We start from the raw sequence: 57,671 nt of genomic DNA on the forward strand, positions 1-57,671 counted from the left end.
GTATTGGGCGATGCATAAATTTTCTCATTCTCCCTGTAAATCGTATCTAAAATGTATTGCCCCTCGTCTGCCGTGAGTTCATTTCTTTCCACTTTTAACCTTGCCTCGATCAAAAAATCATAAAGCTGATTTTGCGAATTGCCCACAAAACAAACCACATGCGTTACCTTTTTATTCATTACCGCAACCTTTGCAGCCACTTGTGCACCTTCTGAATAGCCCATTACCACTATTCTTTTCCTCTCAACTGGTGCTTTCTTCCATAAAAAATCAATTGCAGCCGATGCAGCTCCAGCACGCCAATCTAAACTGTACATTTCCCTATAGGTATCATTTTCGGGATAAAAAGACCTGCCCGATTCTGTATAGCTGATCTTATCCTTAAAAGCGATACCAGGCTTACTTATGAATACAATAGTATATTCATTTGCATATTTATTAATATCAAGGGCAATAGTTGTGGAGGTTGATCCCGATTTCGTTTGATAAAATAAAGGATAATTGCCAGAACCGTCAATGTAAATCAGCAAAGGCTTTTTTTCATTTTTGGGATTAGCGGTTACATGTATTTCAAATATTCCTAATTTATGGCCTTCAAGCTTAAAATGATCAAATTTGACACCTTGGCCATCCACCAACAATGTCCAAAAGATACCGATGAGCAGGCAACTTATTCTTTTCATAACCTATACCGTACCAAGTCAATGCCAATTTAAAAAAAAAGCAATTAAACTCTATAAATCAATGAATTAATACTTAAAACTTCTTCTAAAATGTTCAATATCGAACACACCTGCTCATTATTGAACACTCCAGACAATTCCAATTACATCATGATTTCAGATCAATGTTGCCAAAGGCAAAAAAACGGCTAATAGTTTATGGATTTAAATCTATTTTTTAATTATTAACATTAAAACCACATACAAAAACTATTTTAGCCATTTAAACTTAATTTCAAATGAACAAATTATCTAAATCTATTGTAGCTCTCATTATTGGAGTAAGTACACTTACCGCTAACGCTCAAGAAAAAGAATTAACCGTTAGTAGCAAAAGAAATGAAGACAAAAGTGTTACTCTTACTGCCGAAAAAAACGCTCTCGGCACTTATACAGTAGTACTCAACTTTAGAGAACTCAATAATGCTAGCGTGAATGGAGATCCTGTTTATGAAGTACGACACAACAATGATAATTTTTTAACCTTAACACCCATCAATAAAGACCAAGGCATTGGCTATTCTTACAGCTATAGTTACATTAGAGGTAAATTGGCTCCCAAATATAGTCCGCTGTTTTTATATGCCCTACCGTACCCCAAAGGAAGAAAGGTAAGAGTGGCAGAATCTACTTTTCTAAACGCTACTTATTTTGGCTCTACCACTCCCGAAGACTGGAAAGCCTACCGATTTTATACCGAAGAAGCCGATACCGTGACCTCAGTGAGAAAAGGAACTGTAGTAAGTGTATCTGATTTATATGATGAGAATACCAAAGACCTTAAATATACCAGTAAGGTAAACACGTTAATTATAGAACATGCTGATGGCACTTTAGCCACCTACAAAGGTTTCAAAAAAGGTATTTTCGTAAAGGAAGGCCAAACCGTACTCCCAGGAACTCCCCTTGGCATCAACACCATCACCAATGAGCGTTACGGCATCTCGTTGATCATTACCTATTTAAAATCTGCAGAAATTGGAGTGGCCAAAAACAACCCCAAAGAGTCTAAAAGTCTTTATGGATTTATTACACCGTACTTTAGCACCAATGAAAATGCCAATGGTATTTTAACCAGTCAAAAATATTACACTGCTGCAATTACACCAGAAATTATCCAAAAAGAGATGACTAAAAAAGAAATTAAGAATTTGGGGAAGAAGTAAAGTCTTTAACCGATACTTTTCATCGCACATAAGTGTTTATGGTTTGTAATTTTTATCTCCTCTATCTGGTTTAGAGTAATTCCGAATTATCTAATCACCTGTTTAAATTGCATTTAAAGGTTGATTTTTGTATTTTTGTTTTGACTAAAAATCGAACTTTTTTATTATAAACAAATACAAATTTAATACACAAAACATTGTTCTTTTTGCGAAAAGTGAATCCATATACTAAGCTTATAGCAAAAAAGCAACCCATCTAAGATGAGCATTTACAACGATTATATCCAAGAGATTGAAGACAGGAAAACCCAAGGTCTTCATCCTAAACCTATTGATGGAGCCGAATTATTAAGCGAAATCATCTCCCAAATTAAAAATGTTAACAATTTCAACAGAGCAGACGCAGTTAACTTTTTCATATACAACACTTTGCCAGGCACCACAGGAGCAGCTGTTGTTAAAGCACAATTTTTAAAAGAAATTATTTTAGGCGAAGCTATTGTAGCAGAAATTACACCTGATTTTGCTTTCGAATTATTGTCGCACATGAAGGGCGGACCTTCTATCAAAGTTTTATTAGACATTGCTTTGGCCGACAATGGCGATAAAGCGAAAAAAGCAGCAGATGTACTTAAAACACAAGTTTTCTTGTACGATGCAGATACAGACCGTTTAAAAGAAGCTTACCATCATGACAATGAAATTGCTAAAGAAATATTAGAAAGCTATGCAAAGGCTGAATTCTTCACCAAACTTCCAGAAGTAGCAGAAGAAATCAAAGTGGTTACTTTTATCGCGGGTATTGGTGATATTTCTACAGATTTGCTGTCTCCAGGTAACCAAGCGCACTCTCGTTCAGACCGTGAATTGCATGGTAAATGCATGATTACACCAGAAGCGCAAGAGCAAATCAAGGCGTTACAAGCACAACATCCAGATGCAAGCGTGATGTTGGTAGCTGAAAAAGGTACCATGGGCGTAGGTTCTTCACGTATGTCGGGCGTAAACAATGTGGCACTTTGGACAGGTAAGCGCTCTAGCCCTTATGTTCCATTTGTAAACATCGCTCCAATTGTAGGTGGTACCAATGGCATTTCTCCAATTTTCCTAACCACCGTTGATGTAACTGGCGGTATCGGTATCGACCTCCAAAATTGGGTAAAGAAAACCGATGAAAATGGCAATGTGATCCGTAACGAAAATGACGAGCCAATTTTAGAGCAAGTGTTCTCCGTAGAGACAGGAACTGTTTTAACGATTAATACAAAAACGAAAAAATTATACAAGGGCGAACAAGAGCTGATCAATATTTCAAAAGCATTGACACCGCAAAAAATGGAATTCATCAAAGCTGGTGGTTCTTATGCCATCGTTTTTGGTAAAAAAATCCAAACTTTTGCTGCTAGAATTTTAGGCATAGAAGCTCCTTTAGTTTATGCTCCAGCCAAAGAAGTATCTATCGAAGGTCAGGGTTTAACGGCGGTAGAAAAAATATTCAATAAAAATGCCGTAGGTTTAGCACAAGGTCAGGTTTTACATGCAGGTTCTGATGTTCGTGTTGAAGTAAACATTGTAGGCTCTCAAGATACTACTGGTTTAATGACCGCTCAAGAATTAGAGGCAATGGCTGCTACGGTTATTTCTCCAATTGTTGATGGTGCTTATCAATCGGGTTGTCACACGGCATCTGTTTGGGACAAAAAAGCACAAGCAAACATTCCTAAATTGATGAAGTTTATGAATGACTTCGGCGTGATTACCGCTCGCGACCCTAAAGGTGAATACCATTCAATGACCGACGTTATTCATAAAGTATTGAACGACATCACTATTGACGAATGGGCAATCATCATTGGTGGTGACTCACATACACGTATGTCTAAAGGTGTAGCTTTCGGAGCCGATTCTGGTACTGTGGCTTTAGCTTTGGCAACTGGCGAGGCTTCTATGCCAATCCCTGAGTCGGTAAAAGTAACCTTCAAAGGCGCAATGAAAGAACACATGGATTTCCGTGATGTAGTTCATGCGACACAATTGCAGATGTTGCAACAGTTCGATGGCGAAAATGTATTCCAAGGTCGTATTATTGAGGTACATATCGGTACTTTATTAGCCGATCAGGCATTTACCTTTACCGATTGGACAGCAGAGATGAAAGCAAAAGCATCTATCTGTATTTCGCAAGACGATACTTTGATCCAATCGTTAGAAATTGCTAAAAACCGTATTCAAATCATGATAGACAAAGGTATGGATAACCATAACCAAGTGCTACAAGGCTTGATCAACAAAGCAAACAAACGTATTGAGGAAATTAAAACCGGCATCAAACCAGCGTTGATGCCAGATGATAATGCGAAATATTACGCGGAAGTAGTAATTGATTTGGATTTAATCAATGAACCAATGATTGCAGATCCAGATGTGAACAATGTAGATGTTTCTAAACGTTATACGCATGATACCATTAGAGACTTGACTTACTACGGTGGCGATAAAAAAGTAGATCTTGGTTTCGTAGGCTCTTGTATGGTACATAAAGACGACTTGAAAATCGTTTCCCAAATGTTGAAAAACGTAGAGACCAAAACTGGTACCGTATCGTTCAAAGCACCATTAGTTGTTGCCGCTCCTACTTACAATATCATTGATGAGTTGAAAGCAGAAGGCGACTGGGAATACTTACAAAAATATTCTGGCTTTGAATTCAGCGATGCACTTCCTAAAAGTGCTGCACGTACCGAGTATGAAAACATCATGTATTTAGAACGTCCAGGTTGTAATTTATGTATGGGTAACCAAGAGAAAGCGGCTAAGGGAGATACGGTAATGGCTACCTCTACACGTTTGTTCCAAGGTCGTGTGGTAGAAGACAAAGATGGTAAAAAGGGAGAGTCTTTATTGGCATCTACGCCAGTAGTGGTTCTTTCTGCAATCTTAGGTCGTATCCCAAGTATCGAAGAATATAAATTAGCGGTAGAAGGTATCAATTTAACAAAGTTTACCCCTATTTCTACAAAACAATAAGAACAAATCAACATATCATTTGTTAAAAACAAGAGGCTATCCGAGATATCGGATAGCCTCTTTGTTTACCATAGAATGGTTTTAAATAACAGAATTTGACAATTCTCAAAAATAAGTCTGTTAAAAATTGTTTAATTTAGTTAGCGTCAGTTATCGACAGTAATTTTTAAAAAAGTAATTATGGCATTTGATATAGAAATGATTAAAAAGGTGTATGCAACCTTTGGAGAACGCGTAGAGGCGGCTCGTGAAGTAGTCGGCAGACCTTTAACACTTTCAGAAAAGATATTATACGCACACCTTTGGGACGGAAAATCGACTAAAGCGTTTACCCGTGGAACAGATTATGTAGATTTTGCTCCAGATAGGGTAGCCATGCAGGATGCAACGGCGCAAATGGCGCTTTTACAATTCATGCAGGCTGGACGCCCGAAAGTTGCCGTACCTTCTTCTGTACATTGTGATCACTTAATCACGGCCAAATTTGGTGCCGAAATCGATTTGCCACAGGCAAAGACCGAGAGCGCTGAAGTTTTTGATTTTCTATCATCAGTATCCAACAAATATGGTATTGGTTTCTGGAAACCTGGAGCAGGCATTATTCACCAGGTTGTTTTGGAAAACTATGCTTTCCCTGGCGGAATGATGATTGGTACCGACAGCCACACCGTAAATGCAGGTGGCCTAGGCATGTTGGCCATTGGGGTTGGTGGTGCCGATGCCTGCGATGTAATGGCCGGCCTACCTTGGGAACTTAAATTCCCTAAGCTTATTGGCATTAAATTAACTGGCAAACTAAATGGTTGGACTTCGGCCAAAGACGTGATCTTAAAAGTAGCGGGCATACTAACCGTAAAAGGTGGTACTGGCGCTATTGTAGAATATTTTGGCGACGGTGCCATCAACCTAAGCTGTACAGGTAAAGGTACCATCTGTAACATGGGTGCCGAAATTGGCGCAACCACTTCTACATTCGGATATGACGAAAGCATGGAGCGTTATCTACGTGCTACCAATCGTGCCGATGTAGCCGATGCCGCAAATGCCATTGCTGCACACCTAACTGGTGATGCGGAAGTTTATGCAGATCCCGAAAAATATTTCGATCAATTAATTGAAATTAACCTTGATGAATTAGAACCTTATTTGAACGGTCCTTTTACGCCTGACTTGGCTACGCCTATTTCACAAATGAAAGAAGTAGCGGCAGCTAACGGATGGCCTACCAAAGTAGAATGGGGCTTAATTGGTTCTTGTACCAACTCTTCTTATGAAGATTTGTCGCGTGCTGCTTCGGTGGCTAAACAAGCCATTGCCAAAGGCTTGGGCAAAAAAGCAGAGTTTGGTATTAACCCCGGTTCTGAACAAGTACGCTATACGGCAAACAGAGATGGCTTGCTCAATACTTTCGAAGATCTTGACGCTACTATATTCACCAATGCCTGTGGTCCATGTATTGGAATGTGGGATCGTGTTGGTGCTGAAAAACAAGAAAAAAATACCATTGTGCACTCATTCAACAGGAACTTTGCCAAACGTGCAGATGGTAATCCAAATACCTACGCTTTTGTAACTTCCCCTGAAATTGTTGCCGCATTGGCCATTGCTGGTGACCTGGGTTTTAATCCTTTAACCGATACCTTGACTAATGATAAGGGCGAACAGGTAAAACTAGATGAGCCAACGGGTTGGGAATTGCCAGAAAAAGGTTACGCAGTGGAAGACGCAGGCTACCAGGCTCCGGCAGCAGATGGTTCTGGTGTTCAGGTTTTGGTATCTCCCACCTCACATCGCCTACAATTATTAGCCCCTTTTGCACCTTGGGAAGGCACGGATCTTAAAGGATTAAGATTGTTGATCAAAGCAAAAGGAAAATGTACTACCGACCATATTTCTATGGCCGGACCATGGTTGAAATTCCGTGGGCACTTGGATAACATTTCAAACAATATGCTGATTGGTGCTGTTAACTATTTCAACGACAAAACAGATCATATTAAAAATGGCCTGACTGGTGAATATGGACCTGTTCCAGCTACACAACGTGCTTATAAAGCTCAGGGTATTGGTTCTATTGTAATTGGTGATGAAAACTACGGTGAAGGTTCTTCTCGTGAACACGCTGCTATGGAGCCTCGTCATTTAGGTGTACGTGCGGTATTGGTAAAATCTTTTGCCCGTATCCACGAAACCAACTTGAAGAAGCAAGGGATGTTAGGCTTAACTTTCGCCGATAAAGAAGATTACAACAAAATCCAAGAAGATGACATCATCGATATCTTGGGGCTAACTGAATTTGCTCCGAATAAACCATTAACTTTGGTATTACACCACGCTGATGGTTCTACCGAGCAATTTGACGTAAACCATAGCTACAACGAACAGCAAATTGAGTGGTTTAAAGCTGGTGGCGCATTAAATATCATTAGAAGAGAAGCTGCCGCGAAAGCTGCGCTTTAGAAATAAGGATTAAGGAGCAAGGATTGGTATTTTAGGTCTTGATTCTTTGCTCCTTGATTTTTAAGCCAAAAAATCCCGTTAGTTTTTCTAGCGGGATTTTTTATCTCTGGAAGTTTTATGAAAAAACTATCGCTTATTATTTTATTGATTTTTGTTCAAAGGTCAATCATTTACGCTCAAGACTTAGACAATTTACAAAGTCAATCTAAGTCATACATCTACAATATTAATGATAGTACTAAAAGATTAAATAAGTCGATTTTAACAGATACCCTACAATTAAAAAAAATAGCTAGCACAATGAATGCAAATGTGTTCATGCAGTGGATCAAGAATTTTAATCAGTACAATACTCCTCCAGAAAAAAACAAATGGACTTTATATTATATTAAAGCTAGAGATACACTTAATGCACCTTTCTTGGTGTATGTTCCGAAAAATTATAATCCTCACAAAAAAAATTCTCTCTATGTTTATTTACACGGTGCTGCATCTGGAAGAAATCAATTTTCAATAGCTTCTCAAATACCTATTAGCGAAGCTAAAGTTTTAAAAAAAGCATTGCTAGAAAATGCCATTATTATCTATCCTTATTCGCGAAAAGACATTAACTGGTTATTTCATCAAGATGCTTTTGAAACTATTGAAAAGGAAATTGCTTTTGTAAAATCGCTTTACAATGTTGATGATAATCGTATTTATGTAGGCGGTCATTCTGATGGCGGACGTGGTGCATTTTGGTTTGCTACAAACAAGCCCACAAATTTTGCTGCTGCACTTGGTATATGTTATTTTCCATCTGCTGCATTTGGCAATACGCATTTACGAAATCTAAAAAACAACATGCCTTTTTATGGGATCAGCGGTACTAAAGATTTTTTATTTTCAATTGATATGGTTGAAGATATATGGAAATATGCCAGATCAAATCACGCCAACTGGAATTTTTACGCAATAAATGGTAACCATGGTTTGCCGTTTGATTATCCAGATTCCACTTTTTTTGTCTATAATGAAGTGTTTCGTAACACTAGGAATCCATTCCCTAAAAAAATAGAATGGGAAACAAGTGATATAAAAAATGGGCGAAATGCATGGATAGAAATTAAGGCTTTAGATACTTCCGCAAGCATAGCAGATTGGCATTCGCAGTTAAATCCAATAGTTAAAGAAAACAGGAAGCAAGTGTCGCTGCCGTTTATTAAAAGTAGATCTGGCGCTGTTATAGCTAAAGCAAGCGGAAACGAGCTCAAAATCTTAACCTCTCGTGTAAAGAAGCTTACTTTATACATTTCAGCAGACATGTTCGATTTGAGCAAGCAACTTCAAGTTAAGATTAACAATAAACCACCTCTAAATTTTGAACTGAAAATAGATAAAGCTATTCTACTTGATGAATTTTTAAAGAATAAAGACAGGGTTTTTATTGTTGCCAACAAAATAGAATTAACTATCGAATAATGTTTCAATATTATTAAATCACAATTAGTGTAATGCCAGTTGAATTTTTTATGGATTGGCGCAACGCTATTCTTCATTGCTTGTCTTATAAAAATGAACATAGAAACATTACTTCCTTCTGATGCTTTAAAGTTTTATATCGATTTTATTACTTCATTAGGAGTGATGACCCTAATTTCAACAACATACATTATTCATTTCCTCACACCGTAAAGGCAGTAAGTATCTATCAACAAGCCTCTCTTTCGACGCAAGTGCAGGTAAACTAAGGGTTTATCGTGACGCCCAAAACCCCTTTCTTACCATTATTCAGGCAAAATGCCAAACACCTTTACGAGTGGAAATGAGCGGCAAGACAAATAGGATTACCATATGGTTTAAACCTCTCGGCATTAACCATTTCATTAATCACCCGAGTAGTGTATTATGACAGGAAAGATTTTAAACATCTGAAGTTTGTCATTCCGATCAACGATCAAGATAAATTACTACAATCCTTCCAAAGCATCATCCTCAGTCAAAAACCGATTGATAGCCTCTACCTCCCCCTCAAAAACATGTAACTGTACACCACTAATTGAAGTATCGAAAACTGGATAAACTAATGCAGCATTTTCTCCAGTAAGAAAACATTCAAACCCAGCATCTTGCAAACGAGCTTTAACAATGTTCGCTTCCATTGGATTTTCAAAGGTTTTATAAACCACTATTTTATCTTCCATCTATCAAACTTAGCATTTTAATCCCGAAAAAGGTTTCACTTAACTCTCATTTGGCAAAAATAGGATGATGTGAGAAATATAGAATATAAGTAATCCTTGTTGGCTAGGGCACTGAAGCGAGAAGCACCTAAAAAAAAGTTGAATATCCTTTTTCCATTGCCTGCATTGGCGTTCCCGCCAATGATTCTATTCTATTACTTTATTATAAAATCGAAAGGGCTTTCTCCCAAGGGAGAATATAAACTATCCAATTCCTGTTGGCGGGGCGCTACCTTGAGAGAATATAAAATATATCTAAACCCTGTTGGCGGGGACGCCCAACAGGAGCAAGGAAAACCAAAAAACAATGATATTCTTCTGCATTGTTGCTTGTTGCCATCGTTGGCGTCCTCACCAAGGGCTTAATCCTTTTATCCCTATGAAATGCAATAAAACTGGAAGAACATCCTACTCTGAGAGAATATAAAATATATCCAAACCTTGTTGGCGGGGACGCCCAACAGGAGCAAGGAAAACCAAAAAACAATGGTATTATTTGTCCTGTTGCTTCCGTTGGCGTCCCCGCCAACGGCTTAATCCATTTGCCCCCTATAAGGTACAATAAAACTGGAAGAACCATCTATTCTGAGAGAATATCAAATAGCCAAATTCTGTTGGCGGGGACGCCCAACAGGAGCAAGGAAAACCAAAAAACAATAGTATTATTTGTCCTGTTGCTACCGTTGGCGTCCCCGCCAGCGGCTTAATCCTTTTATCCCATATATGGTGCAATAAAACCGGAAGAACATCCTACTCTGAGAGAATATAAAATACAATCCCTGTTGGCGCAGACGCCAACAAGAGAAAAAAAATAGCCTAGAGACAATGATATTCTATTGCCATGTCGCTATCGTTGGCGTCCCCGCCAACGACTTAATCCATTTATTCCCTATGAGGTGCAATAAAACCGGAAGAACCTTCTACTCTGAGAGAATATAAAATAGCCAAACCCTGTTGGCGGGGACGCCCAACAGGAGTAAGGAAAACCAAAAAACAATGATATTTTTGTACGCTGCCATCCTTGGCATCCACGCCAATGCTTTACATTTATTCTTTATAATGGGTAATAAATTCAAATGGACTTTTCCCATTTTCATAAAATGAAGCAGACGACCAATAATAATTTTCAGGCAGATCGCTTAAATTCCAATGCGATTGAAGTGGATTATAATGTATATATTCCAATTTCTCTTCCAAAAACCATTCGCTCCAGCATTCCTTAACCACATAACCCCTCTGCCAAAACTGAAAAGACCTATCCGACAGATTAACCAGGTGATTTCTATGCATTTGCCCATCTGTTTTTAAACTCTTCTTAAATTCATGAGCTGTAAAACTTAATAATGTACCCTGAACATTAGCTCTCTCAAAACCGTCCGCAATTTTCCATAGCAAATGAATATGATTTGGCATGATAACAAAGCCATAGATTTTACATCTCTTTTCTTGTACTAGCCAACGCAAGGCATTTATGATAATGGATTTAAACTCTTCGTCTAGCAAATGTTTCCAATCCAAAATTGTAGCGGTAAAGAATTCTACATGATATGACTTTATCATCATAATGCTTAAGTATCCTTTTATTCTTCCAAAGAGAAATTGAATTTATAAAAAATTGGCTGGAAGCACAAGATGATCAACAACTCTTTCTATGAAAAATAATGGCAGGTATTCTCTCATACACATCAACACGAGCGCTAAAACAAGCTCTGCTCTGCTGCTACCCTTGGCGTGGACACCAAGGACTTAATCCATTTATTCCCTATAAGACGCAATAAAACTGGAAGAACATCCTACCCTGAGAGAATATCAAATAGCCAATTCCTATTGGTGCAGACGCCAACAAACGCAGAAAAAACCTAAAAAAAGCAAGATATTTTTACCCTTGAGCGTGACTTACTTGCCTCATGGCTAACGATAGCACAGTGCCAACAAAAGCTTGGGTTCAAGTTTACACAAAAATCTTATTTAAATTCATGACCACATTTATAACAGTGATAGCATTTGTTCACCTTAAAAGGATAAACCATTAACAAAAGAGAAACAATAGCCACCCACCAACTATGCTTATTTTTTGTAGCTACCCCATAACTCACATTCGTGGAACCACATTTTTCACAGACTACAGCATCAACTTGTCCTTCTCCCATTTCTGGCACCTCAAGTGCTAAATCATCTGCCAATAGCTCATCAATACCGGGCACATCTTTTTCAAAAACATTTAGTTTAACGCCTCCTATTGCCTGGTTAAAAAGCGGCTGTATCGTAGCTATATTTTCATCGGCAAGAAAACAAGAAATACCAGCGTCCTTCAATTTAGCTATGATGATATTGGCTTCGATAGGATTATAGAAAGTTCTGTAAACAATGATTTTATCATCCATATCTTTAAATATAAAGATTTATTTCGATAAAAATTTCTGCCACCAGTAGCCAGATTCTTTAATGGTACGCTGTTGGGTCTTAAAATCGTTATACACCAGGCCAAACCTAGCCTGATAGCCTTCTGCCCATTCAAAATTATCCATTAAGGTCCAAGCAAGATAGCCCGTAACATTTATTCCTTCTTGTTTGGCCCTGAGTATCGCTTGAAGATATTTTTCAAAATATTCAATTCTTTCCTGATCCTTAACCTGATGACCAACCAACTTATCATGGAAAGCTGCTCCATTTTCGGTAATCATAATATTTCGGATAGAAGGATAAGCTGCAAACTGCTTAATGATGCGATAAAAACTATCAGCATTAATCTCCCATCCCATAGCGGTATGCGGCACTTTCCTACTTCTGGCCTTTACCTCCCAAGCCTGTATAACCGGAATAAAAGCATTGTATTTGACCACCAAGGGGAAATAGTTCTGTAGACCGATAAAATCAAAATCAAAGGTCATCCGTTGCTGGTGTCGCCAAGTAGAATGGCTGATGGCAAACTTCTCCAGCACATCCCAGTCGGCTGTAGGAAATCCCATCCCCAAAACCGGCTCTACAAAAAAACGGTTCATTAAAGTGTCCATCCGCTTTGCGGCCAGATGATCTTGCACACTTTGTGTATAAGGAATTATTTCTGAGCAGGAGAAAGCTGTTCCTATAACGGCTTGGCCAACTTCTGCCCTAAGAATTTTCGCACCGTCGGCCTGTGCAATGGCTGTATGCAGGGCTGCATCAAAAAAATTACCTACACCACTTGCCCCTGGCGCATGTATACCCAGCATGTAACCTAAAGAGGTGAAACCAAAAGGTTCATTGATCACGATCCAATGCTTTACCTTGTCTCCATATTCTTTGGCACAAAAGAGCACATATTCATTAAAACTGGCATTGATTCCAAAGGCTGTCCAACCACCCAATTGAGACAATGCTTCTGGAAGATCCCAATGATAAAGCGTAATCATCGGAAGAATATCCTGCCGTAAACACTCATCAATTATCCGATGATAAAATGCAATACCTTCTTTATTGGGCATCCCAGTTCCCAAGGGAAAGATACGTGCCCAGGCAATAGAAAAACGAAATACCTTAAACCCTAGGGTTTTCACCAAAGCTATATCACCCTGATACCGATGATAAAAATCACATGCTTCGTCAGGTTTATGCCCTTTCCTGATTTTGGTTGGTCTTTTAGAAAAAGTGTCCCAAATCGTAGGTCCTTTCCCCCCAATGTTTGCTGCACCTTCTATCTGGGCCGCAGCAGTAGCTACTCCCCACAAAAAGTCATCGCCAAAATCAGTTCTATTCATTGGCCAAATTAAAGGATTAATTTACATAAGAAGATTAAGACAAAGTTAAATTATCCATTCAATTTAACGATAACCCAATCTGTTTCAACAAAATGGCTGCATTAAACTGGGTACAGGGTCCCGATTTAATTTTATAGTCAAAATCCATTTCCCCATCCATTAACTGAATATCAAAATGAAAGTTTCTTACCAAAGATGGATATGTAGTTTCCAATTCAGACAATTGAAGATCATGTGTTGCAAACAAGGTAGGAACTTTTAACCCAATCAATTTCTCTATAAAAGCCTTAGACCCGTCAAATTTATCTTTACTATTGGTACCACGCAACATTTCATCAATAAACACAAATGCATTAGCATGAGTTTCAATCTCGCTCAATATCATTTTCAAACGGTTCAGCTCGGCCTTGAAAGTAGAAGTACTCTCTATCAGGTTATCTTTTATACGCATATAGGTCAATAGCTTGAAAATGGAAAGATGCATAACCTGTGCACATACAGGTGCCCCAGCATAGGCCAGTACCATGTTAATCCCCATCGTTCTTAGAAAGGTGCTCTTCCCCGCCATGTTTGATCCAGTAATGATATCTACCGTGGTCTGCTGCTCTACAACGTAGTCATTATCTATTCTTTTTGACTGCGGAATTAATGGATGTCCCAACCCCTCCACTTTTAAATAAAATTCATCTTTTATTAAGGGGAATGGCCAGTCAGCTTGATTATAATTTAAGGTAGCCATAGAAATCAATTCTTCAAAATAACCTATCCTATCCAGGCCATTTTCTACTTTATCTGCGGCCATTTTACACCAATCTGCCAGATTGATACTACACCTCAAATCCCATAGTAAAAAGAAATTTAAAAAAGCGTAGAGCAAAAAATTTAAACGAGCATCAAAAGCTACTATGATTTTAGCCAAGGCTTTAATATGTTCACTTACTTTTTTTTCAGAAACAAATAAAGACTTAATATAAGTACTTTTCCATAATTTCTCTTCCGTCCATTTAATGGCCTCGCCATAACTGTTTAGCAGGCTAGAACTTCCACTAAATCCATAATAAACCTGTGTAATCTGCTTCGAAAAGAGATAGGTTAAAAGGGCATTGAATAGGACTATAATGCCCAATATCCCCCAAAGCTCATCTCCCAACGCCAATGCGCCCAGAAAGAGTCCTAATGTTAAATACGGTATAACCTTTACGTAAACTCTCAATGGTTTATTAAACGTAAAAGCCACTTGCTTGACCAACTGATTTTTAAGCTTATATTTTATTTCTTCTATTTTTCCCAGGTCATGTCCTCTTAAGTTTGCCCGAAAAGCAAATGTTCTATCTATATCCTCAGTAAGTTCTGCAATGGCTTCTTGTCTGGCCATAATGGTTGTCTTATCATTAGCAACCGCTAAATGCTTAGCCAACTCCTTTAATCCAATTTTACTGGCCGACCTGTTGATCAATTCATACAGAGATGATCTTCCAAAAATATCCAAATCGGAAAGATAGGGATGCAGTTCATCCTCAAAGACGTCCCCATGATCATAACCATTGGGCAGGCCATTGATCAGATTGATCTCATTTTCATAAACCCATAGCAGGTTTTTCAAAAAATTGGCTTCTTGCGCCAAAACATTTTGCTTTTTAACGACTATCACAAATACCGCAATAGGCACTAGCAATAAAAATGACCAAATCGCAAAGAGCACATCTCCCTTAGCACTTGCCAAAGCAACAAAAAAAGCAATTTCAAGAAATAACAACGCCACACGAACAAAAGAGAACCTATCGATCTTACTTTTCACTCCCTCAATTTTTATCTTCAACTCCTTTACAACATCTTCATATTGCTTAAGTCTATGTGGCTCATTTTTTAACATTATATTTGAATTCTTTATTAAACCATAAAGATAGAAAACCAAATAGGTAATATGCTAATTTTGCACTTAGCACTGATCGATTGAATGAAAATTACATTAATAATTGTTGGGAAAACCGAAGATAAATACCTTATCGAAGGAATAGAGAAATACCTGAATAGATTAAAACACTATATCAGTTTCAATTTATTTGTTATTCCAGAGATTAAAAATACCAAAAACCTGAGTGAAGCCCAACAAAAAGCTAAGGAAGCAGAACTGATCTCGAAACAACTGACCAATAGCGACATGGTCGTTTTACTGGACGAAAAGGGAAAAAAATTTAGTTCCATGCAATTTTCGCAATACCTAAATAAGCAAATGATAGGTAGTGTACAACACCTGGTTTTCATTATTGGCGGACCTTATGGTTTTGATGAAAGTATCTATAAAAGATCAAATGCTAGTCTTTCCCTATCGGATATGACGTTTTCTCACCAAATGGTAAGGCTATTTTTTATTGAACAACTTTATCGAGCTTTTACTATATTGAAGAACGAACCTTATCATCATGAGTAATTTATTTATGGAATATTCCATCCGCATTCATCACATATAAAAAAGGAGGTCTCATGTTACCTAGCGATTATAAAAGAAACTACAGATTCAAAACCGACACCCACAAAGAAGGGAAATACATCAAATGGATATTTATCATTTCCATTATACTCATGTTTATTGCCTGGTATTATTTCATCAACTAGCATACCTAGATATAAAAAAAGGCCACCTAGATGGTAGCCTTTTTCATGTTATCAAAGCGAGTTAAACGCCTTTTTTACTGGTCATGTTTGCTTTTTTAGCTGGGGCACTAGTCTTGCTGGTAGGTGCTTTAGCATTAGCGGGCTTAGCTTTTGGAGCAGCCTTAGGTTTTACGTCTACCTTTTCTTCTACCTTAGCGCTCTCCTCCTCCGTACCGGGCGCAGCCTCGGTAAACAATGGCAGGTCCTTTAACAAATTGTACCAAGTTAAAATTTTCTTCATATCAGAAGCATATACTTTCTCTTGATCGTGATTTGGAGCTACTTCAATAAAGAATTTCCTTAACGTATTCCCATCTGCTTTGGCATCGGGCACAGCCGTTTTTGTGGCTACGATATTGCCCAATACATCTACCAATTTTAGTTCTTCATCTTCCCCATAAATGGTGATATCTTCCAAAGAAGCTAATTTAGTATTTGAAATATTCGCAACGATCTTTAATTTTTGAGCATCAAGCCCTTCCAAAACATAACCAGCCTTGTTTTGGCCAATTAGCTTAAATAATCCTGGTCTGCCGGAAACGGCTACAATTCCTCTTAAATTCATATTTTATAGTTTTGCGCTGAACGATAAGCGTTATGCGCTGCGTGTTTACGCTAAACGCCTAACACCAACGCTTGGCCTATTTAGTCTTCTATTACTTCTATCGTCAATATTTTATCACCCTGACGTATATCATCAACAATATCAACATTTTCTATCACCTTACCAAAACAAGTGTGGTTACGGTCTAGGTGGGCAGTATTATCTCTACTATGGCAGATAAAAAATTGAGAGCCTCCAGTATTTCTTCCCGCATGTGCCATTGACAACACACCTCTATCATGATATTGGTTATCCCCGTCTAATTCACAATCAATTTTGTAACCTGGACCTCCGGTACCTGGTACTCCTGCTGCTCCATCCTTAGAGTTTGGACAACCACCCTGTACCACAAAATTAGGGATAACACGATGAAAAGTCACCCCGTCATAAAATCCTTCTTTTGCTAATTTTTTAAAATTGGCTACAGCTTTAGGGGCATCCTTTTCATAGAACTCCACCGTCATATCGCCTTTTACTGTTTTTATAATCGCTTTGCTCATAATCTTTTTTTGTAAGGCTCCAAATTTAATAAATTGTTATGATTAGCCATAAAATACACCTTAATAAAAAACACTTCAAATAAAAAACCGCTTTTAAACGTTATATTGTACAATATTTTTTTTAATCGATCTTAAAAAATTTACATTCGCATATGTGGCAGCATATAAGCTTTAAAAAATTTAGCCTATTAGGTCTCCTACTATTATTCACCACAATAGCCAGGGCTTCGTCTATTTTAATTTATATGGATGAAGGTCAAAAAAACCATCTAAAGGCCTATGGGATTGCCTATTGGTGTATCAAGCAGCAAACGGAAGTCGACTGGCTACTCAACTATCGAGGTGGGAGCTTTCTGGTAAAATATGTAAAGGCAATTGAAGACGAATGTAAAATTAGAGGCGTTTCATATGAGGTTTTGGCTGATGGCAAGGTAAACACCCTCCTGAACGAAATCAGTGACCCATCGGTAAATATGGAAATGGTAAAGCTTGAAAAGGCCCCAAAAATTGCTGTTTATTCGCCCAAGAGCAAACTTCCATGGGATGACGCCGTAACCTTGGTACTAACCTATGCAGAAATACCTTATGATGTGATCTATGATGATGAGATTCTTAAAGACAAGCTCTCTACCTACGATTGGCTGCACCTGCACCACGAAGATTTTACAGGTCAGTATGGCAGGTTTTGGGCTGCATTCAGAAACGCCACCTGGTACCAGGAAGATGTAAAATATCAAGAAGCGGCAGCCAAACGCAATGGATTTAAAAAAGTTTCTGAAATGAAACTGGCCGTAGCCAAACACATTAAGGAATTTTGTGTGGGTGGTGGTTTTCTTTTCGCCATGTGCTCCGGCACCGACAGTTTTGACATTGCCTTAGCTGCCGAGGGTGTAGATATTCTTGAAAATATGTTTGATGGTGATGGTATGGATGCCAATGCACAAGCCAAGTTAGATTATAATAAAAGCGTAGCTTTTACCAATTTCAAACTCGATATGAATCCTTATAATTACGAATTTTCAGATATCGATGTAACGCAAACCCGCACCTTCAACGAAAGTAATGATTATTTTACCTTGTTCGATTTTTCAGCAAAATGGGATTTGGTTCCTACCATGTTAACCCAAAATCACGACAAGGTCATCAAAGGATTTATGGGCCAAACCACCGCCTTTCGCAAGAGCTTGGTAAAGCCCAACATTACCGTACTGGGTGAAAACAAGGCTGGTGCCGAAGTGCGCTATCTACATGGCGAACTGGGCAAAGGCCAGTTCAGTTTTTATGGAGGACATGATCCCGAAGATTATCAGCATCAGGTTAATGATCCGCCAACGGATTTAAGCCTACATCCCAATTCTCCAGGCTATAGATTAATCTTAAACAATGTACTTTTTCCTGCAGCCAAAAAGAAGCCACAGAAAACTTAAGCATTAACTCATCAGACATTTAATCTGTAGATCAAAACCCAGCTATAACCTTAAATTTTAGCGGAACATCTCTATTAAACGTTTTGGTCTTGTATACGAAAAATAAGATTTACAAAGATGAATATACATACCACCAATTATAAGGATACCTTCATTATGGTAGCTGATGACTGTGTAGCGGCAAAAGGAGAAGTCCCTAAGCACAAGGACAATAGTCCTACCATAGCAGTCTACAGTTTGATTTAATAAACAGCCATCGCTACCAATATCAGACAATGTACTTTTTCAAGTCTATGCCAAACGTAAGAGCCTAGTTGTCCAAGAAATGGAAGAAGCAAGGAAGTTATTGTTCTCAAAAGGACAAGCATGCCTAAGGGCTTCTCCTTTAACGAAACGTTATGGATGGGGAATACACAGCGATCATGAAGGAAAAAATAGCACTGTATGGCCGTGAAACAAGGGGCTTATATGGCCTTTGCTGAAAACAAAAATTTAAACATATTAAAAGCCATGCGTTCCAGTAAATAGCAACTGTTACAGGTTTTTAAACGTCTTATAAAAAGTTTGCGCTATACATTTCTATGAAAACCGATCATCCTATTTAATCATAGAAATTCCAAGTTACCCCAAATTTCAATAGCCTATCGGGCATGGGATAGCGGTTTATGGTATAATAGCCATTACTAAATAAACGTTGGTTCAAATAGTCATATTTAATGAAAAGATTAGCCCTACGTAAACCTACTTTAATCCAAGCATCAATGACCGGTTTAGAACCGAAGGTCACTGCTTCCCCATTATAGAATTGGCTAACTGCTGGCGCATAGGATTTAGCGATATAAGTATCATTGTAGAAAACATCAAAACCTATCTGCGTTTTCAGGTATTTAAAAAAGGTTTGATCTTTATAAACACTGGCAAAAAGATAAATTTCTGGGGTACGCAAAAGACTTTGATAATCTGTTTTTTGGTAGACACCATAAGCATTAAAATGAAAGCTTCCCAAATCGATATGCTTCCCAACCTTGATTTGCAACAGGTTAATATCCCCACTTTCTTGAGTAGGAACAATAGATTGCGGCACTACATCAGATGACACAAAATAAAGGTAATTGCTAATGCGATAATAAGAAGCACTGGCATCTAGCTTTAAATAATTATTCAGGTATGCAAAGGTAAAATTAGCGGTCTTGGTCCTTGAAAGATCTCCCCTACTATCCCAAACATAATGATTTCCAACATATCTATTATATAGTTCTTCGGGCGATTTGTTTTGCAGGTAGGCTCCAAATACAATCTTGCCCGCCTTATTGCCCAACAGTATATTACTTTTTGCCTCATATAAAAAATCACCAGCCTGTCTGCCCTGAAATATCTGCTGAATATCGAGATTAAAATCGACCTTATTACTAAACCGATAACCTAAAGCACCCAACAAGGTGGTATTATTGGCATTAAAAGTTCTTGCATAATAAATAGAGCCATCTCTCTGCATCACATATTGCTTGAAGTTATATAGATCACTTCTGATACCTGCATCTATTTTTAGTTCATTCTTTATGATCGAATTTCCTTTCGCCCTTAGAAAAAAGGTATATATAAATTCATTCTGTATATGTTTTACATTCGTAGTGTCGTTGGTAAAGACCAGGTCTGCTGTAGCCGTTGACGGAAAAACACCATACGTATCCGTCTCATCCTTTTTAAAGTTATAAGAGCTATTAGTATATACAAAAGTATGTGTGATTTTATTGGTCGGCAGAATATTTTGCGACATGCTATTCGTTGTACTGTCAATACGTCCAACAAAATAGCTCTGTCTAATCATTAGAGAATTATCCCTATATAATTGCCTTGCAGTATTTAAGCGCACACTTTCTGCTTTTTTATCAACCAAGAGGTCACTGGTTGAATTGAAAATGGTATCTTTAAGAATAGAGCCATTCTCTTGTGCCTTCAAGGTATTGAATACCGCGTCTACCCAAATATTATATCTTTTATTGGGCGTTTGATACCAAGTAAACAGGGCTGCATTAAGATCATCTCCGCGTTGGTGTGTATAAAAGCCATTAGCGCCTATCCTATTGAAATTGGCGCCAAAATTCCAATTCTTCTTGATGTTCTGGGAGTGGATGATTTTTAGCACCTGCACATTATCTCCAGCACTTACATAAGAAAGGCTGGTAAATGGTGAACGGGCACGATAGAACTTAACATCATCATGTGTAAGCTTGTAAAAATCAAGAGAATGAAAGCCAGCATCAAACCCAATGGTTTTAAGGGGTTCGAACAATAAAGGAATAGCAGCCAAACCTATCAATCCTGTTCCAACGGTCGGATTTCTTGGCTGGGCAATGACACTGAAATTTTGTATACCTGTTAAGCTCGTATCAATCGGTAAAGTCTGTATGCTGTCCTTAGTAAGTTTACGTGTGGTGTAACGAATATATTTAGAAGTAAAGATTACCGTATCTCCGCCACCCTCTTCTTTTTTTCGAAGCGAATCGAGTTCTTTATTATTGGCCACAGAAGTCTTTAAATCTTGAGCAAAAGCACTGGACATGCCTAGCACAAAGAAGCAAAACAGAACTGATATGAGTATTTTCTGCATTATAGCGTAGAAATAAGCTGACTCAAAATATAGGTCATCTTTGGCTCTGCTTTCGAAGCCGTAGCAATAATTTCTTCGAGGCTTACTGGCTGCAGATCTTCTGGAAAACCTTCATCTGTCAATACAGAAATGGCAAATACAGGTAAGCCCATATGATTGGCGACAATAACTTCCGGTACCGTACTCATGCCCACTGCATCACCTCCAATTATGCGTAGATATCTATATTCTGCCTTTGTTTCCAGGTTTGGGCCAGTTACAGAAACGTAAACACCCTGATGGCAGTTTATATTTTCAGCCTTCGCAATTTTCAGTCCTTTGGCAATCAAATCTTTACTGTAAGCTTGGCTCATGTCTGGAAAGCGTGGTCCAAACGCTTCATCATTGAGACCTCTTAATGGACTTTCCGGCTGTAGGTTGATATGATCGTTAATAATCATCAGGTCTCCTTTTTTAAAATCAGGATTTAATGAACCCGCAGCATTTGACACCAACAAATGTTTAATGCCCAGCAATTTCATGGCCCTAATGGGGAAGGTAATCTGCTGCATACTATAACCTTCGTAATAATGCAAACGACCCTGCATAGCAATCACTTTTTTGCCTTTCAACAGACCGAATATCAACTTTCCTGAATGGAACTCCAAGGTGGAAATTGGAAAGTTGGGTATGCTTGAATACATGATGCTATGCGCTATTTCAATTTCATTCACCAAGCCACCCAGACCTGTTCCCAGAACAATACCTATTTCAGGTTCAAAATCACCTATCTTATTTTTGATATATTTTATTGAGTCATTTAGCGCTTGCGACATAGTCTAATATTTTTTGGTCAAAATCATTTTTATCGAGCTCTTGCAATTCAATTGCAATTGGCAGATAATATATAGGCAAATTTAACAGTAAATCTTTTAAATTATCATCTAATAAACGTTGACTATCCTTTTCTGTTGTAATTATTATTTTTTCTTTAGCTGGATGCTGTTTATAGGCCGAAACCAGTTTTTCTATTTCATGCCTACTAAAATCATGATGGTCAGCATAGATAAAGGTATGTACAACTGTTGGCATCTCCTTTAAATAGCCGATCAGGGGGGCTGGGTTGGCAATGCCAGTTAAAAGAAAAACATGTTGATGCGAAAATTTATCCATCACGCTCCCATCGAGTAAATGGATTGGTTCGCCATACCTAATGGAAGAAAAAGAGAGTTGTTGCTCGATCGTTAAGTTAAATTTTTGTTCGATGTTATTTCTTAAATCTGCAGTCAACAACGTTGGCGATTTGGTAATCAAGATGGACTGAGCTCTTTCAACAGCATAAAAAGGCTCCCTTAAATTGCCGGCTGGCAATAAAAACTGAAAGGACTGGAGCTTCGAGAATTCAAACAAAAGAATACTATAACCGGGCTTTACCGCCCTATGCTGATAGGCATCATCTAACAAGATCACATCATGATGGTCTTTTAACTGATTTATTCCCCTTACCCTATCTTCGCAGACTGCTACGGTAACCTGTTTAAATTTTCGGTAATACTGTAATGGTTCATCCCCTATGGTTTGTGCAGTCGAATGAACATCAGCCAGTACAAAACCTTTGGTTCTACGGCCATAGCCTCTACTTAAGATGGCAATTTTGTAATCCGATAATAAGCGCACCAAATATTCGGTTGTAGGCGTTTTTCCAGCACCGCCAACTACCAAGTTCCCAATACAGATGACAGGAATATCAAAAGAAACAGATTGGAAGATACCCCAATCATAACATTTGTTTCTGGCATAAACCACCAGTCCGTAAACCAGGTTAAAAGGAAATAATAAAATGCGGAAATATTTTAGCATGCAATATTTCCAAAAGTAAGTAATATTTAAATGAATGGGAATAATAAAAGAGGGACCAAAATGATCTTTTCTCGTCTCAGTAATTCAATAATTAACCTAAGGCCAATGAAAACGGAGAATGAGAATCTTGAACCCTCTAAATTAAGAGCTAAACGGCTTTAGTTCTTAACAACCTTTCTCGTTCGAATGCTCTTCCTATCCAGCACCTGTAAAGTATAAACGCCCTTAGCTATTCCAGACAAGTCCATTTCCAATGGCCTATTCACTCCAGTATGTACATTTTGTATCACTTTACCAGTAATATCTATGAGTTTAACCACTGCCTCATCAGTATTGCCCAGATGAATAAAAATTTTGGAGTTGGTCGGGTTGGGATAAATACTCCATTCTTCTTCCTTATCCAATCCTTTCATGAATATTACCTGATCGTCAAAAGCAGTACGTTTACCATCAAAATCTATCTGTACCAACTTATAATAAGCGGATTTTTGAAAGCTCCTATCCAAATATTGATAATCCGAAGCTATTAATTTTGTGCCATTGCCTTCTTTTTCTCCTATTTTCGAAAATTTGATCCCATCTGTGCTTTTAAGAATTTCAAATAATTTATTGTTGTTTTCCGAACTGGTAAACCATTTTAAAAGTGCGCCTTTGGAGGCTCGCTCCACTTTAAAACCAGTTAAATGAACTGGCAAGACCAAAACATTTGCAGGATCAACTGTTGGGTACACTAATTTGCGCGTGCCATCAAATCCTACCGCATAAACACTGCTGGCACCATCTGCATAACGAACAGTGGTAGTGGTATTATCTGCAGAAGCATCTCCCGTTCCATAGATAGCCACATCAACCAGTGTAGTTTGATTATAGGTTTCGAAAGCAGCGACATTCAACCACTTGGTGGCATCTACCCTTAGGGTGGGAACAGTTCCCGTTATCAGGGTAACCCCAACCATTGCCTGCCCGCTAACCGGCAACATATTCTTATAACTACCGAGGCTATTGGCAGAAATATAATTGATCACCGGCGATATGGGCTTAGGATAATTCTTGGCTTTTATTGCCGCAATGGTATTGTCTATCTGCTGCTGGGTCACCTTTAAATTCTGTGTTCCATAATCATCTATCAAGCGATCTACAGGGATCAGGAAACCTGCCTTGATAAAGAAATCTGTGAGATCTTCTTTCACCGCATCACAGGCATTCACCACAAAATTGAGTAGCAGCTCTCCATTAGAAAGAGACGTTTCGTTTGTATTCCTCACTTTCTGGAAAACATCTGGCAACCAATAGGCCACATCAACTTGGTTGTTGGTTGGTGCTGGAGCACCCGCCAGCCTTTCCTTTAATGTAGGCAAGCCTTTGCTTGCCCCCGCAAATTGGTAATATAGCATCAACTGCCAATAGGGAACAAGGTTAATCAAATTCACATTATTCTGCACATGCAGCTTATTAACGTACGAATTAAATAAATGGGCATTGATTTTTCCTCCCACAATACTGCCTTCTCCCGTTCTCACCACGTCGGCCTCTTTTTCCAATCGAGTGGCTTTCTTATTGTATATCCTACCATTATTATATTGGCTCCACAAGGAATAAAAATTATTGGTCACTTCTGCCATTCCTACCCATTTCATACCAGGCCTCACTTGATTTACATGTCCCAGTTCGTGTGCAATGCCCCAAGGATCCTGATTAACACCATAGGCATTTGTATAATTTGCTTCTCCCCAGGTCAGGTCAAAATGCGCCCCTTGGCCTCCTGCATAAAGGCCTCCATTGTAGGCAGAATAAACAAACATCTTGTTTTTTGGTATAAGATTGTATTTTTTCAATCCCATTAATGTGTACTGGGATTCGACGATCTCGTCATATGCTGCCACAAGAGCTTCCCCTCCATCTGCAGAATTGCCCAAAAGACTTTTTTTATCATAGTTGAAGTTAACATATTTACCTACTATATCTAGTTTTGGATAAACCCCATTAGTTAAGTATTTTACCCAATCATTAGCGGTATCTCTTGTTGGATCAAAATAGCCATTCACATCTCCCGTGGCAATATTAATGCGGATAGTAGGTAGAGATGAATTATTGCTATAATAATCTATGTAGCCTAAACCATCTTTTAAAATATCTATAACATTTATTCCTTCTGTTAGTACATAACTGTTCAAGGTGGCATTATCGTCCAAAGCAAAATTCTTGACCTTTAGCGAGGGGTAAACACCCGCAGTTGGACCGACAATAATTACAGCCTTTGTATTTGCCTTAAATGCTATACCCGTTGGATTTTCAAATTGATTATAGGCGCTTGTCTTAAGGGCTGCTGCAGTGCTTGCCACCACCGGATAAACCTGATAGTCTTGTATTCTAAACTTTTTATCATAGGTATTGTTGTAGATACAAGTCGCCAAGCCTCTGAAAAAATCAGATGAAACAGCATCTATTTGTACCTGTGTTACCCCTGGTTTGAGTTCTGCATACATATTATCTACAAACACATCATTGGCTATATTTAGGTACGCATTACTTTTTGTATAGAATGCCATCTCTGCACAACTCACAAAATTATTTCCTCCCGATTTGACCTTTACCACAATCTGACTGGCATTAACAAGGGGAGTTGTAAAGGTTATTCTGGTGGGCGACGATTTCATTTCCGCATCAAAATCCATCATTTTAATCAACGATCCCGTGCCAATCTTATACCAAATTTCTCCTGTCCCAAAGTTTCCATTTGGCGATCCATCTTGTCGAGGGGTGTAAATAAGATAATCGATCTGATTATTCCCAGAAAAATTATAGGTAAGATTAATAGGGTTGGCCGGGAACGTGCTATTCGTATATTTCGAATGATAAATTGTAGCCAGATTATTATCATAGGTTTTCGCTATATTCTCGCTGGTAGAATTGTTTTCTGTAGAACTGCCGCTTGAAATGGCAATTTTGGTATCCTGAATGGCCTGCAAGCCTGTTGTAGGTAGTACACAGGCCGATGCTGTTGGCAATGTTCCTTCTTCTGAAGCATAAAAATTCATTTCCGCACAGCTTGAGAAATTTCCCCCAGCAGCCTTAATAACAAACCTGATGATAAATGGCTTAACTATACCGGAGCCTGTATAGTTAATGTTCTTTACCGCATTGTTTAACGCCCAGGTTAAAGTATGGTCCTTCACAAAATTTGCTGGATCATCAATTGTAGTATGGTAGACTTCTATACTTTGCCAAACCCCATTTGTTCCGGTGGCACGTGGAGTATACTTAATGGCATTTATGCTTTTTGCATTTAAAAAATAGAAATCAACCGTATCTGGAATAGCATTTAATGTCCAGCTGGAATGGTAGGCTGTATTGACATCCCCATCTAAACACTTATAGATATCTGCGCCTGATTGCGAAGGTCGCTTGCTGCCCGCACTATATACCGGCACCTCAAATTGCTGGGCAAAACCGCTCATGCTCAACAAAGCAAAAAAGGTAAGTAGTACAAAAATTTTCATAGGTAGGTTGGTTGGTTTAAGTTATTCTCTAACAAAAATAATTTTAAACTAACCTTCCCCCCGGAATATCTCCGCACAAACGTTTGATACATAACCAGAAGGCTATTTACAATTACCCTAAATATAAAATATCTCTAAAATAAGCTTACATCACTAAATTTTTGGGGGCATAAGCTTATAAACAACAGGCGTTACAATCCTAGATAATAAGGTAGAGCTAATCAGACCCCCAATCATGACAATGGCCAACGGCGATATCAAAGGATTACTTGATAATGCAATGGGCAACAAGCCCCCAATAGCGGTCAAAGTTGTCAGAATAATGGGCAGAAACCTAACTTCGCCCGCCTGCTCGATAGCCTCATTCAACGCCATTCCTTCCGCCCTCAACTGATTAGTAAAATCGACCAATAGAATTGTATTCTTAACTTCAATGCCCGCTAAAGCCACAATACCTATAGTCGCTACAAATGACAGTGAGTTTCCGGTAACCAATAAGGCCAAAACCGCCCCAACAATGCCCAACGGAATTACCGATAATACAATGAGTGTGCTCTTAAAGGTCTTGAATTCTAATACCAGCACCGCAATAAACATGAATAATGTAACCAAGATAATGCTACCAAAACCTCCAAAAGACTGGTTCCTACTTTCTACTTCTCCACCCATGGCAAAACTATACCCTTCAGGAAGCTTCATCTGCTTCATTTTGCTTTCCACATCTTTGATGACCTTATCATTCAGAAAGCCTTTTTGAACGAATGAATTCACTGAAATGGTTCTGGTTTTATTATGATGGTTAATACTCAATGCCGAAGTTTCCAACTTTAGACTGGCCATCTGTGATAACGGTATAGAAGCTCCTTGTACATTATTAACATACAGATTATCAAAAACACTCAGGTCTGGATCTGAAGAATGCCTGGTAGTCAATAAAATATTATAATCGTCTCCACTTGATTTTGGATTAAGGTACTTGCCTACTTCAAACCCCGCCACAGCCATTCTAACCGTTCGGTCTATGTTGATCATGGGCACACCTAATGACAATGCTTTTTCCTTATTAATTTCCACCTTGATATCAGACTTCAGATTTTTCAAAGGATTGTTGACATACATGGTCCCTTCAGTCTTCAACAATAGTTTTTCAATCTTGGCCGCTAAGTCCCGCAGCGTATCAAGATCATCACCAAAAACGCGAACCTCCACAGGCGAGATAATGGGTTGGCCCTGTTCAAAATCCTTTACCTCTACTTTTGCACCGAGATAAGGCGTCCAGCGTTTTCTCAACTGTTCAATAATTTCCAGTTTACGGTCAGCTCTGATATCCGGATGGAGGAGTACAAAAATCTCAGAAAAATCACTCCGTTCATTTTGTTGCAAAAGGTTGTAATAAATTCGAGGGTTTCCCTTTCCAACATTTGAGGCAAAATATTTCACTTCTGGAATTTCTTTTAATTCCTTCTCCAACTGCTTTGTAATTGAATCGGTATACTTTAGATTAGATTGCAAAGGCGTAGAAACATTGATAATAAATTGTGGCTTTTCTGATGAAGGAAACAAGCTAAATCCAATTACCGGAATGATAGCCAAAGAACCTAAAAAGATCCCGATAGCGATCAAAATGGTTAGCCAGGGTTTGCGAAGTGCCTTATCCAATAATTTTGCATACGAACCATGGATGATCTTCTGCAAAGTTCTCAAAAAGATATTTCCGTTTACATCGGCATGTGGCCTTAACAACTTGCTCGACAAAAAAGGAACTACCGTTAATGCAACCAGCATAGAGGCAACAACAGAACATATTACCGCTACCGGCAAGCTTCTAATAAATTCCCCAGAAGCCTCGGGCATAAACATAAGTGGCATAAAGGCGATTACCAATGTTGCTGTACAGCCCATTACCGCCAAACCAATTTGTTTGGTTGCTTTTAAGGTAGCCTGTAGCCGATCATGTCCTTCCCTCATCCATCGCTCGATATTTTCAACCACAACAATACTATCGTCTACCAATAACCCCAATGAAACAACCAAGCCCACTATACTAAGCTGATTTAAACTGAAGCCTAAAAGATTAATCAGAATAATACCTATGGCCAAAGAAAGAGGAATGGATACCATAACCACCAAAGAGGCCCTGGTTCCCAGAGGCAGTAGGGTAATCATCACCAACAGAATGGCTATCCCAAAATCGAGGCCCAACCCGCCTAATCTCTTATTCACATTATCTGCTTGGTCAAACATCAAATGTTGATCGATGTTTGGGGGTAGAGTCTTCTTGAAATCTGCCAGAACGGGCAAATAAGCTTCTTGCGTTTGGGTAATATTACCACCACTTTTCTGTGCAGCCACCACAAAAACCGTCCTAAAGCCGTTCAATCTGGTGGTGTGCTTTTCTTGAGAATAGTCCAAATACACATTGGCCACATCACTTAAAATAATGTTCTTACCTGCCGCACTTGATACAATAGTATTTTTAATTTCATCTAAACTCTCATAACTGCCACTGGTTTTTACATTAAAAGATTTATTCCCAGCATTGATACTTCCTCCGGGGATATTGGCTACTTCGCTCTGTATGGCATTGGCCACATTGGCTACGGGGATACGCAATTGTGCCAATCGTTCCAAGTCCAAATCAATTTTAACCAATTGGTCTGGCAGGCCTACAATTTCTACATTTTTAAGAGAAGTGATCTTTTCCAACCGGTCCTGCAGATTTTCTGCCGCATTCTTCAGTTTATCTCTGGAAGCATTTTCAGAAACCAGGGCAACCTGAAGGATATTTACATCAGAAGGACTGACCTTTTGTACTTCTATACTATATATCTCCTGTGGAAGATTGGCTCTTTCACTATTGATCTCGCGAACAAGCTCCTGGTATTTATCATCAACATTTACGCTGTATTTATATTCTACAAAAAGAACTGCAAGTCCATCTCTAATGCTCGTTTTAAGTGTTTTGATGTCGTCAAGACCATAAATCCTCTTTTCCAATGGTTTCACCACTAGCTCCTCCATATCTTTAGGACTTGCTCCCGGATACACCACCACTACCGGATAATTGGGTGCATTCATGTCTGGGTCTTCAGCCCTCGGCATATTAAGAACAGTAGTTATTCCCAGGGCCATTACCATCAATACCATTATTAGGGTAAACTGATAGTTTTTTACAGCGTAATCTGATATCTTCATACAATGATCTTATTGATCCCGTTGCTAATTATTTACCACTTTGATTTTTGCACCATCTGTAAGATATGCGCTTCCAGATATGACCACCGACTTTGCATGCTCTAAGCCATCAATTACCTTGATTTTGTCTTTATAGATCGTCCCCAACCGCACTTTCACCTTTTTAACTGTTTTATCATCATCTGTAACAAACACATACCCTTCATTTTCCCCACCATCTAATAGGGAATCATAGGGAATAACATAACCGGCTTGTTTCTTTGTAGGCCAAATACTAGCTTTACCAAAAAGACCCGCAGCCAAACCTTTTGGCTGAGCATCAGTAATCCCTAATTCTATACCAAAAGTACCACTCTGTGCATCAAGGGCTTCGGCTTTCCTTATCACTTTCGCATTTAATGGCTGAGAAATGGCATCACTTTTAATCTGTGCCCTATCTCCTTCTTTCAGGGAAGACCACTGCCTATCGCTTAAGCCCACTTTCAGAATCCAATGGCCATCATTTGCACCATTGACTTGTAAAACAGCGGTTCCAGGCCCTACAATTTGTCCTTCTGAAGCCAGTTTCTTCAATACAAAACCACTGCTTGTTGCCTTTATCTGTGTGTAGTTTTGGTTAAATTTTGCACCTTCCAATTGTTGTTTGGCCACTTCAAGAGCCGTTTTTGCATTTTGCAGTTGTTCTAAGGTGGCCACACTATCCTTAAATAACTTATCTGCCCTATGATAATCGCGAACGGCTTTCTGGTAAGAAAGTTCTACCTGTTGAACCTGCGCACTTATTTCAGTTGGGTTTACAGTTGCCAGCAATTGTCCTTTTTGTATTGCATCTCCCTCCTTAACATATATACGGCTAATTACACCTCCGTTTTTAAAAGATAGCATGGTTTCATCATTGGTAGTAAAATAACCAGACGCCACAATTTCATTATTGGTATCTTCTTCTTTTAGCGAAGCCACCTTAACTGGAATAGTATCTTGTTCTACAATTGCTTTTTCACGATTTTCATGACCCCCACAGGCCCATAAATTGAGTAGTACACCGAGTAAAAAAACAAAACAAATATTTGATTTCATGATTAGTTTATTGAATATGAAGCTGTTTCCCGTTCTAGATCGGCCATCGCTAAAAATACTTTATATCTATTAATATTTACGGCGATTTTTGCCGATGTATATTGATTTCTGGCATCTATGCTTTCCACGAAAGAATTCACGCCAGCCAAATACCCCCTATCGATCAATCGCTGATATGTAGCTGCCACTTCCAGCTGTTTAAGCGAAGAAAGGTATACCTGATAAGCTGCACGAAGATTATTTTGCGATGTTTGGGTAGAAAGTCTAAGTTGTTGTGCCACCAGATTCGCATTCAGTTGCGCATTTTTCAGGTCCAAGCTACTTTGTTTCACTTTAAAATGGTTACGGTTACCTGAAAAGATTGGAATATCCAATTGCAGCCCTGCAATGTAATACCTCGTATTGGCATTGAACTTAAAGCCCTCAGACTGTGTACCGAGGTCCAAAAAGGCGCCAAGTTTTGGAACTGCAAATCTACTGTTCATTTTTTGAACATTTTTATTGATAGCCACCACCTGATCCAAGGCCTTAAGTTCTTCCCTATCATCCGTCCAATCAAGTTTGGCCAGTATCCCCCCTACCTTTTCTAGGCTAGCCTGTTCATTCAGATCTACATCGATACCCTCCTGCGCATCCCTATTTAATAAAAAATTAAAATATAACCGGGCATTGACTGCCTGCTGTTCTGCAGCAAGCACTTGGGCATTTTCATTTTCCACTTCGCTCTGCGATCGTAGCACATAAGCCGGTAATCCTTTTCCATTTTCCAATAATTTTTCATTAACCCGAAGCCCCTCCTTTGCCAACTGCAAAGCAGATTTATGGATAGCTACCGCCTCCAATGCACTCAAATAATTAAAGTAGGCTGTTTTTATATTTTTCACCAAATCTCTTTTGTAAATCTGCACCTCAAATTCCTGCAACGCCAATTGTTGCTGGGCAATACGTTTATTATACAAAATATCTGTATTAACAATGGGCAAAGTGGTGCGTAACTTGGCATCATGAAAGTTCTTTGGAAGAAAATTTATGGATTGATTCTCCAATGTAGGAAAACCATTGGTACCAGTAATTTGGTTTAGGGTACTATAGATCGGATTCAACAGATCACCCAATGGTAAAGGAATATTACGCCCCCCATCTGCGGTCTGATAGCCACCCTGAAAAGAAACATTTGGCAAAAACATATTCTGCGCAGCTTTCAAGGCATATTGCGCTTTTTCTAAAGAAATGTTTTGTTGCTGCAATACAATATTCTGCTCAAAGGCCTTCTTAATGTACCCATCCAAAACACCCTGAGCTCTTGTCGGCATACCCGATACCACCAATAACACAAAAAAAACTATCGACTTTATTTTTCTTCTAAAAATTAACAGCGTAAACATTTATTATTTCAAACTCTTTAAAATTAAAACTAAAGTATCAAAAGCACCTTCCAGTGTCAAATCCTTCTCCGCCTCAGGAAAATTGGTCTTAACCACATGATCTAAATGTCCCTGCAATTTCAAACTACACATGCCATGAATAGTAGACCATATATATAGTGCCATATGATGCAAATCTATCTGGGAAAAGTAGCCATGAGATTTACAGTCCTCAACCGTATTTAACAAACTCTCAAAAGCTTGCCCTCCTTCTTCCCATTCTTTAGAACAATCTTTATCAATAAAATTGATAGGATCCCTCATAATAAACATAAGCTCATAAAAATCAGGATTTTCTAAAGCAAACCTGATATAACTTCTCCCCATTGCCTTTAATCTTTCAAACGGCTCCTCTACACTTGCCAAGACGACAAACTGAGCAGAAAGCATTTTGAAACCCTCTTGATGCAAAGCATAGATTACATCTCCTTTGTCTTTATAATAAAGGTAAATGGTAGTAGGACTAATAGCTATTTTTTCAGCTATCTTTCTAATTGACACAGCGTCATAACCATGCTTTAAAAATAAAGCCTTGGCCACCTCCAAGATTTTTTTCCTCAGGTCTTCCTTATGCTTTAACCTTTTATCCTTAGTACTTATTGTCGACATAACTAAAGCAAATATAATTAACACTGTTAATATTTAAAATTTTTTTACAAAAAAAGGGAAGAGCTAAGCTCTTCCCTTAAAATAATTGATGAGTATATTATTTTTACTGTTTTACAATTTTCTTAGAGACATTTCCACTATCTTTTAAAATTTGTAAAGTATAAACACCTGGATTAACATGGCTAATATCAAACTCTATTAAGCCGAATGCACTTGCATTAAGTGTTTGGCGCACCCTACCCGAAACATCAACCAAACTGAGTTTTACCTTTTCATTCGATACATTACCTACATTCACAAACAGTTTCGATGTCGTTGGATTAGGATAAGCAGTAATTGTCAATCCTGCATCTAATCCTTTAACAAACCTAATGAGTTGTTCATAAACGGTTTTTTTACCATCTCCATCTAATTGCGTTAAGCGATAATAAGCAGATGTTTTGAAACCAGCATCTAAAAACTGATAGTTTGACACACTGAAAGTTGTTCCTTTTCCTTCTCTTTCCCCAATTTTATGAAAGTTTTTACCGTCATCGCTTTTCTCTAGTTCAAACTTGGCACTGTTACGCTCAGCACTTGTGTTCCATTTTGCCAAAGCACCACCTGTAGTTGATTCTACCGTAAAACTTACGAGACTAACAGGCAAAACCACTAGTGGAGTTTTCGCAAAGGTAAAAACCCCAAAATCTGCATTTAGCCCGGATGCTATTGATCCTACATTTAAATTTACAGCATTAAAAGTATTTCCCACATCTACCCAAGTACCTCCACCAAGGTCAAATCTGGCTACGGTAGCATTGGCGGGAGCAAAACTGGTAAAGCCCGAATTCAGAAAATCAAATGTAGCCAGCCCAACCTTAGCCTGAGCAGTACCGCTCAGTCTATTTATTGACCAATGTTCTTTATTATGGATAAGACCTAAAACGGCAGGATCAAAACTGGTCGTATTGGGATGGGCCATTGGAAAATATTCTATTTCAAAATCGGAAGTGGCTCCAACAACTTCCAAAAGCCCCACTGCCGTAGACACATTTCCTTTTCCAACGAACATACTGATATTGTTTCCCACATTAACATTTAAAAGCTTTACTTTCCCATTTACAAAATTCGCAGGTTTATTAAAGTTAAAAGCAATTGTTTTCGAACCGTCTAAGATAAGGCCTGTTGTTGCATTTACCTTTCCCTCAGTAACTACAAAATTGCCAGTCACGTTTGCCACTTGGTTAAAAGTAACTTCTTTTGACAACGCATTAAGCGTTAAGTTAGCAAAAGTAATTTCACCAGTAGTGTATTGGTCAATTGAAAAAGTATGTGCTTTGGTTACCGTCGCATTACCTAAATTGGCATATACCGCCGCATTATTTTTTAGCAATAAAGTAAAATTATCAGGAACAGTTGCAAGTGCATTTGGCAAATCGGCCAACGTAGCTATAAATGCTTTGTTCGGCTGGATATTCACATAGCCTGTTAAGCCATTATCAACGCCGTCAATAATTTTAGCTTTTACCGCTACCAAATTGTCAAAGTTGGTTTCTGTTTCAGTATCAATACTTCCAAAAACATTGTAAGCCGCATCAATGTCTCCATTAAATGGCAAAATATTTGTCGTGTTGGTTACTGTTTGTGCTACATCATACAGCATAGCCAAGCCCGTGGTTGTGCCCGAAGGAGTAGCATCTAAAACAATATAAGAACCCAATGTCGAGACAAAAGTATTCTTGTCTGCATTCAAACCTCCAATTTTAGCATCGGTCAAAGGCCTTACTGATGAAGAGGCATTATCATTTAAGAAGGCAATCCCCGTACCTCCAGTACCGTTAAATGTATTTCCGCTAATGGAAAGCTTCACTGAAGTAGCAGCACTTTGCGCTCCACTCGTGCCTTCCTTACTAGAAAATACGATTGATCTGAATGCGGTATTTGTAACGTCGACAAATGGAGTTAAAGTATTGTTTTTTATCGTTACATTATTTGATCTTTGAATGAAGATACCAATATTAGCGTATTTGGTTATCGTATTATTGGAAACTTCTATATTGGCATTGGCCGTCCTACTTCCTTTCACTTCTAACGAACGTACCGCAGCATTGGCTTGTGTCATATTAGCAATGCCATACCCAATATTGTTATTGCTGATTTTATGATTCCCCACTTCTGCTCCAACTACCGATACCAATCCCAGTGGCACATCATTATAAGAAAACTCAAAGTCCTTACCTGTTCCGCCACCTATCTCTCCACCTTGCAACGCATATACCGCAACAATGGTATTCTTATCAGCGCCCGCTCCCCCAATCTTGCCATAAGTATTAAACGCATAGATCCCTCTTCCAAAAAACTCGGGTGCAGCTGGGTTTGCATAAGTAATTTGATTTCTAACTACATTAACCAAATTATTTGGCAATACAACACCAATAGACCCCCTGCCCAACTTAATGGCATGACTTGTCCAGACAAACCCCGTTCCACTTTGCACTTTAGTTCCCTTAAAAATATTATCTGCAATAGTCAGGTTATCAAAATTATCTGTAGTCAAAGAGGTTATACCATTTAAGGCATTGCCATCCTGCGCGATTTGAAATTCAAAATTCTTTATGGTTACATTAGGTGCATCTATCTCTATAAGCGATTTGTTGGTTACATTTCCTACACCGTTAATAATTGGTTTAGCCAACAGATTATTGCTATTGCCCTGCAATGTTATTCCTTTGTTAATCTGAACTCCAGTTGTTAAAGTATAAGTACCTTCTTTTACATCGATGATGTCTGCATTTTGTGTAAGCACATCCTCAATAGCTGCCTGTATGGTGGCAAATGCCGTCCCTTGTGTAATGTTTACAACATTAAAAAGCAAGTTCACCTTACCATAAGCAGGGTTATCATCTTTATCTATAATTTTACTAGTAAATATATTTAATAGTTCAGTTGGCGTATACTGATCACCAGTTTTACCATCTAGCTTTGTAGTCGGTAAATTTATATCAGCAAAAGTTGGTGTACCCGAAGGGATAATATAACGAACATAATTGTTTTGGACATTCTCTATGTTACCTCCCACAAACCTCACCTTATTGGTTAACTGCGATGTGCCAGACGCGCTGTACACTATCCCGTTGTTTACATTAGCAATATGGTTGTCTTTAAGCAACAGCATTCCTGTAGTATTGATCTCGTTATTAAACCAAATACCCGTTCCATCGAAAGAAGCATTTTCTGCAATACGATTAGCATATTCACCATCTATAGTATTATCGGTTATATAGCCACTATAACTGCCTTGTAAAGATTCTATTCTAATACCAGTAAACGTTGCCGCAGCCCCATTTAATGTTGCTGAGCTAATGGTATTATTCCTAACATACCAAGGAGATGCATCTTGATAAAGCAAGTTATAATAAACACCCCTGGAAGCTATTATTATGTTGTTGTCTATAGAAGCCTCAAATGTAGCAGCTGCCGGGTTGGCTCTATATGCGTTTCCAAGCTGTATACCGGTCCTTACATCTTCCACTTTGTTATAGCTCACCTGCGCATAAGAATTTTGCTCAATCAATATCCCAACAAAAGCAGCTACTGCAGCGGTTTGAATATTTCCCACATAATTATTTTTTATTACTATACCAGAATATACAGTTGCGTCATTCGGTGAGGAATGGATTCCGTAGGCCCAAGGAAATGGAGAAGTTTCGGTAGAGGTATAATTTTTGACAATGTTATTTTGAATAGTGATGTTACCGGCATCTTCTATCCCCAATCCAAATGGGGCATCAATGTCTTCACCTTTAGCCACTACACCAGATGTTAATGCTGGGTTGTTACCATTTACTTCAAAACCATCAAAAACACTGCCATCAGAACCCGCTGCAAAAAGCACTAAATTAGCAGATGCACCACTTAAATCTACAGCATCTGGAACAATTTTAGCCTCTGCTATCCTAGTACCAGTTCCCGCCATCCCAACATTTGGACCTTTAATTGTCAATCTTTTATTAATAATGATTTTTTCTGCATAGGTACCTTCGGTAACCTTAATCTCATCGCCAGCTGTAGCAGCATTAATGGCCAACTGGATTGTAGCATACTCTACGCCGCTAGTTACATTTGATACTGGGAAATAATATTGTACTTCAGCTATACTAGGATCATCTTTTTTATCCATGATCTTTCCATCTAACGCTGTTTTTTGTACAGTACTTAAGCTAAAAGGTTCTCTAAGTTGTCCATCAATAAAAAATTTATTTTCGTCTGCCCTTATATCTTTGGTCCAATAACCGGTAGTAGATACATAATAGTTATCACTATATTCCTCATAAGCACTTTTAAATCCGGCATTTGAAGTAAGAACGCCATTAGAGTTATTAATGGTTATAAAAGTTGGAATGTGGTCATTGAAAATGTTTGGCTTGCCCACAGCGCCAATCTCATACGTGCCATTAAGGTAATTGTTATTACCATCTTGGTCAAAATTGGCAAAGGTTATGGCATTACCCGTAGTAGCTCCAACTAAACCATTAAAGGTATTTCCATACAGTTTTGCCCCAATTTGCTGCAATGGAAACGATGGCCCTGTAGTTGCAGCCTTGGTATTGAAATTAAGCAACCTAAAACCATTAACACTTGGTGTAAACGTATTATTTTCAAAAGTGACGTCTCTAAAATCTTCTACCGATGCAGCCAACTTTTGGTCTATAAAATTATTATTACTTACGATAACTTCCCTGTGTGCATTATTAATACGCAAGCGCAACATGGCCCATGGAGCTTGTTTAGAATAGCCCCCATCAAAAATATTATTGTCTATAGTAAGCTTTCCTGCCGTATTTGTGGAAGAGGATACTTCTAGCCCACCACCTTTAAAGGTATTCCCCTTAATTGAGGCATCTCCACCAACTAGAAAACGCGCTACCACATCGTGGTTTACACTAGCGTTAAATGTATTGTTTTGTATGCTGTAACCGTCAATACGATCGACCTGCATGCCCGCCCTAAAAAAAGCATCGGCAACGCCATTTTCACCCGCAGTGGTACCAGACAGCTTATTGTCTTCTAACGTATAATTGGCAGGGCCATTATTCGGATTGTTAATGTGCGTAGCTCCTGCAATTGTAATATTTGGGTTAAGCGCTATCGCATTCCTAAGGCCGTATGCAGGCCCGGTAGAGGCTGTCCTCGTAGCAACGATATCGTTATTTTTAATGAGGATATTGGAAATCAACCCCGAAGTAAGTATGGCCGAATGTACTATGGCCAAATCAACATTGAACCTGATGTTCTTAATGACAACATTAGAAGCGGTTACCTTGAACAAGGTCGGGGTAACACCCACACCTACGGTACTCGCATAAGTTACTTTAGTTTTTGTATAGTCTAGACCATCTATGGTTAAAGCCTTATTGACAACAACCAATTCGTTAAAAGTTCCTGCAGTTACACTCAAAGTTGCCCCTGCATTAGAATAATTAATGGCATCCTGTATAAAAATATAGCCTGCAAAAGCAGGTGAAGTAGAACTTATCAGAGAATTTTCAAAGCTAAATCCATTGGCACTTGCTGCATTTAAACTTCCAGAAAGGGTTATTTTATTTGTTGCACTACCAGATACAGCATTGGGATAATCCGCAGTGGGATTATTATCTGTAAAATTAGGAAGAGATTGATCATGATCGTTTACAGTAAAACCTCCATTTGTACGACTTGCGAGTATAGCATTATTGGTTTCATCAAAATAATTACGTACCAATGTAACAGCAGTAGCAGCATTTTGCACGTTTAATTCGATACCTCCAGCTAAATTCCCAATAAAATCATTGTATCCTATCCTTGCTGTAACCGCATTGGCATCTGTATTTCCATCTGCTCCTCCAAGAAAAATAACGCCAAAACTACGGTTGTTATAAAATCGATTTCTTTCAAGCACCAAACCAGTTACCGAAGGACTTCCAGAAGGGTCAACAAGTAATCCCGTACGGTTGTCTTCAAATTCGTTATTGGTAATGATGTGATTACTACCTTGCAGGTAAATGGCCGTACGGTTGCCCGTAAAACGACAATTCTTTATGGTGATGCCAGTACTACCCGAATAGGTACTTACTGAAATTGTAGGCACTCCACCAGAAACACCTGGAACAGGACGAGTAATGGTTACATTACTTAAGGCACTACCACTTTGTAAAGCAATGCTATTGCTTGTTACGTTAATAATTGTCTGGCCCGCACCTTCACCAACAACACGAACATTTTGCGGTATGGCCACACTTCCCGTAATAAAAGTACCGGCGCTTAATTTAATATAGGGCACCGTTTCTGAGCCAACAGCAGCTACTGCTGCGGCAAGCGTAGCTTTAGCATTTGCAGGTGATTTCCCGTCATTTCCATCATTTCCCGAAGGGGAAAGATAAATCTGCGCACTTCCTCCCAAAGCGTACAGAAATAAAAACGCAGTTAAAAACACGTGTTTTTTAAGTAATTTTTTTTTCATATTTTTTTAATTTTATTTATTCTTATAATAGTTGTAAGCCGTTTTTGTGATGTGCAACAGGCCATCCCATTTGTGAGCTCTCTGCCTCCCAATCTTTTCATAACATAGACGCAAATTCATATTGTCCTATAACTATAGAACAGACTACAAACAAGTTAGGAAACCATTATTAAAGGATAGTTTTCAGCCTTATTTTCACTTCACATCGTGATTTTGTTTAGGCTTAAATTCAATCACATCGGTAAAATCATGTACTATCCCGTACTAAGGCGATACAAGCAATAAGTATGCTGAGGGCGTGTGATCGATTTAGCAAATGCTAAATCAAGAAATGATATAGGTAATGCTTTTAGTAGATTTTTTTTCATAAAATTTGGCTTTGGTTTAAAAAGAACTAATCATCTAATAAAGAGCATGTTAAAATTTAAAAATAATGATAATATTTTGTTGGTATGATATTAAAAAATTCAGGCGATCTAATATCTCAATTAGTATTCATTTAAAAATAATTAGTTGATGAGCATAGCCTTTTAATCTATAAAAACCATAAGGCAAATGCTAGATCTTCCAAATCACTATCAAAGATAGCCGATTAGCCAGATCAAAAAATACCCATTTAATGGTATTTAATCTATGGAAGAAGTAGTTTCATCTAAACAACATGCATTTCAGCGGGCTGTACCTCTATTCGATCTAAACACTTATCTTTGTAGAAATAACTACTTATAACAACATGCTTAAAGGATTTTTTAATGTTCCTGTACCTGTAAATGAGCCTATTTTAGGCTATGCACCAGGCAGCAAGGAAAGAGAATTATTAAAAGCGGCATTGGCAGAAAGCAGATCGAAAGTGATCGACATTCCAATGTATATAGGCAATAAAGAAGTATTTACCGAAGAAAAAGGTAAAATAACGCCTCCGCACGACCATCAACACTTGCTTGCCACTTACAGCAAAGGAAGCAAGAGTCATGTTCAACAGGCCATAGATGCTGCCTTGGCAGCAAAAGCCGACTGGGAAAATTTAGCTTGGGAGCATAGGGCCGCCGTCTTCTTAAAAGCGGCGGATCTAATTGCCGGCCCCTATCGCTATAAACTGAATGCAGCGACTATGTTGGGCCAAAGTAAAAATGCATTTCAGGCAGAAATCGACTCCGCATGTGAGCTGATCGATTTCCTACGTTTCAACGTCAGTTATATGACCGAAATTTACAAGCAACAGCCTCCAGTTTCGCCACGTGGAAGTTGGAATAGGGTAGAACAACGGCCACTAGAAGGTTTTGTCTTTGCTTTAACCCCATTCAACTTTACCGCTATTGCTGGAAATTTACCTTCATGCGTAGCTATGATGGGAAATGTGGTGGTATGGAAACCTGCCAATACACAAATCTATGCGGCAAATGTGATTATGGAAGTGTTTCGTGAAGCGGGATTACCTGACGGCGTAATCAATCTGATTTATGCCTCTGGACCTGATGCTGGAGATGTTATTTTCGCTCATCCAGATTTTGCAGGCATACACTTTACAGGCTCTACAGGCGTTTTTCAGGACATATGGAAAACTATCGGCAATAATATCCATAAGTACAAAACTTACCCTCGCATAGTTGGAGAAACAGGTGGAAAGGATTTCATCCTTATCCATGGCTCTGCTAATGAAGAAGTGTCTAGCACAGCCATTTTACGTGGTGCATTCGAATATCAAGGACAAAAATGCTCAGCAGCTTCTAGGGTATATGTTGCGAAAAGTACATGGCCTAAAATAAAAGAGTTGCTGTTGAGAGATCTGGCCACCCTAAAAATGGGGCCTACCGAAGATTTCAGCAACTTTATTAACGCTGTAATAGATGAAAAGTCTTTCAATAATCTAGCTAAATATATAGATGCCGCCAAAAAGGATAAGGGGGTTGAAATCATAGCTGGTGGAAATTATGACAAAAGCAAGGGTTATTTCATCGAACCTACCGTGTTGGTGGTTGACGACCCTAAATACACCACTATGTGCGAAGAATTATTCGGTCCAGTTTTAACCGTTTTTGTCTATGAAGACAAGGACTTCGACAAAACCTTAGATATTATCGATACTACTTCAATCTATGCACTTACTGGCGCAGTAATTGGTCAAGATCGTTATGCCTTAGAAAAAGCCACGCATCGTTTACGCAATGCTGCCGGAAACTTCTACATCAATGACAAATGTACCGGTGCGGTAGTTGGCCAACAACCTTTTGGTGGTGCCAGAGGTAGTGGAACCAATGACAAAGCTGGTTCAATGATCAATCTCTTGCGCTGGGTCTCTCCTCGTACCATCAAGGAAACCTTTGATCCTCCAAAAGACTACAGCTATCCATTTTTGGCAGAAGACTAATTCCCATATAACAAATAAGGTACCCAAAAGGTACCTTATTTGTTTCTATCGGTATATAAAGAGAGGATGCCCAAACGCATGGCACCCTCCAACCTTACAACTATTTTGCATCCATTTTAAATACTGGAGACACATCTTCAGCGCTTGATGCACTTGTTTTCAAATCCGTGATCAATCCTGTTTTTAAACTATAGACCCAAGCATGTACAGATAACTCCTGTCCATTCGACCAAGCATTTTGTATAATAGAAGTGCTCATCACATTCTTAGCTCCGTGAATAGCATTCAATTCTACCATTCTATCTGATTTTTGCTGAGGATCTTCAATGGAGATAATTTCTTTCTCATTTGCATAGTAAACATCTTTGATATTTCTTAACCAATTATCAATTAAGCCTACTTGTTTATTACCTAATGCTGCATTTACCCCTCCACAGCCATAATGACCACATACAATAACATGCTTAACTTTTAACACGTTTACTGAATAATCCAACACGCTAAGCAAATTCATATCAGTATGCGTAACTACATTGGCAATATTCCTATGCACAAAAATATCTCCAGGCATGGTATTGGTAATTTGATTGGCAGGAACCCTACTGTCTGAACAGCCGATCCAAAGCACTGGCGGACTTTGTCCGGCAGATAACTTTTCAAAGTAATCCTTATCCAATTTAAGGGTTTCTTCTACCCAAATCTTATTTCCTTCTAATAAACTCTCGTATATTGATTTATCTTGATTTACTGACATTTCTAAATATTTTAAATTTTTTCTACAATTTTTGTGTTAATTTTTGGAACAATATAACTCTTCTTTATATTTTCTAAAGTTACGATAATCCCCTTAGTATAAGCATTATGCTTGTAATTAAATATGGTTTCCAATACATCTGGATCTATATATCTCGAATTGGATCCGTCGATAATTACATTGGTCTCATTTGGTATTCCCGATAAAAGTACTTGAATGGAAGCCTTATTCAAAAATGAAACTTCTTCGGCCAATTTAATTCTGATGTTCTTTTTGTTACCTTCCTCCTGTACCTTATAAAAGAACGGATTACGCATATTGGTTCTCAACAAATAGAAAATGGAAACGGCCATACCTATTCCCACCCCTTTAAGGAGGTCAATACCCACTACCCCTACAATAGTCACTACGAAAGGGATGAATTGATCCCAACCTTTATGGTACATATGTTTGAAAAGCGATATTCTGGTCAGCTTATAACCAGTTACCAATAAAATGGCCGCTAAACATGAAAGTGGGATCATGTTAATAATTGCCGGAATAAACAATAAAGACAACAATAACAAAGAGCCATGGAATATGGCAGACATTTTGGTACGCCCTCCCGAATTAACATTCGCAGAACTACGAACAATCACCGAAGTCATCGGTAAACCACCCAACATACCGCTAGCAATATTACCTACACCTTGCGCTACCAATTCGCGATTGGTTGGCGATACCCTTTTCAAAGGATCAATTTTATCTATCGCTTCTATACTTAATAGCGTCTCTAAACTAGCCACCACTGCAATAGTAACGGCCACCATCAATACTTTGGAATCGAAGAGCTTAGAGAAATCGGGCATGGTAAACAATCCAAAAAATTCTGCAGCATTATTTACTACTGGTATGGTAACCATTTGGCTTTCTTTTAAGGCACTTGATGAACCACCAAACACAATAGCGCCAATAATACCAATCGCTACAACAACTAAAGGCGCGGGCACAGAACTTAATTTTTTAAATTTTGGCCACAGCACTAAAATCAAAATAGAAACAGCACTAATGGCTATCGCTGCAATGCTAAAATGCTGAAATGCATTGCCCAAGGCAGAGAAGGTATTCTCCCCATCTTTTTGGAAAAAGCCCTCGTCGCCAAAAAAGTCGCTGTCCACACCTAAGGCATGGGGCAGCTGTTTTAAGATCAGCAATACACCAATACCAGCTAACATACCCTCTATTACACTTGAGGGAAAATAATTACCAATAGTACCTGCTTTGATCAACCCAAGTATTAGCTGAAAAACACCAGCCAGTACTACGGCCATCAAAAATGCCTGATAACTGCCCAAACTGGTAATTGCAGCCAGCACAATGGTAGTCAAGCCGGCAGCAGGGCCACTTACACTAAGTTGCGAACCACTTATCGAAGCCACTACTATACCACCAATAATACCAGTAAGTAGTCCTGCAAACAAAGGGGCTCCCGAAGCCAACGCAATGCCTAAACATAGGGGCAATGCCACTAAAAAAACAACTATACCAGCTGGCAAATCGCTTTTTAAATTCCTTTTTTGCAAATATTTATTCATTCCGAACCCAAAAGAGGACGAATTTGTTCTTTTCATAAAGATTAATGTTAATTCTTAATTTTTTGCTATTTCACATAGCTTGTTTATATGATTTAAGTTTGTTAAATCAATTCTAAAGAATTAAGCGCGGTTGGGAGGAGGCGTGGGGACCAGGGGATGGTATGGATCCACATATCGCCGAGAATGTTCTATAAAGCTATTTGTTACTCCGTATTCCAATTCAAGACATACATAAGTTAAATCAAATTTTTGAAGAAATAGCTTCTGCTCTGAAAATTTGACAGATGACTTACTGGAATCATCACCATGGTTTTCAGTTTCGAGTTGCATAATGACAGAATTCATAAACCTTCCATCAAAATGAGAAAAAAATACAGGTGCGCCCGAAATAATCATCTTAGCAGCAAAAATGCTGATAAATGATAAAACGAGTAACATTTTGTATTTTCTAATCCACATAACTAATTTTTAAAATCAGAGTTCGTCAAAAATAATTCCGAAAAACAACATTTTCAAAATTTATAAGTAATAAAATTGTAATATAAAGATTTTATTAGGCCAATATCAAAATTATTAGGCATTTTCAAAATTGATTTATAAAGTACCAATTATCTAATGTCCCTTAAAACAATAAAGCAACTTCTACAAATGAAAAGGTTTTTATTTTATTTTTTCACCTTGCTTCCCTTCATCTCTTTTTCCCAAAATAATAATGCACCCTCTTCTAATGACATCCATGACATTAAAATAACGGGCTACCTGCAAACCCAATTTCAAAAGGCACAATCACCAGGCATTTACTCATGGTCTGGCGGCGATTTCAACACCAATTCAGATAGCCGATTTATAATTAGAAGAGGAAGGCTTAAAATTGACAGGGTAGATAAATTTTCCAGTATTGTTTTTCAGTTAGATGGTACACAAGATGGTATAAGGCTAATGGATGCCTTTATTCAGTTCCACGATTCGACCTTTACCTCTTTCAAACTTACAGCAGGATTGTTCAATAGACCATTTGGTTATTCCATAGTTTACTCATCAGGGTATAGAGATTTTCCTGAAAGAGCCAGGGTTTTTCAGACCCTAATGCCAAGAGAGCGCGACATAGGTGCCATGCTCAGTTTTCAGCCTAAAAAAACTGCTCGCTTCTTAACTGCAGACCTCGCTATAGTGAATGGAAGTGGGCTAAGTGCCAGAGATTATGATTCGAGAAAGGATATCATTGGCAATTTAGGCTTCAAGTTTGATAGTCTGGTGAACAAGAAGTTGCATTTGGGCTTTGGTGGTTCTATCTATAAAGGTACGGTAAGAAGTAATACCAATACTTATTTTAAACCCACAAACAATGGGTTCATTGGCATTACCGACGCGAATAACGAAAATCGCAATTTTAAAAGAGACTATTACGGTGCCAATCTACAGTTAGCCTACGACAATAATTTCGGGAATACCACTTTTAAAACCGAATATATTCAGGGCAAGCAACCTGGTGTTGCAGCTTCTTCTAGCATATCGGGTTTTGCGGCCAGTCAAAGCTTTGCTATACAACCTAGCGGAAACTTATATCTTAGAAACTTTAATGGTTATTTCTTTTGGTTTACCCAGCAGATTTCGCACACAAAATTGACCGCTATTATAGGTTATGATGTTTACGACCCAAATACAGATATCGAAGAAAAAGAAATTGGTCGCCCAGGCAATAACACCACTGCAGGCGATATTAAGTTCAGTACATTGGGTTATGGTCTTACCTATGCTTTGAACAACCGACTAAAACTGACCATCTATAATGAGCACGTACATAATGACGCTACACTTTTAACTGATTATCAAGGCGATGTTAAAGACAATGTTTTTACTACACGCTTACAATATAGATGGTAGAGAACATGAGGAGTCGACACTTATCATTAAAAAAATTAATTTAGCTACTATGGTTCATCCCTATACTTGAAACCTTATGGAAACCATTGTAATATTTTTCGTTATCAAATCTTTTAGAAAAGCCATTTAGTATATTGGCATGAAAATAGGCGGTATGAACAATAAAATTGAGATCTTAAAAAACAAAATACAACAAGCACATTTAGGCGGAGGGCAAGCTCGAATAGACAGCCAACATAAGAAAGGTAAGCTTACCGCTCGTGAGCGTATTTATTTCCTATTAGATGAGGGCAGCTTTGAAGAAATTGGCATGTTGGTTACCCATCGCAGTACCGATTTCGGAATGGAAAAGGAAAAATATCCAGGTGATGGCGTCATTACCGGTTATGGAACGGTAAATGGCAGGCTTACCTATGTTTTTTCTCAAGACTTTACCGTATTCGGAGGTTCTTTATCTGAAACACATGCCGAAAAGATCTGTAAGATCATGGACATGGCCATGAAAAATGGGGCCCCTATCATTGGCCTAAATGATAGTGGTGGAGCCCGTATTCAAGAGGGTGTGGTGTCTCTTGGAGGCTATGCTGATATTTTCTACAGGAATGTACAAGCTTCCGGTGTAATTCCTCAGCTTTCCGCTATTATGGGCCCTTGTGCTGGTGGTGCAGTGTACTCTCCGGCCATTACTGATTTTATTCTAATGGTAGAAAATACCTCTTACATGTTCGTCACCGGCCCGAACGTAGTAAAAACAGTAACCCATGAAGAGGTAAGTTCAGAGGAACTTGGTGGCGCAAGCACCCATGCTACAAAATCAGGCGTTACCCATTTTGCCTGTACAAATGAAATTGATGCCATCAACCACCTCAAAAAGCTGCTAAGCTACCTGCCGCAAAATTGTGAGGACATCCCGTCGGATTTGCCTTATGAGATAGGTGACGAAACCAAAAAGGAATTAGATAATATCCTACCCAGCAACACCAATCAGCCTTATGATATCCGAGAAGTGATCAATATCGTAACCGATCACGAAAGCTTTTTGGAAGTACATGCTGCCTATGCAGAAAACATTGTGGTGGGCTTTGCCAGGTTAGCTGGTAGAAGTATTGGCATAATTGCCAATCAACCTGCTTATTTAGCAGGAGTTTTAGATAATAATGCTTCGGTTAAAGCAGCGCGTTTTGTTCGTTTTTGCGATTGTTTCAACATTCCCCTTTTGGTATTTGAAGACGTACCCGGTTTCTTGCCAGGAACTGATCAAGAATGGAATGGCATCATCACCAATGGTGCGAAACTATTGTATGCTTTTAGCGAAGCCACTGTGCCACGCATTACTGTAATTACACGCAAGGCATATGGAGGTGCCTACGATGTCATGAATTCCAAACATATCGGAGCGGATATGAATTATGCTTGGCCGAGTGCCGAAATTGCAGTTATGGGTGCAAAAGGTGCTGCAGAGATCATTTTTAAAAAAGAAATCTCAAGCGCTGAAAATCCAGAAGAAAAATGGCTGGAGAAAGAGAAATTATATTCCGATATTTTTGCCAATCCCTACCGGGCTGCAGAACGAGGTTTTGTGGATGAGGTTATAGAACCATCACAAACTAGAATTAAATTAATAAAGGCATTTAAAATGTTGGAGAATAAGGTAGTAAACAATCCTAGAAAGAAACACGGAAATATTCCTTTGTAAACATTGGGTTTTAGAACCCCATCTGGGTTCTTATACTTTACGCTCCCAAACCATATACCTAATATGATATGCAACATATTTTAAAACGAGCCGACGTAATTCTAATGGCCTTTTGTACAGGGCTCATCGTAGCAAATATTTACTATTGCCAACCATTGGTCATATTGGTAGCCAAAGAGTTTAAGCTAACAGAAAGTACAGCTGGCAGCATCGCTTATTTAACTCAGGCCGGTTATGCGATTGGCCTTTTCCTCCTGGTACCATTGGGCGATATGTTTGAAAGGAAGAAACAGATATTGGTGATAACTACATTGGCCATTGTTTCCTTACTTATTGCTGGATTTTCACATAGCTTTTTGGTTTTGGCCATAGCAAGTGTACTTATTGGTGCCTGTTCTATAGTGCCTCAACTTATTCTTCCACTAACCGCCTCATTAAGTGATGATGAAAGCCGGGGCCACAACATAGGCATTGTAATGAGTGGTCTATTGGTAGGAATTCTCGCTTCCAGGGCAATTAGCGGCATAGTAGGCGACTTATTGGGCTGGCGTGCCATGTTTCGATTGCTGCGGCCATTTGTGCTTTGTTGATTTTCTTAATGGCACTTCGCTTTCCTAAAAGTGCCCCCTCTTTTAAAGGCAGTTACCAAGAATTAATGAGCTCCATGTTTTCCTATATCAAGACACAGCCCGTATTAAGGGAAGCATCGTTGATCAATTTCTTTGCTTTTATTGTCATTATGGGATTTTGGACCACGATGGTACTGTTCTTGGCCAATAAACCTTTTCACTTTAACACTTCGCAAATAGGCCTATTCGGTATTGCCGGTGCTGCAGGTGCACTTGCAGCACCGCTAGTGGGCAAACTTAGTGATGGCACCAATCCTAGAAAGAATCTCCTAATCGGTTTTATTTTGGAACTGATAAGCGTAGCACTTTTTTACTTTACCGGCAGCAACATTTTTCTTTTTGTAATAGGCATTATCTTGATAGATATTGGCCAACAGGCCATACACGTGACCAATCAGACCAGAATATATACCCTTTTACCTGAAGCCAGGAACCGACTTAACACCATATTTATGTCTGTTAGCTTTGTAGGAGCAAGTTGTGGCTCTGCATTGGGCCTATGGCTATGGAGCCTAGGCGGATGGGCCATGTTCTGCTATGGCATTACTGCTATTATTCTTTTAAACATTATTATTTATAAGTTATATTCGAAGAAAACTTAAAGATGAAACCGTCTAAAATAGGCCATAACCTCTCATTAATTTTTGTATTATCTGTCTGCTGTTCATTAGTTAGTTTTGCTCAGCAAGAAACCGTTCAAAACAAACAACCCACAGAAGTAGCATCGTTAAACAAAATCAGACTTAATCTGATAGGTTTAGGTTATGAACGAGAACAGAAAATTGGCAAAACCACTACCTTTTATGTAGGCGCAGGGCTCGAAGGTTCATTCATCTACAATTATGAACTTCAAATTCAGCAAACCTACTCTTCTAATGGCTCTCTTAACTATACTTATACCTCAAAAAGTAACTCAGAATTCAAAATATTCCCTGCTCTAAACACAGGTATTAGATATTATTATAATTTCCAACGCCGAATAAAAAAAGGAAAGAATACCTTCAACAATGCAGCTGGTTACATTGCTTTTGATATGTTGGGTTTATTCCCTACGAAAGAAGAGGGAATAGATTATCAAATCAATTTAGGCCCAATGTGGGGTTTTCAAACGAATGCAGGCAAGAAAGTAAATTTTGAGCTTTGTTTAGGCCCTGGATTTGCGATAACCAACAAAGAGACGGCTTTTTATGGTGTCGGCGGAAAAATAGGGTTTAGTTTCTTACTATGATGGATGCAGTAGTAGAGCAAATTTTTCCGACACTTACTTGGCGCATCAGAAAACTGGCCATGTATCCCGATAAGGAAATCATAGACATGGAATTACCTGATGATTTTGATGGGATTCATTTTGGGCTTTACTACCAACACGAACTTACCGGAGTAGTATCTTTATTTATGCAAGGCAATATTGCACAGTTCAGAAAAATGGCCATTTTACCAGGTGCACAGGGAAAGGGGCTGGGCAAACAATTGCTCGAATATTTGATTGATTATTGCAAGACACAAGGTATAAACACACTGTGGTGTAATGCCAGGACCATTGCCATTGGCTTTTATACAAAAATTGGTTTCGTAGTTAAAGGTAAACCCTATCTACGAAACCAAATCGAATATATTCGTGCAGAAATTACGGTTTAGGTAATGCTTTATTCAAATCCATTATCGGTGTTAGGCCCTGTGATGGCACGTAAATGATCTGGGGCAAACTACCTTTGTCGGCAAGCTTCTCCAAGGTCCTGATAAATAGATACTGGTTGTAAGTAGCTGATAAGGTGCCATTTTCCACACGCATGGCCTCTGCCATACCTTTTGCACGCTCAATTTCGGCTTCGGCGTTTAATTTTTCAGCTTCAAGCCTTGCTTTGGCCTCTTCTACCAAGATCCTTCGATTTTGCTCTGCCTTAGCCATTTCGGCCTTTCCGGCCATCTCTTGCTGCCATACATTGTACTTTGGCAGACCATACATTAAACAAACAATTACGATCAAAATAAAGAGTACGGCAGGAACAAAGATTTTCGTTACATTCATAAAAGATAAGTTTTAATAGTTAACTAGTAATATAATGAATTTCCTGTCAAAATTCAAGAAACGGGTTTCATAATATACCTTTAATATGTACATTTACCACCATACATATATAAAAAACTATGGCAAAGAAAGCATCATGATTTTCCAAAATCGATGAAAAAATGTATAAAATCATGATAGCTTCGTCACAATTGAAAACAATGTTATACAGATGAAAAAAAAAGAAAAGAAAAAACATGAGCCTGTAGTTACCAAAAAATCGCTACAGTTTTTTGAAAAATATATCAATAACGCAGCCCCTACTGGCTACGAGTGGGAAGGTCAAAAACTCTGGTTAGATTACCTAAAACCTTATGTAGACGAACATTTCATAGACAATTATGGTACAGCCGTGGGGGTGATCAACCCTAAGGCAGCTTATAAAGTAGTAATAGAAGCACATGCCGATGAAATTTCCTGGTATGTGAACTATATTACCAATGATGGTTTGATTTATGTCATCCGTAATGGTGGTTCCGATCATCAGATTGCCCCTTCTAAACGGGTAAATATACACACCGAAAAGGGCTTTATAAAAGCTGTATTTGGTTGGCCTGCCATTCATACCCGTCATGGAGAAAAGGAGCAAACACCAGAACTTAAAAACATTTTTTTAGATTGCGGTTGCACCACCAAAGAAGAAGTCGAAGCCTTAGGCATTCATGTAGGCTGTGTCATTACCTACGAAGACGAGTTTATGGTATTGAATGACCGTTACTATGTGGGCCGTGCCCTAGATAACCGTGCTGGAGGATTTATGATTGCCGAAGTAGCACGTTTGCTAAAAGAGAACAAGAAAAAGCTGCCATTTGGCTTATATATTGTAAACTCCGTACAGGAAGAGATTGGTTTGCGTGGTGCAGAAATGATTGCCGACCACATTAAGCCAAATGTAGCGATCGTTACCGATGTTACACATGATACCACTACTCCTATGATTAATAAGATTACGCAAGGGGATCTTTCGGCAGGAAAAGGTCCTGTGGTTTCTTATGCGCCTGCTGTACAGACTAATTTAAATAAACTATTGATCAAAACAGCAGAAAAAGCAGGCATTCCTTTCCAACGTCAGGCTTCTTCACGTTCTACGGGGACCGATACCGATGCCTTTGCCTATTCTAATGGCGGTGTGCCTTCCGCATTAATCTCTCTACCATTACGCTATATGCACACTACTGTAGAAATGGTGCACAAGGAAGATGTAGACAATGTCATCAGCCTCATTTACGAGAGTTTGCTGGCCATTAAAGATGGTCAGGATTTTAGAGAATTCACTAAAATTTAATCAGAATACGAGAGGCCTGAAAATTATTCAGGCCTTTTTCATATCCAGTCATTATCCATTATAATCGATAAAAAAATGCCCTTATGTGTCTATGTGGTTCATTTAATTAAAGAAAAGATACCACCACATAAAACACACATAGCATTAATAAAATGTCGTGGCCTATCCTTTATTATCTAAAAAATATTTTAATTTATGTATTTAACTACGTAGTTTTGTACATTATGAATATAACCATCGTTCCAATCTACAATAATGACAGCGAGGCTGTGATTAATATCATTTTACCGATACAACAAAATGAGTTCAACATAGCCATCGGCATCAAAGACCAACAAGACCTTTTAACCATCGAAGAATTCTACCATCACGGTGGAGGTCATTTTTGGGGTGCCAAAATTGACGGGGAATTAGTAGGCACCATAGGTCTTATCAAAAGCAGCGAGGACTTTGGTACCATTAGAAAAATGTTTGTTAAAAAAGAATATAGAGGCAAAGATTTTGGAATAGCTCAACTATTATTGGATACTTTGGTTACCTACAGTAAAGAAATTGGTTTAAAAGACCTATACTTGGGAACAAAGGATGTCTTACAAGCTGCATTACGTTTTTATGAAAAAAACGGTTTTTCGGTCATCCATAAAAATGAATTACCAAAAGTTTTTCCTATAATGGCTGTTGATAATGTCTTTTGCCGGTTAGCGCTAAAATAGATAGCCCATGAATATCATAAATAGTGTAGGCACATTAGCCCTATCTACCCGCTTACAGCGGTTGAGTGAACAATTGCGCAAGGATGGAGCTTTATTATACAAAGAGTATAATATCGATTTCGAACCTAAGTGGTTTCCGGTAATCTATACACTTTACCAAAGAAAAAAACTAAATATCATAGAAATTGCATCAGAAATTGGTTATAGCCATCCATCAACCATCAGCCTGCTGAAAGAATTAGAAAAAGAAAAAATTGTGCAATCTAAAAAAGATAAAAAAGATGAACGTAAGCGAATTGTTTCGCTCACTACAAAAGGTGAATCACTGGTTTCGGACATGTTGCCCGTATGGTCAATCATAAACAAAGCATTGGAAGAAATCATAGATAATGAGAACAATCTATTGAAGGCCATAAATGAAGCGGAGGAAAAAATCAAAAGATCGAGCTTTTTTCAACGTGCTTTAATATTAAAAGAGAAAGCAGCGTTATAAATATCTTACAGATATCTCTTTCCAAAAAAGGCTAGATTATATTTACTTTTAGTAAAAACTACCATCGCCCCTACGCATAATCTGTCTACCATTACGTCCCCTTGCTCCGGTCCATTTCTGCAAACGAACATTTGCCCTTAGCATAAAATACCGGCTTAAAGCATTCGTTCTGGTCTCTGTTTTCATTAAGTCGGTTACGTTAAGGTTGATGAAGTTATTCTCTTTCAATAAGTCAAATGCTTGAAAGGTAATTGATGCCCTACGTTTCCAGAACTCTTTCTGAAGATAGGCGTTGATCACCAAAGGATTACTGGTGATATTGGCATCTAGTCCAGTTACAAAATTCTTACTGGCACTATAACCAAAAATCAAGGATTGCCACATGTAAAACTTACCATCTATATTTAAAGACAAAGTTTTAGTATTAACAGTATTCGTACTTATTGTATTGTCTGATTTTGTGATGTTATAGGCAACATTTGGGTTAACTTCAAGCCATTCGTTAGGATTGATCCGTGGTCCAAACCGTTCCGTGATATTCCAAGTTCTGGTAATACTTTCCCTATTATTACTCATGGATACGCCATGATTATATGAGGCATTTCCACTAAGTGCGAGGTTATATTTACGATTATTGAGTTGTTTGCTAATCGAATAATTACCCCCAATACGGTAAGCTCCGTTCATATTGGTATATCGGGTTTCATTTTTTTCTAGTTGTCCACTTGAATTAAATAACTGAACTACATTGCGTACTACCGAATTATCGATAAAAGTGGCATTAAGGTTTACGGAATAATTGAGTTTATGGTTCGCGATATAATTATTATAATTAGCATTGACTGTATGGTTAAAGGTCACTTTCAAATCTGGATTACCCACTACCGGATTTTGTGGGTTTGATACATCCCTTACAGGCTGTATTTGGTCGAAAGTAGGCTCATTAGCACTGCCAGAATAATTGACCTGCACACTATGTTGCCTAGACCAGGCGTATTGAAATCTTGCTATGGGGATCAGGTTAAAGCTGTTACGTCTGGTTGTAGTACCTAAACTGACCTTGGTACCACTTAATATGCCTGGTACGCCCGTAAGGCCTAAAGAAAACCTAACTTTTGAAGTTGATGACAATCCATAACGGTAATTTAGGGCAATACGGGCCTGCGTAAATGAATAATCATAAATATTACTCAGCGAGTCTACCACGTGTCTATTTTCAAACGCATCAATATTACTTGTAATCGCTCTATTATCATAACCATTATAGTTAATCTGTCCATTAAATTCCAACTGGCTATTCGCCGCTAATGGCTCTACATAAGTAAGGCTCCCTCTGTAATTGCTTGTTTGGTTTGTTCTTTCTACTAATCGATGTACAAGTGAATCTAGGCTATTGATATCATCTTTATAAAATTTGGTATTACGCTCCTGATCAGTTTCCTGGTTTGCGGTATTAAAGCTCAATTGCATTGAAAAGTTTCTACGCGGCTTATTAAATATATGCTGATAAAATATGGTTGCCCCAACACTTGGTCTTGTATTTTTCCCAGAATTTATACCTAATTGATTTTGAGTAATCAAAGTCCCAGTTTGACCTATAGCAGATTGACTATTATTATTGGAAGAATTAAGGGTAACTTCTGGAACAACCCTCAGAAAATTATTACTGTCCAGATCTGCCTCTAATTCAAAATTAAAAGTATGTGTTTTTGTTCGATTATTTCTCTCACTTTCATTTGAAGAGAAGATGGTACCATTCGTACTGTAAATTTCGGAAAGACTACTGTTCAGCAAATTGACATTGCTGAAATTATAACGATAGCTTGTATTGATCCTTACCTTTTTATTTAGCTGATCTCTAAAAGAAAAGGTTGAATTTCCGCTATTGCTCATTCCTCCACTTCCGTTCGAAGAATTGCCATTATTGTTATTTCCCCCTCCATTTCCTCTATTTCCGCCACCCTGGCTAGCGTTAACCCTAGCTCCGCCATTTCCACTGTTATTGGTGTCTCCGCCATTTGCGCCACTATTGGCCACGCCATTTACTGTATTATTTAAGCGTAAATTAACTGCCATATTTTGGTTGCCATTTAACCTGGTTCCAAAAACAGCACCTTCATAGCGTTCATTACTTCCACCCCCAGCACTAATATTAGCAGAATTTCCCACTGACTTGTCTGTTCGGGTTACAATGTTCAATATTTTTTCTGGATCACCATCCTTGATACCCGTTCTTGCGGCCTGATCTCCATAATCGTCTACGATCTGTATTTTATCTACAATTTCGGCCGGGAGATTTTGGATAGCTGTACCGACATCACCTCCAGCATAAACTTTTCCATTTATTTTAGCCTTGGTAACGTTGTTTCCCTGATGGATTAATGTGCCATCATTTCCTACCTCCATACCCTCCATTTTCTTTAATAGCTCATCTACGGTAGCATTTTCCCTGACAATATAATCACTCGCCTTATACTCTACCGTATCTGTTTTATAGGTTATGGATGGTGTGCCATTAATTACGACCTCATTTAGTGTATTGGCTATGGCTTTTAATATAATAGGATCCATTACAATACGTGGTACGGCATCATTTTGTTTATACTTATTAATTTGCTGCTTATAGCCCATCATAGTAAAACTCATGGTATAGGTGGCCATTTTTACATTTTTAAATACAAAAATACCATCTGGATTAGTGCTTGCGACCAAAGTATCTCTATCTGACGTTAGACGAACAGTAACACCTGGAACACCTAAATCTGTAGTATCTTTTACAATACCACTAATTTCCCTAGTAGCTAATGGCGGTGGAACATTTTTTCCTCTTGGCGAATTTTGTGCAAAAATATTTAAGCTACCCAAAAGCACAAAGATAAAGGCAGTCAAAAGGTTCAGATAGTTCATTCTTTTGGAAAGGGTATGGTTCATGTAACGGCGTGTAATATTTAGACTATTGCTTTTGAAGTATATACTTTCCCCAAAAATCTGTTGAACTTAAAAGGTCTTGTCGGGCAGTATTATTGTTGGGGCTGGCACCACCAAAATTGCCCCTTACCGCACCACCACCAAAACCACTTCCAGTATTTCCATTCCCCCTTAAGATGAAACCTCCTCCATCTATCCTTCCATTAAGCTTAATTTGGTAAGCAAATTCTTTGGTATTAGAAATATCAAGTGCAGTCAAAGGAATTGCTAATTCATAAAAATAGGTGCCTGTTTCATCGATAGTTGCTGCGGCTTTTATCCCATATTCATTATATATAGAGATCAGAGAATCGCTTATTTCTTTAAACCCTATCACTTTTATTTCCTTCACGCTAGCCAATTGAGATTTTCTCTGTACCAGCGCTATGGAATCTCGATGTTCCTGACTCTGCTCATTCCTATTTTGTCCTACTGGATTCCTATTACCTACATTTCTATTATTTCTGGTAATTAAAGGATAAGTGATAGAAAAAGCACCTTCTTCTTTTTTCTTTCCTTTATTATTTACGGTAAATGTAATTCCTCCTACCATAATTTTATTCACTACGGTATTATTTGCAGACTTAACTACTAAGTATAGATTTTTATTATCGTTAGAAACCGTATAATAAATTTCTGTTCTTTTATTCTCAGCGGCAAAACTATTATTCCACTCGGTTGATTTTCCATCGACTCGAATCCCATTTGGTGCCCAAATACCAGTTGTTTGTATCTCAGGCAACTTTTGGGCAAAACAAGAACAAGAAAACACAATAAAAAGTAATAAGTAAATTACCTTCATAAAGGCTTGATTTTAGGTTTACATTTGTTGTTTAGTTCCTTCAATAGACGAAAAAAAACTGAAAAGGATTAATTTATTTGGCGTATGCGCAAAAAAAATCCCCAAATTGTACATTTGAGGATCTAATTAGCTTATATATTTTTCTATTTTTTAGGCTTATATGTTGCTGCCAGTTTTAATGCATTATAAGCGTTAACCACTCCTCCGCTCACACATAATTCTGAAAAGTTGGTACGAACAGTCTCATCTTTATCATTCTTATACTTGACTTTACGCGTAACCTTTGTTACCGACTGCATGATAATATCCTTTACGTCTACAGCAGTCAGCTCTGGATAATAGCTCAAAATTAAAGCTGCTAGACCAGAAACAACAGGTGCTGCCATACTGGTACCATCAAACTCTTCATATTTAGAGCCGGGAACCGTTGAATTGATCATGAAACCTGGCGCAAATACGTCTACATTATACTTCCCATAATTAGAGAAAGAGGCTTTCAAATTATCATCATCTTTATAAGCACTGGCCCCCACTTCAATCCAATTATGTGCATGAGGTAGTCTATATTTATTAGAATCTAATGGAATGGCTTTTGCAAAAGCATCTGGTTGCCTTTGCGCATATTGACCTCTATTTGCCATATCCTTTGCTGAAGGAAGAACAAGAGCTTTGGGTTCCACTTTCTTATTTTTTAGGGCATAGGCTTCTGCTTCCGGACCATCATAATATTTATTAGGGTAGTTCTCGGTAATGTCATTATTCTGGTTGTCATTACCAGCAGCATGAACCAGCAAAACACCTTTAGATTCAGCATACTTCACGGCCTCGTCCACCACTTTTTTATCCCACTTATAACCTTTTCCAAAGCTCATATTAATTACTCTAGCGCCATTATCTACAGCATACCTAATACCATTTGCCACATCTTTGTCTCTTTCATCACCTTGAGGTACAACCCTTATGCTCATAATACTTACATGATCAGCCACGCCCATAATGCCGATGCCATTTTTTCTGTTCGCTCCAATTATACCTGATACGTGTGTACCATGCTCAGCATCTGGTCCTGTTACATCATTATTACCATAAATTCGTTCATTAGCATTTGCATAATCATCTCCCACTAACAAGGCTCGCTCATCATATTGCTCATTTAGATTATACTTGAGCATTTCCTCCAATTCC

General features: G+C 38.4%; 43 protein-coding genes (1 of these 43 running past the window's edge). 19 read left to right on the forward strand and 24 right to left on the reverse strand.

All coding sequences use genetic code 11. The features are described from left to right. Window positions 1-683, reverse strand: a 683-nt coding sequence (locus JHD79_RS12940) for an acyl-CoA thioester hydrolase/BAAT C-terminal domain-containing protein (protein ID WP_199119673.1), incomplete at its 3' end; no start/stop codon positions are given. A 278-nt stretch (window positions 684-961) separates the two neighbouring features. On the opposite strand from JHD79_RS12940, the gene JHD79_RS12945 reads away from it, so the two are divergent. The 4 genes from JHD79_RS12945 (at window position 962) to JHD79_RS12960 (ending at window position 8,836) form a co-directional block, all read left to right on the forward strand. Beyond that, complete coding sequence (locus JHD79_RS12945) at window positions 962-1,888, forward strand: M23 family metallopeptidase (protein ID WP_199119675.1); 927 nt, start codon at window positions 962-964, stop codon at window positions 1,886-1,888. A gap of 261 nt (window positions 1,889-2,149) precedes the next feature. Continuing rightward, on the forward strand, window positions 2,150-4,915 hold the full coding sequence (locus tag JHD79_RS12950; protein WP_199119676.1) for a bifunctional aconitate hydratase 2/2-methylisocitrate dehydratase: 2,766 nt from the start codon (window positions 2,150-2,152) through the stop codon (window positions 4,913-4,915). 180 nt (window positions 4,916-5,095) lie between these two features. Continuing rightward, entirely contained in the window at window positions 5,096-7,375 is a 2,280-nt protein-coding gene (locus tag JHD79_RS12955) for an aconitate hydratase (protein ID WP_199119678.1), read from the forward strand. A 117-nt stretch (window positions 7,376-7,492) separates the two neighbouring features. Further along, entirely contained in the window at window positions 7,493-8,836 is a 1,344-nt protein-coding gene (locus JHD79_RS12960) for a dienelactone hydrolase family protein (RefSeq protein WP_199119679.1), read from the forward strand. Window positions 8,837-9,324: 488 nt separating this feature from the next. Here JHD79_RS12960 and JHD79_RS12965 read toward each other — a convergent pair whose 3' ends face one another. From JHD79_RS12965 to JHD79_RS12985, 5 genes are all read right to left on the reverse strand, one after another. After that, the gene (locus tag JHD79_RS12965) at window positions 9,325-9,558 is read right to left on the reverse strand and encodes a putative signal transducing protein (RefSeq protein WP_199119681.1); all 234 of its coding nucleotides are present in this window, start codon (window positions 9,556-9,558) and stop codon (window positions 9,325-9,327) included. 1,086 nt (window positions 9,559-10,644) lie between these two features. After that, complete coding sequence (locus tag JHD79_RS12970; RefSeq protein WP_199119682.1) at window positions 10,645-11,160, reverse strand: transposase; 516 nt, start codon at window positions 11,158-11,160, stop codon at window positions 10,645-10,647. Between the two features lie 401 nt (window positions 11,161-11,561). Next, window positions 11,562-11,981 (reverse strand): putative signal transducing protein, encoded by a 420-nt coding sequence (locus JHD79_RS12975; protein ID WP_199119684.1) that lies wholly within the window; start codon window positions 11,979-11,981, stop codon window positions 11,562-11,564. Between the two features lie 18 nt (window positions 11,982-11,999). Next, entirely contained in the window at window positions 12,000-13,334 is a 1,335-nt protein-coding gene (locus JHD79_RS12980; protein WP_199119685.1) for a GH1 family beta-glucosidase, read from the reverse strand. Window positions 13,335-13,392: 58 nt separating this feature from the next. Then, the gene (locus tag JHD79_RS12985; RefSeq protein ID WP_199119687.1) at window positions 13,393-15,207 is read right to left on the reverse strand and encodes a DNA mismatch repair protein MutS; all 1,815 of its coding nucleotides are present in this window, start codon (window positions 15,205-15,207) and stop codon (window positions 13,393-13,395) included. A gap of 84 nt (window positions 15,208-15,291) precedes the next feature. Between JHD79_RS12985 and rlmH the strand changes: the two genes are divergently transcribed. After that, window positions 15,292-15,765 (forward strand): 23S rRNA (pseudouridine(1915)-N(3))-methyltransferase RlmH, encoded by a 474-nt coding sequence (gene rlmH, locus JHD79_RS12990; RefSeq protein WP_199119688.1) that lies wholly within the window; start codon window positions 15,292-15,294, stop codon window positions 15,763-15,765. 53 nt (window positions 15,766-15,818) lie between these two features. Continuing rightward, complete coding sequence (locus tag JHD79_RS22980; RefSeq protein WP_255533893.1) at window positions 15,819-15,950, forward strand: hypothetical protein; 132 nt, start codon at window positions 15,819-15,821, stop codon at window positions 15,948-15,950. Window positions 15,951-16,011: 61 nt separating this feature from the next. On the opposite strand, the gene JHD79_RS12995 is transcribed toward JHD79_RS22980, so the two are convergent. Next, window positions 16,012-16,554: a DUF5606 domain-containing protein gene (locus JHD79_RS12995; protein ID WP_199119690.1), complete on the reverse strand. Its 543-nt coding sequence runs from the start codon at window positions 16,552-16,554 to the stop codon at window positions 16,012-16,014. An 80-nt stretch (window positions 16,555-16,634) separates the two neighbouring features. Then, window positions 16,635-17,093, reverse strand: a complete 459-nt coding sequence (locus JHD79_RS13000) for a peptidylprolyl isomerase (protein WP_199119692.1) — start codon at window positions 17,091-17,093, stop codon at window positions 16,635-16,637. Window positions 17,094-17,338: 245 nt separating this feature from the next. Between JHD79_RS13000 and JHD79_RS13005 the strand changes: the two genes are divergently transcribed. From JHD79_RS13005 to JHD79_RS22990, 3 genes are all read left to right on the forward strand, one after another. Next, entirely contained in the window at window positions 17,339-18,520 is a 1,182-nt protein-coding gene (locus JHD79_RS13005; protein ID WP_199119730.1) for an asparagine synthetase B, read from the forward strand. Between the two features lie 117 nt (window positions 18,521-18,637). Next, complete coding sequence (locus JHD79_RS22985) at window positions 18,638-18,766, forward strand: DUF6157 family protein (protein WP_255533894.1); 129 nt, start codon at window positions 18,638-18,640, stop codon at window positions 18,764-18,766. A gap of 19 nt (window positions 18,767-18,785) precedes the next feature. Then, a complete protein-coding gene (locus tag JHD79_RS22990; RefSeq protein ID WP_370583336.1) occupies window positions 18,786-18,974 on the forward strand; it encodes a DUF6157 family protein in 189 nt (62 codons plus the stop codon). A gap of 147 nt (window positions 18,975-19,121) precedes the next feature. Here JHD79_RS22990 and JHD79_RS13015 read toward each other — a convergent pair whose 3' ends face one another. The 9 genes from JHD79_RS13015 to JHD79_RS13055 form a co-directional block, all read right to left on the reverse strand. Then, on the reverse strand, window positions 19,122-21,131 hold the full coding sequence (locus tag JHD79_RS13015; protein WP_199119694.1) for a putative porin: 2,010 nt from the start codon (window positions 21,129-21,131) through the stop codon (window positions 19,122-19,124). Continuing rightward, window positions 21,131-21,946: a purine-nucleoside phosphorylase gene (locus JHD79_RS13020; RefSeq protein ID WP_199119695.1), complete on the reverse strand. Its 816-nt coding sequence runs from the start codon at window positions 21,944-21,946 to the stop codon at window positions 21,131-21,133. Before JHD79_RS13020 ends, JHD79_RS13015 begins: the two co-directional genes overlap by 1 nt. Then, on the reverse strand, window positions 21,927-22,970 hold the full coding sequence (lpxK, locus tag JHD79_RS13025) for a tetraacyldisaccharide 4'-kinase (RefSeq protein WP_199119696.1): 1,044 nt from the start codon (window positions 22,968-22,970) through the stop codon (window positions 21,927-21,929). Before lpxK ends, JHD79_RS13020 begins: the two co-directional genes overlap by 20 nt. Window positions 22,971-23,128: 158 nt before the next feature. Next, entirely contained in the window at window positions 23,129-26,470 is a 3,342-nt protein-coding gene (locus JHD79_RS13030; protein ID WP_199119697.1) for a M60 family metallopeptidase, read from the reverse strand. A gap of 153 nt (window positions 26,471-26,623) precedes the next feature. Further along, the gene (locus JHD79_RS13035; protein ID WP_199119699.1) at window positions 26,624-29,665 is read right to left on the reverse strand and encodes an efflux RND transporter permease subunit; all 3,042 of its coding nucleotides are present in this window, start codon (window positions 29,663-29,665) and stop codon (window positions 26,624-26,626) included. Window positions 29,666-29,689: 24 nt separating this feature from the next. Then, window positions 29,690-30,742, reverse strand: a complete 1,053-nt coding sequence (locus tag JHD79_RS13040) for an efflux RND transporter periplasmic adaptor subunit (protein ID WP_199119701.1) — start codon at window positions 30,740-30,742, stop codon at window positions 29,690-29,692. Window positions 30,743-30,744: 2 nt separating this feature from the next. Further along, on the reverse strand, window positions 30,745-32,127 hold the full coding sequence (locus tag JHD79_RS13045; RefSeq protein WP_199119703.1) for a TolC family protein: 1,383 nt from the start codon (window positions 32,125-32,127) through the stop codon (window positions 30,745-30,747). 3 nt (window positions 32,128-32,130) lie between these two features. Further along, on the reverse strand, window positions 32,131-32,799 hold the full coding sequence (locus JHD79_RS13050; protein ID WP_370583335.1) for a TetR/AcrR family transcriptional regulator: 669 nt from the start codon (window positions 32,797-32,799) through the stop codon (window positions 32,131-32,133). A gap of 79 nt (window positions 32,800-32,878) precedes the next feature. Then, the gene (locus JHD79_RS13055; RefSeq protein ID WP_199119705.1) at window positions 32,879-39,253 is read right to left on the reverse strand and encodes a right-handed parallel beta-helix repeat-containing protein; all 6,375 of its coding nucleotides are present in this window, start codon (window positions 39,251-39,253) and stop codon (window positions 32,879-32,881) included. A gap of 733 nt (window positions 39,254-39,986) precedes the next feature. On the opposite strand from JHD79_RS13055, the gene pruA reads away from it, so the two are divergent. Next, window positions 39,987-41,621, forward strand: coding sequence for an L-glutamate gamma-semialdehyde dehydrogenase (gene pruA, locus JHD79_RS13060; protein WP_199119706.1), 1,635 nt, complete (start codon window positions 39,987-39,989; stop codon window positions 41,619-41,621). 100 nt (window positions 41,622-41,721) lie between these two features. Here the strand turns inward: pruA and JHD79_RS13065 are convergent, their stop codons facing one another. From JHD79_RS13065 to JHD79_RS13075, 3 genes are all read right to left on the reverse strand, one after another. Continuing rightward, window positions 41,722-42,375, reverse strand: coding sequence for a carbonic anhydrase (locus JHD79_RS13065; protein WP_199119707.1), 654 nt, complete (start codon window positions 42,373-42,375; stop codon window positions 41,722-41,724). A gap of 11 nt (window positions 42,376-42,386) precedes the next feature. Then, window positions 42,387-43,985, reverse strand: coding sequence for a SulP family inorganic anion transporter (locus JHD79_RS13070; RefSeq protein WP_199119708.1), 1,599 nt, complete (start codon window positions 43,983-43,985; stop codon window positions 42,387-42,389). 84 nt (window positions 43,986-44,069) lie between these two features. Next, window positions 44,070-44,408 carry a hypothetical protein gene (locus JHD79_RS13075; protein WP_199119710.1) on the reverse strand — a complete coding sequence of 113 codons (339 nt, stop codon included), beginning with the start codon at window positions 44,406-44,408 and terminating at the stop codon, window positions 44,070-44,072. 189 nt (window positions 44,409-44,597) lie between these two features. On the opposite strand from JHD79_RS13075, the gene JHD79_RS13080 reads away from it, so the two are divergent. From JHD79_RS13080 to JHD79_RS13100, 6 genes are all read left to right on the forward strand, one after another. Next, entirely contained in the window at window positions 44,598-45,833 is a 1,236-nt protein-coding gene (locus JHD79_RS13080) for a porin (RefSeq protein WP_199119712.1), read from the forward strand. Between the two features lie 154 nt (window positions 45,834-45,987). Next, window positions 45,988-47,529: an acyl-CoA carboxylase subunit beta gene (locus JHD79_RS13085; RefSeq protein WP_199119713.1), complete on the forward strand. Its 1,542-nt coding sequence runs from the start codon at window positions 45,988-45,990 to the stop codon at window positions 47,527-47,529. 68 nt (window positions 47,530-47,597) lie between these two features. After that, window positions 47,598-48,119: an MFS transporter gene (locus tag JHD79_RS22795; RefSeq protein ID WP_233164691.1), complete on the forward strand. Its 522-nt coding sequence runs from the start codon at window positions 47,598-47,600 to the stop codon at window positions 48,117-48,119. Window positions 48,120-48,127: 8 nt separating this feature from the next. After that, a complete protein-coding gene (locus tag JHD79_RS22800) occupies window positions 48,128-48,760 on the forward strand; it encodes an MFS transporter (RefSeq protein ID WP_233164692.1) in 633 nt (210 codons plus the stop codon). 2 nt (window positions 48,761-48,762) lie between these two features. After that, on the forward strand, window positions 48,763-49,386 hold the full coding sequence (locus tag JHD79_RS13095; RefSeq protein ID WP_199119715.1) for a hypothetical protein: 624 nt from the start codon (window positions 48,763-48,765) through the stop codon (window positions 49,384-49,386). Then, entirely contained in the window at window positions 49,383-49,796 is a 414-nt protein-coding gene (locus JHD79_RS13100) for a GNAT family N-acetyltransferase (protein ID WP_199119717.1), read from the forward strand. Before JHD79_RS13095 ends, JHD79_RS13100 begins: the two co-directional genes overlap by 4 nt. Here JHD79_RS13100 and JHD79_RS13105 read toward each other — a convergent pair. Continuing rightward, entirely contained in the window at window positions 49,786-50,187 is a 402-nt protein-coding gene (locus JHD79_RS13105; protein ID WP_199119719.1) for a hypothetical protein, read from the reverse strand. The genes JHD79_RS13100 and JHD79_RS13105 overlap by 11 nt on opposite strands. Before the next feature lie 211 nt (window positions 50,188-50,398). Between JHD79_RS13105 and JHD79_RS13110 the strand changes: the two genes are divergently transcribed. The 3 genes from JHD79_RS13110 to JHD79_RS13120 all read left to right on the forward strand — a co-directional run bounded on the left by JHD79_RS13110 (window position 50,399) and on the right by JHD79_RS13120 (window position 52,717). Then, a complete protein-coding gene (locus JHD79_RS13110) occupies window positions 50,399-51,511 on the forward strand; it encodes a M42 family metallopeptidase (protein ID WP_199119721.1) in 1,113 nt (370 codons plus the stop codon). A gap of 224 nt (window positions 51,512-51,735) precedes the next feature. Beyond that, entirely contained in the window at window positions 51,736-52,224 is a 489-nt protein-coding gene (locus tag JHD79_RS13115) for a GNAT family N-acetyltransferase (RefSeq protein WP_199119723.1), read from the forward strand. A gap of 7 nt (window positions 52,225-52,231) precedes the next feature. Continuing rightward, complete coding sequence (locus JHD79_RS13120) at window positions 52,232-52,717, forward strand: MarR family winged helix-turn-helix transcriptional regulator (protein ID WP_199119725.1); 486 nt, start codon at window positions 52,232-52,234, stop codon at window positions 52,715-52,717. A gap of 48 nt (window positions 52,718-52,765) precedes the next feature. Here JHD79_RS13120 and JHD79_RS13125 read toward each other — a convergent pair whose 3' ends face one another. The 3 genes from JHD79_RS13125 to JHD79_RS13135 form a co-directional block, all read right to left on the reverse strand. Next, window positions 52,766-55,648, reverse strand: coding sequence for an outer membrane beta-barrel protein (locus tag JHD79_RS13125; protein ID WP_233164693.1), 2,883 nt, complete (start codon window positions 55,646-55,648; stop codon window positions 52,766-52,768). Between the two features lie 22 nt (window positions 55,649-55,670). Further along, on the reverse strand, window positions 55,671-56,486 hold the full coding sequence (locus JHD79_RS13130) for a hypothetical protein (RefSeq protein ID WP_199119726.1): 816 nt from the start codon (window positions 56,484-56,486) through the stop codon (window positions 55,671-55,673). Window positions 56,487-56,629: 143 nt separating this feature from the next. Beyond that, window positions 56,630-57,671: the 3' portion of a S8 family peptidase gene (locus tag JHD79_RS13135; protein WP_199119728.1), read on the reverse strand. Its footprint extends 728 nt past the window's final position; 1,042 of the gene's 1,770 nt are visible here — the last part of the coding sequence; its start codon lies off the right edge, out of view; its stop codon occupies window positions 56,630-56,632.

The sequence above is a fragment of the Pedobacter sp. ASV28 genome (genome assembly GCF_016428855.1).
Lineage (GTDB): Bacteria > Bacteroidota > Bacteroidia > Sphingobacteriales > Sphingobacteriaceae > Pedobacter.

Bases quoted from the DNA above. Each gene is read 5' to 3' on its own strand.
- JHD79_RS12945 (WP_199119675.1), top strand. From the start codon at position 962: ATGAACAAATTATCTAAATCTATTGTAGCTCTCATTATTGGAGTAAGT.
- JHD79_RS12950 (WP_199119676.1), top strand. From the start codon at position 2,150: ATGAGCATTTACAACGATTATATCCAAGAGATTGAAGACAGGAAAACC.
- JHD79_RS12955 (WP_199119678.1), top strand. From the start codon at position 5,096: ATGGCATTTGATATAGAAATGATTAAAAAGGTGTATGCAACCTTTGGA.
- JHD79_RS12960 (WP_199119679.1), top strand. From the start codon at position 7,493: ATGAAAAAACTATCGCTTATTATTTTATTGATTTTTGTTCAAAGGTCA.
- JHD79_RS12965 (WP_199119681.1), bottom strand. From the start codon at position 9,558: ATGGAAGATAAAATAGTGGTTTATAAAACCTTTGAAAATCCAATGGAA.
- JHD79_RS12970 (WP_199119682.1), bottom strand. From the start codon at position 11,160: ATGATGATAAAGTCATATCATGTAGAATTCTTTACCGCTACAATTTTG.
- JHD79_RS12975 (WP_199119684.1), bottom strand. From the start codon at position 11,981: ATGGATGATAAAATCATTGTTTACAGAACTTTCTATAATCCTATCGAA.
- JHD79_RS12980 (WP_199119685.1), bottom strand. From the start codon at position 13,334: ATGAATAGAACTGATTTTGGCGATGACTTTTTGTGGGGAGTAGCTACT.
- JHD79_RS12985 (WP_199119687.1), bottom strand. From the start codon at position 15,207: ATGTTAAAAAATGAGCCACATAGACTTAAGCAATATGAAGATGTTGTA.
- rlmH (WP_199119688.1), top strand. From the start codon at position 15,292: ATGAAAATTACATTAATAATTGTTGGGAAAACCGAAGATAAATACCTT.
- JHD79_RS22980 (WP_255533893.1), top strand. From the start codon at position 15,819: ATGTTACCTAGCGATTATAAAAGAAACTACAGATTCAAAACCGACACC.
- JHD79_RS12995 (WP_199119690.1), bottom strand. From the start codon at position 16,554: ATGAATTTAAGAGGAATTGTAGCCGTTTCCGGCAGACCAGGATTATTT.
- JHD79_RS13000 (WP_199119692.1), bottom strand. From the start codon at position 17,093: ATGAGCAAAGCGATTATAAAAACAGTAAAAGGCGATATGACGGTGGAG.
- JHD79_RS13005 (WP_199119730.1), top strand. From the start codon at position 17,339: ATGGATGAAGGTCAAAAAAACCATCTAAAGGCCTATGGGATTGCCTAT.
- JHD79_RS22985 (WP_255533894.1), top strand. From the start codon at position 18,638: ATGAATATACATACCACCAATTATAAGGATACCTTCATTATGGTAGCT.
- JHD79_RS13015 (WP_199119694.1), bottom strand. From the start codon at position 21,131: ATGCAGAAAATACTCATATCAGTTCTGTTTTGCTTCTTTGTGCTAGGC.
- JHD79_RS13020 (WP_199119695.1), bottom strand. From the start codon at position 21,946: ATGTCGCAAGCGCTAAATGACTCAATAAAATATATCAAAAATAAGATA.
- lpxK (WP_199119696.1), bottom strand. From the start codon at position 22,970: ATGCTAAAATATTTCCGCATTTTATTATTTCCTTTTAACCTGGTTTAC.
- JHD79_RS13030 (WP_199119697.1), bottom strand. From the start codon at position 26,470: ATGAAAATTTTTGTACTACTTACCTTTTTTGCTTTGTTGAGCATGAGC.
- JHD79_RS13035 (WP_199119699.1), bottom strand. From the start codon at position 29,665: ATGAAGATATCAGATTACGCTGTAAAAAACTATCAGTTTACCCTAATA.
- JHD79_RS13040 (WP_199119701.1), bottom strand. From the start codon at position 30,742: ATGAAATCAAATATTTGTTTTGTTTTTTTACTCGGTGTACTACTCAAT.
- JHD79_RS13045 (WP_199119703.1), bottom strand. From the start codon at position 32,127: ATGTTTACGCTGTTAATTTTTAGAAGAAAAATAAAGTCGATAGTTTTT.
- JHD79_RS13055 (WP_199119705.1), bottom strand. From the start codon at position 39,253: ATGAAAAAAAAATTACTTAAAAAACACGTGTTTTTAACTGCGTTTTTA.
- pruA (WP_199119706.1), top strand. From the start codon at position 39,987: ATGCTTAAAGGATTTTTTAATGTTCCTGTACCTGTAAATGAGCCTATT.
- JHD79_RS13065 (WP_199119707.1), bottom strand. From the start codon at position 42,375: ATGTCAGTAAATCAAGATAAATCAATATACGAGAGTTTATTAGAAGGA.
- JHD79_RS13070 (WP_199119708.1), bottom strand. From the start codon at position 43,985: ATGAAAAGAACAAATTCGTCCTCTTTTGGGTTCGGAATGAATAAATAT.
- JHD79_RS13075 (WP_199119710.1), bottom strand. From the start codon at position 44,408: ATGTGGATTAGAAAATACAAAATGTTACTCGTTTTATCATTTATCAGC.
- JHD79_RS13080 (WP_199119712.1), top strand. From the start codon at position 44,598: ATGAAAAGGTTTTTATTTTATTTTTTCACCTTGCTTCCCTTCATCTCT.
- JHD79_RS13085 (WP_199119713.1), top strand. From the start codon at position 45,988: ATGAACAATAAAATTGAGATCTTAAAAAACAAAATACAACAAGCACAT.
- JHD79_RS22795 (WP_233164691.1), top strand. From the start codon at position 47,598: ATGCAACATATTTTAAAACGAGCCGACGTAATTCTAATGGCCTTTTGT.
- JHD79_RS22800 (WP_233164692.1), top strand. From the start codon at position 48,128: ATGGCACTTCGCTTTCCTAAAAGTGCCCCCTCTTTTAAAGGCAGTTAC.
- JHD79_RS13095 (WP_199119715.1), top strand. From the start codon at position 48,763: ATGAAACCGTCTAAAATAGGCCATAACCTCTCATTAATTTTTGTATTA.
- JHD79_RS13100 (WP_199119717.1), top strand. From the start codon at position 49,383: ATGATGGATGCAGTAGTAGAGCAAATTTTTCCGACACTTACTTGGCGC.
- JHD79_RS13105 (WP_199119719.1), bottom strand. From the start codon at position 50,187: ATGAATGTAACGAAAATCTTTGTTCCTGCCGTACTCTTTATTTTGATC.
- JHD79_RS13110 (WP_199119721.1), top strand. From the start codon at position 50,399: ATGAAAAAAAAAGAAAAGAAAAAACATGAGCCTGTAGTTACCAAAAAA.
- JHD79_RS13115 (WP_199119723.1), top strand. From the start codon at position 51,736: ATGAATATAACCATCGTTCCAATCTACAATAATGACAGCGAGGCTGTG.
- JHD79_RS13120 (WP_199119725.1), top strand. From the start codon at position 52,232: ATGAATATCATAAATAGTGTAGGCACATTAGCCCTATCTACCCGCTTA.
- JHD79_RS13125 (WP_233164693.1), bottom strand. From the start codon at position 55,648: ATGAACCATACCCTTTCCAAAAGAATGAACTATCTGAACCTTTTGACT.
- JHD79_RS13130 (WP_199119726.1), bottom strand. From the start codon at position 56,486: ATGAAGGTAATTTACTTATTACTTTTTATTGTGTTTTCTTGTTCTTGT.